The following is a 56,484-nucleotide window of genomic DNA, read 5'->3' as shown; positions in this document are numbered from 1 at the left end:
AGAGCACGTCGTCCTCGCTCTCGTGGTGGTGCCGCAGCGCCGCGACGAGGAAGTCACGCAACTCCGCCAGTGCCGTGGAGGGGGCGGTGTCCCGCTGCGCCGCCTCCGCCAGCAAGGACGTCGCGGCCCTGTGCATCTTGTGCAGCAGGCGGGTCTCGGCGACCGCCGCGCCGCCTTCGGGTGTCTCAACACTCACTACGGGATCCGTCTCGCTCGTTAATATCCAAGTGGATACTAACGTAGCAGTGGCGGCGGACAATGTGTCGCGCCGCCGTAGAGTGATCACATGAAGGAGGTGCCGTGAACGACGCAGATCCGGTCGCCGAGCAGCCGCGCAGGCGCCGGAGGGATCCCGAGGGACACCGGGCGGCCATCATCGAGGCGGCCCGCCAAGCCTTCGCCGAGCGCGGATACGCCCGTACGACCCTCCGTGAGATCGCCGGCCGGGCAGGCGTCACGCACGGTCTGATCACCCGTCACTTCACCTCCAAGGAAAGGCTGTTCCTCGCCGCGGTGCCGGGCAACCGCGACCTGGAGGACGTCGCGGCCGGTGACCCCGCCACGCTGCCCGACCGGATCGCCCGTGCCTTCGTACGGCGACTGGAGACCGACGCCGTCAACGATCCGCTGATCGCCCTGCTGCGGAGCGCCGCGTCCGACCAGCGTGCCGCGTCGGACCTCCTGTTCGCGATGCAGGAGCACAGCACCGCCGTCTACCGGTCCGTCCTGTCACCCGGTGAGACCACCGCCCCCGGCGACGACCTGGACACCCGCGTCGCGCTCGTGGGGGCGCAGATGATCGGGGTGGCGTTCAGCCGGTACATCGCACGGACCGAGCCTCTCGCTTCGATGCCGTCCGACCAGCTCGCCGAACACCTCACGCGGATACTGCGGGGCGTCCTCTTCGGCTGACCTCCTCGATCAACCGCCGGGGGCGGTTCAAGCGGTCCGTGGTCGGCGTGCCCGGCACGGGCTGCAGCAGGAGCAGCCGCTGCCGGGACAGGGGGCTGGCGAGGACCACACAGTCCAGATCGAGGCGTCCCACCTGACGGTCGACCACGGACTTCGTCGAGCAGTGCAGCGTCGACACCCGATGCCGGTCCCACATGTCGGCGAACTCCGCACTTGCCGCGCGCAGATCGGGCACCAGTGTCGCGGCGGCGGAGTCGTGGCCGCGCTGGGCGAGGATGGCCCTGAGGTCGGCCACGCACGACAGGCTGGTCGCCTCCTCCTCCTGCGTCGATGCTGAGCGCAGCACGGAACGCCAGTGCGTGGAGGTGAACCAGTGCCAGGTCAGGTTCCTCTCGTGACCGGGCCGGTCGGTGAACGTGCCGAACAGGGCGATGTTCAGAGGGTTCTGCGCCACGACGTTGGAGAGGTCGTCGCAGATGAGCGCGGGCGTCGCGGTAGAGGTCGAGCGCCTTCTCGGGCGTGAGGCGTCCGCATCCTGGAGTCCACCGGGAAGACCGCGGCGCCTGGTGCTCGGCTCGTGGCGCAGGACGCGTGGTCCCAGTCGTGCAGGATCGCCGCCAGCACGTAGACATCGGCGGACGGCACCGACTCGAAGAAGTCACCCGCGACGACGTCGACGCGGTCGGCCATCCCGGCCTCCTCGATCGTCTTCCGCGCGCTCGGGAGGATCTCGGGCAGATCGAAGAGGATCCCCCGGCGTGCGGGCTCACATGCCAGCAGACGAGTCAGGACCGTGCCGTCGGCGCCTCCGATGTCGGCGACGACCTCGCCCTCGGGAAGCCGGTAGCCGGCGAACATCCGGTCGCGCATTCCGCCGACGAGGCCGGCCATGCCCCTGTTCTGCAGTTCGGCCCTTGCGGGATCCGCGACGATCCAGTCGAAGAACGGCTTCCCGAATGAGCGTTGAGCGGCGGGATCGCCGGTCCGGACGGTGTGCAGCATCTCACTGAAGGGCAGGCAGTGCGTCTCCATCCAGTACAGGGCGACGTCCCTGAGCGAGCCGGGGCGCCGGGTGGAGAGGGTGGCGCCGAGGGGCGTCAGCTCCACCGTGTCCTCGGTCGGCTGACGGAAGACACCGAGGGGGCGAGGCTCCGGATGAGCCGGCTCAGCAATTCGGTCGTGCGCCGCAGTGCGGGGCCAGTTCGTCGGCCCTGGCGCCGCCGATCATGTGGAGCGACGGCGGCGGCATGCCCGCCCCGTCCGCACCGACGATCGCTGGCGGTTCTGGCTTTTGCACGGTGATTCCTTCCGTCGACAAGGCGTGAATGCCTCGTCGGTGGCGAGTCGAGCATCATTCTGATCCGCTTATGCGCACCGGACGCGCTTCGGCCGGTTATTCCTGCGGGGCAACAGTGTCAGCCGGAATAAAGGCGACTTCGCTTGCCGATTCGGGGGAGTTGGTGTAATTGCTCGCGGACGCGCGGAGTTGGATTAATAAGCCAGTAGCCGGATGAATTCAGCAGACCGGAAAGGCCGCCCTCGCGAGCCGCTACGTTGCCCGAGAGAGGGAAACGCAGAGCACGGGACGTCCTGTCGCATGTTCGACAGCCGTCATCCACGAAGGGGCCCGGCTGTCCTGTGCATGGTTCTGGCCGCGGTGATACTGGCCTCGTGCACGGCAGACGGGAACACGGCCGATGGCGGGCCCTCGCCGACCGCCGATCATCCGGAGGGCCCGGGGGGCGACCCGTTCTCCATCGGGTTCCGCGACCTCTCCACCCGCGCACGGGCGAGCGCGCCCGCCAGGGTGGTGCGCCGGTGGGTGGAGGGCCACATGGAATGGTTCTTCGCGGTGGCCTGCCTGACCGCCTACCGGACCTCGGGCACCATGCCGTCGCTGTCCGACTACGTGAACCTCGGCCCCCGGGACCGGGCAATGAACCTCACCGGATCCCTCATCGAGCTGGCCGAAGGCACCTGCCTGCCGGACGCGGAGCGGGAGCCCCCGGCCGTGCGGGCCGTGACGCAGGTGGCGAACATGCTGGTCACGATCGGCAACGACCTGTTCTCCCTGCACCGGGAGACCGAGCACGACGTCCTGGAGTCCAACTTCGTCAGCGTGCTCCAGCACGAACGCGACTGCACCACCGAGCAGGCGGTACGGGACGTGGTGGCGCTGCACGACCGGCTGATGTGCCGCTACCTGACCCTGCGCGAGGAGATCGAGCCGACCGACCGCGGCGGTGCGCCGCCACCTGAGCCAAATGGAGCATCTCGTCCGGGGCAACCTGGAATGGAGCGTACGGGTGTCCCGCTACCACGACGGCAGAGCGGTCGAGCCGGTGATGTCACCGTGGTCGAGGACTCCTTCCGACGGCCGGTCGAGCGCACCGTCGATCCCCGCCGTCGCCTGGTGGTGGACAGAGCACTGAGTGCCGGCGCATGAGGGACGAGCAAGGAGTCTGCTGCCGGATCAGTGTGCTCGGCGTGGATCGGTCCGACCGGGAGGAGTAGCGGTGAACAGGCCCGGCGGGGACTGTTCGGGCGTGCCCGTGAGCCAGTCGCGGGGCAGCAGCGTCAGGGTGTGCTCCACGTCCTGGACGCCCGTGGACGGCAGGCTGACCTCCAGGCGGGTGCCGGGGCGTCCGTCGGGGCGGTCCGACACGGTGATCCGGCCCTGATGCAGGGCGACCTGCTGGGCGACCAGAGTCAGGCCGAGGCCGGAGCCCGGGCTGTCCGGGCCCCTGCGGAAGCGCTCGAAGACCTCCTCGCGGCGCTCCGGGGCAATGCCGGGTCCGTGGTCGTCCACGGCGAGTACGGCAGTCGCCTGATGCCCACCGCTCGGCGCACGCAGGGTCACCTCGATACGGGCGACGCCGTCGGCGGCGCGGCCGTGGGTCCAGGCGTTGGCCAGCAGGTTGTCCACCGCCGAGCGCAGCCCCTGCTCCCAGCCGTGGACGCGCACTCCGGCGGTGGTGTGTACGGACACTTCGGCGTCGGGACGGCTGCGCCGCAGGTCGGCGACCGACGCCTCCACGAGCTCAGCGAGGTCCAGCGACGTGAACGCGTCCGCCTCGATCAGGTCGCCTTGCGCGAGCGCCTTCAGCATCACCAGCAGACCCAGCAGCCGGGCGTGTTCGCGACCCAGTTCCCCGAGGACCTCCGTCCGGTCCTCGGGGTCGAGTCCGGGGTGGTCGGTGAGGATGTCGAGGTTGGTCCGCATGCTCATCAACGGGGTGCGCAGTTCGTGGGAGGCGGTCGCGGCGAACGCACGCGCGGTGGCCAGCGCCTCCCCGGTGCGTGCCACCTGCTCCTCGTAGCGGGCCAGCACGGTCTGCACCGTGTGCGCGAGGTCGTCCACCTCGGCGATCCGGGTCGGCGTGTGTTCCAGACGTACGCTGCTGGTCCGCGGGTCCAGACCGCTGGTCCGCCGCTGCAGCCGTCGTAGCGGAAGCACCGCTCTGGCGGCGATGGCCCAGGCGGCGGCTCCGGCGAGCGCCGCGGCCAGCAGTGCCCCGGTCAGCAACCGTCCGCGCACCAGGGCCAGTTCGTCCTCGGCGGTGTCCGGTGACAGCAGCCACAGGTTCGGCGTGGTGCCCTCTTTCGCGGCACCGACGCGCAGCGACAGGACGAGCCAGTCCTTGCCGCCGGAGGTCACGCTGACGGGGTTCGGGGCGTTGCGGGGCAGTGTGGGGTAGGGATCGGGCTGCGGACCCGCCGAGATCGTGCCTTGTGGCCCGGTCAGCCGGATGCCCACGTCCCGCGCGGAGTTGACCAGCCGGCCTCGGCGGACCCGTTCCAGGAGCGGGTGGTCGGTGCCGGCCACGTCCAGGTACGCCTTGGCGTTCTTGGCCACGACCGTCGCGCGGGCGCGTAGTTGGTCGTCCTGGTGGGTGCGCAGGTCGTTGCCGACCAGGTGCAGCAGCAGCCAGCCGGAGGCGAGGACCAGCACGGGCACGCTCACGCCGACCGCGAGCGCGATGCGGGTGGACAGTTTCACGGCGTGCCCTCGGTGTGCGGCGGCCGTCGGTCCGCGCGCAGGACGAAGCCGACCCCGCGCACGGTGTGCAGGATCCTGGGCCGGTCGCCCGTCTCCAGTTTGCGGCGCAGATAGCTCACGAAGGTGTCGACGGCGTCGCTGCGGATCTGGAAGTCGTATCCCCATACGAGGTCCAGGAGTTGCTCGCGGGTGAGGACGATGCCGGCGTTGCGGGCCAGGACCTCCAGCAGCGCGAACTCACGCCGGGTCAGCTGCAGCGGTCGGTCGTCCAGAACGGCCTGGTGAGAGGCGGGGTCGAGGTGGAGGCCGCCGACGCGGACGGTGGCGGAGGCGGCGGCCGGCGGGCGGCGCCGCAGCAGGGCACGCAGCCGCAGGACCAACTCCTGGAGCGCGAACGGCTTGACGAGGTAGTCGTCCCCGCCCACCTGCAGCCCCGCCACCCGGTCGGCCGTCTCGTCCAGCGCGGAGAGCATCAGCACGGGTACGTCGTCGCCGTCGTCGCGCAGGGCCCGGCACACGTCGATGCCGTTGAGGTCGGGCATGGAGATGTCCAGGACGATGATGTCGGGGTGGCCGGCGCGGGCCTCCGCGAGGCCGGTGCGACCGCCGTCCGCGACGACCACGGTGAATCCGCTCAGCCGCAGACCCCGTGCGAGCGACCGTCGTATCGCCGCGTCGTCGTCGATCACCAGTACCCGCCCGGTCCTGTCTGCCATGCGCACCTCGGTTTCACCGTGTTGAACGAGTCTGCCGGAAGAAGACCGATCAAATCACATGATGCGACAGCCCCGGATGGAACGGTGTCCGTGAGTTGCTGCCTTCGCGGATTAATTGGCCTCGACGCGGATTAATTGAGCTCGGTTCGGAATAATTCGACGAGAGGCGAACAAATGTTGACCGGACCGGAATCGCGCTGAAATGCTCCGAGCATGACTCGTTCTCGTCAATTACTGACACTGGCGGTCGGGTTGGTGGCAATGGCTTTCTCCGTCCAGAGCGGAGTGAGCGGGGCGGCGACAGCCGCCGTCACCACCCAACCCGTCACGCAGCCGGCCGCATCCGCTGCGGCGGCCGCGGCCAAACCGAACATCGTCTTCGTCCTCACCGACGACATGTCCTCGAATCTGCTGCCGTACATGCCCCAGGTGCAGAAGCTCCAGTCGCAGGGCACGTCGTTCAGCGATTTCGTGGTCAGCAACTCGCTCTGCTGCCCCTCCCGTTCGTCCATCTTCACCGGCGAGTACCCGCACAACACCGGTGTCCTCAGCAACGAAGGACCCAACGGCGGCTTCAATGCCTTCCACGACAACGGGCTGGAGAAGGACACCTTCGCCGCGGCGCTGAAGGCCAAGGGCTACCGCACCGCGATGATGGGCAAGTACCTCAACGGTTACGACCCCAGGTCCACCGTCGACGGCCAGCAGCCGTACGTGCCGCAGGGCTGGAGCCAGTGGGACGTCGTCGGCAACGGCTACCCGGAGTACAAGTACAAGCTCGCCCACAACCACACGATCGAACCGCACGGGAAGAAGAACAAGGACTATCTGACCGACGTCCTCAGCAAGAAGGGGCAGTCGTTCATCAAGAAGTCCGCGGCGGCGAACAAGCCGTTCATGCTGGAGGTCGCCCTCTTCACGCCGCACGGCCCGTCCAGGCCGGCTCGCCGGGACAAGAAGGACTTTCCCGGGCTGACGGCGCCGCAAGGGCCCGCCTTCGACAAGCTCCCGACCAACGCGCCGCCGTGGCTGGCCCGGCAGAATCCGCTGACCCGGAGCGAGAAGAACACGATCGACAAGAAGTTCCGCAAGCGCGCACAGTCGCTCCAGGCCGTCGACCAGATGCTCGGCAAGCTCCGCCAGACCCTGACCAGGGCGCACGTCGCCGACAAGACCTACGTCGTCTTCAGCTCCGACAACGGCTTCCACCTCGGTGAGTACCGCCTCAAGGCCGGGAAGCAGACGGCCTTCGACACCGACGTGCGAGTGCCGCTGGTCATCGCCGGCCCCGGCGTCGCGGCCGGCCGGACGAGCCACGCCCAGGTGTCGAACATCGACTTCGCGCCCACGTTCGAGAAGATCGGCGGCGCCGCCGTGTCGTCCCGGGTGGACGGGCACAGCATGCTCCCGCTCCTGGACGGCGGATCGGCCGCGGGCTGGCGTACGGCCAACCTGATCGAGCACCGTCACGCCCAGCAGGCCCCCGACGACCCCGACAATCACGGCACCGAGAGCATCAGCCCGCCCAACTACCACGCCATGCGCGCCAACTCCTACACCTATGTCGAATACGACAGTGGCGCCAAGGAGTACTACAACCTGCGCACTGACCCCGACGAGCTGCACAACATCGCCGGACGGCTGAGCCGGGCCCGCCTCGCGAAGCTGCACACCGCGCTGACCCGGCTGAAGAACTGCCAGGGCGACGGCTGCTGGAGCGCCGGACACCCGTAGCCCGTGAGCCAACAGGTCCCGAACACAGGCCTGTTCACCCCCTCCGGCCCGTTTCCCATCATGCACAGCACCGGAAAGAGGTTCTTTCGCATGTTCTCGTCCGATGCCCAACCGCCCAGCCGTCGAAGGGCGCTGGCTTCGATCGCAGGGGCCGCCGTCGCCGGATCCGCGCTCCTGTCCGGCGCCCCGCGCGCCTTCGCCGACTCCGACGGTGCCGAGCCGGCCGCCGAGGCGGCGCGCGGCGGGCTGCCGCTCACGGTCGTCAACAGCAGCGGCAAGTTCGCCAACCACGCGATTCACCTGTACATCGTGGGCAGCAAGGGAGGCCGGCAGGTGCGGGTCACCCGGCGTGGCACCCTGGCCCCCGTCAAACTCTCCGACAACCACACGGGCGGCTTCACCGACTACGCCATCCCGCTCGCCGCCCACGGCGCGACCAAGCTGCGACTGCCGCGCATGTCCGGACGCATCTACGTGGCCCTGGGACACAAGCTGAAATTCAAGGCGGTCAGGGGCGCCGACGGCAGGATCGGCCTGCAGCAGCCGGCCGGCTGGGTGGAGTCCGACCCCAACTACCCGGTTCTGCACGACTTCGTGGAGTTCACCCACGACGCGGCCGGCATGCACTGCAACACCACCATGGTGGACATGTTCAGCGTTCCGATGACGATCGGGCTGAACGGAGCGAAGAACCACAGCACCGGCCGACTGCGCGCCGGCGGCCGCGCCCATGTCTTCCACGCCCTGCGGAACCACCCGGACTTCTCGCGGCTCGTCATCGGGAACCGGCGCATCATCGCCCCCAGCCACGGCCTCGACGCCGGACTGTTCCCCCAGCACTACTTCGACCACTACATCGACAAGGTCTGGCACACCTACCGCGACAAGAACCTCGTCGTCAGGACGAACGCGGGCACCTTCACCGGCCGGGTCAGGGACCACCGGCTCACCTTCTCCGGCCCGGCGCAGGTGTCCTTCGCCAAGCCCTCCACCCGTGACGTGCTCTTCTGCGACGGGGCGCTCGCCGCCCCCAACGACGGGACCACCGGCCCCGTCGCCGCCGCCCTCGGCGCCGGGTTCAACCGCTCGACGCTGCTGAGCCACCACAAGCAGCCCACCACCCAAGCCTCGGCTTTCTACGGCACCGCCGTCACGAACCACTACGCCAAGGCCATCCACGCCGCGACCACCAACGGCAAGGCCTACGGCTTCGCCTTCGACGACGTCGCCGACTGGGCCTCCTACATCGAGGACCCGAGGCCCCAGCACATGCACCTGACGCTGACCCCGTTCTGAACCGACCGCCACCGTCCACCGCAGGGAGTTCCCGCATGCGCAAGCCACGCACCGTCCAGGCCGTTCTCACGGCCGTACTGATCACGAGTTCTGCGATCGGTCTCAGCGTCGACACGGCGTCCGCCGCAGAACAGCGGGGCGGATTCGTCGTCAGCAAGGCGCAGTACAACAAGATGTTCCCGCACCACAAGAAGCTCTACACCTACAAGGGCCTGGTCAAGGCGATGAAGGCGTTCCCGGCCTTCGCGCACACCGGCGACGCCAAGACCAGGAAGCGTGAGGCAGCCGCGTTCCTCGCGAACGTCAGCCACGAGACCAGCGGCCTGATCTACATCAACGAGCAGAACAAGGCCAACTGGCCGACGTACTGCCAGCCGGAGCCGTACGGCTGTCCCGCTGGACAGTCCGCCTACCACGGCCGCGGCCCGCTCCAGATCAGCTGGAACTACAACTACAAGGCCGCCGGAGACAAGTTCCACGTCGACCTGCTGCACCACCCCGACCTCGCGGCGAAGAACTCCGTCGTGACCTGGAAGCTCGCGCTGTGGTACTGGATGACCCAGTCCGGCCCCGGCACCATGACGCCCCACCACGCGATGGTCGGGAGCGGGGGCTTCGGCGAGACCATCCGCAGCATCAACGGCAGCCTCGAATGCAACGGCAGCAACACGGCCGAGATGCGGGACCGGATCGCGAAGTACAAGAAGTTCACCAAGATGCTCCACGTCGGCACCGGCCGGCACCTCAGCTGCTGACGGCGGGGGACGTCATGCCGCACATACGCGTCCTCGCCCTGCCGTTACTGCTCTCGGCCGTACTCGTGGCCGGCAGCCAGGGCACAACGCCCACCGCGTTCGCGGCGGGCGGCCATTCCGCTGCCGCTTCCGCGGCCCCCGCTGCCTCCGCTGCGAAGAAGAAGGGCATCAGCGCCTGGAAGTTCGACGGGGTCACCAAGGCGCTCGCGAACTCGAACGTCGGGTGGTTCTACACCTGGTCCTCGGGCAAGGGCGGCATCAAGCCCCCGCGAGGCGTCGAGTTCGTGCCCATGATCCATGACAAGGGCTCGGTGACCAAGAAGGAGCTCGGCCGGGCGAAGAAGCAGGGCAGCACCCTGCTCGGCTTCAACGAACCCGACAGGCCGGACCAGGCGGACATGGCCGTCGACCAGGCACTCGACCTGTGGCCCCGGCTGCAGTCGACGGGTCTGCGGCTCGGCGCTCCCGCCGTGGCCACCGGTGGCGATGTGGCCGGCGGCTGGCTGGACCGGTTCATGAAGGGCGCCGCCGCCCGCCACTACCGGGTCGACTTCATCCCACTGCACTGGTACGGCGCCGACTTCAACTCCCAACGGGCGACAGGGCAGTTGCGCAGCTACATCGAGGCCGTGCACAAGCGGTACAAGAAGCCGATCTGGCTCACCGAATACGCCCTGACCGACTTCTCGTCCGGCACCCCGCGCTATCCGACCAAGGCGCAACAGGCCGCCTTCGTGAAGAAGTCGACGGCCATGCTCCAGCACCTGTCCTACGTGCGGCGCTACGCGTGGTTCACCCTCTCCACGAACCGCGGCGACGGCACCGGCCTGTACCACGGTGCGAAGGCCAACCGGGTGGGCGTCGCCTATCGGGCGGCGGGCTGAAAGGGCCCTCTGCCGCCCTTCCGACCCACCGACATGCGATCCAACCTCAAGAGAAGAGAAACGAGGCTCACGACATGAGCAAGCGGATCCTGCACGCCTGCCTAGCGGCCGGAACAGCCGCACTGACCGTGGTCGTCGCCCTCGCTCCGGCGAGTTCCGCCGCGACCGACTCCGCACAGGCCCACCGGCCGAAGTGCTGGGCGACGCATTACGGCCCGGTACCCGCCGGCAGCACCACGTCGAACGGCGACATCTTCGACAACAGCAAGAACACCGCGGCGACTTCGCTGACCCGCAAGCACCAGCTGCCCTTCGGCACCAGAGTGAAGGTCACCAACGTGGCGAACGGCAAGTCCCTGGTCGTACGCATCAACGACCGTGGCACGTTCAAGCACACGAAGCAGGAACCCAAGTGCCTGGACCTGACCGACGGCGCCTTCCGCAGGCTCGGTGGAAGCCTCGACCCCGACGCCGGTCACATCGTCGTCCGGCAGAAGGTCCTGCACTAGCCACCCGGTTCACGGCATGAGCGCCCGGGCTGTCCCCCGCAGCCCGGGCGTTTCGCGATCCGCGTGCCGCCGGAGCAGGGCGATGGCGCCGAGGGCGGTGCCGGGGTCGCCGAGTCCGGCAGGAATCAAGCGAGGCACCCCGTACGAGCCGCGGGCGATACGCGTGTCGAGCACGCGCTCGATCGGCGCCATCAGGGCCCGGCCCGCGTCGACCAACTCACCGCCGATGACGATCACGTCCGGTCCGACGGCGTGGCTCACATCGGCCAGCACCCTCCCGACCTGCGCGCCCACCCGCGACAGCACCGCATGCGCGATCTGGTCGCCGGACTCCAGCGCGGTCACCAGCTCCGGCACGTCCGCCACCGCACATCCTGCGGTGCGGCAGGCGTCTAGTACCGCCCCGATCGACGCCACGGTCTCCAGGCATCCGACCGCCCCGCACTCGCAGGGCGCGCCGTCGGGGTCCACGCTGATGTGGCCGAACATTCCGGAGCGGCCGTCCGCGCCGCGGTGCAGGGCGCCTGCCATCACCAGTCCGCCGCCGACGCCGTGCGACAACCGCAGGTACAGCACGTTCCGTTCGCCCGCAGCGGCTCCCCAGATCGTCTCGGCCAGGGTGGCCAGCCGGGTGTTGTCGTCGATCAGCGCCGGTGCGCCGAAGCGTTCGCGCACGCGCGCCACCACGACGTCATGCCGAGGAGACCACAGCGGCCGGTGCCCCGACGGTCCGACCGGCCCGACCACGCCGATGCCGATTCCGTTCAGGGCGCCCGGTCGCAGCGTTCCGCCCGTCAGTCGGTCCGCCAGCCGCCACGCGAGGTCGATGCGGGTCTGCCACGGGGTGTCGGGACCGTGCGGTTCGCCGGTCGTGCCGACTATCGCGTGCGTCGCGTCCATCGCGGCCACCCGCACCGCCCGGCGCGCGAACTCGATACCGAGCAGTCGGCCTGCCCCGGGGTTCAGGGTCAGGACCTCCGCCGGCCGGCCCCGCCTGCGCCGGGCCACCTCCGGTACCGAAGCGAGGACGGTGCCGTTGTCCATGAGCGCTCCGACGGCGTCATAGAGCGTGGTGCGGGACAGGCCGCTCAGAGGCCCTAACTCTCCTCGGGTCAGCGGACCGTGCTCGCGCAGCAGGCGCAGTACCAGGGCCTCGTGCGCGGTGGAGGCCGGTGTCGGCTCGGTCAGCATGGCGAAGGCTCCCCCTCCTTCAGTGCAACTGTCTCGTGGCGGGGCGGAGTCGATCCGCCGCCTGTGGCGCGAGAAGTTAGGGGGCGTCTTTGTGGGAATTCTGTGGGCCTGCGATGCGGCGGCCGGTCGGGTACGACATGGGTGATGCGACCGCCCACCACTCAGGGGGAATGCATGCGGGCGTGGACGGTGTCGCCCCGCGCCGGAGGTCCTCCCGTCTCCGTGATCAGTCGCACTTCCTCGGCCAGGAGCTCACGGAGACGATTGCCGTCCTGGGAACTCGCGGTGCGGTACTGGGGTAAAAACGCAGGACCGGATCGAACTCGTCCAGGAAGATCTCGGCGCCGGGGACGGCGAACTCGACCTCGACGCTCTCCGAGCGCCCCTCCACGCGTTCGGTATCGATCACCGCGGTTCCGCCGCGTCGGCCCACGCTCCATAGGTACGGATGCCTACGCGTGCGTACGAGGGCCCGTGTCGCCCGGTGCTGGGCTCCGCCGGTGGATATGCTCAGTGAGGTGATCGGCAGTGTCCGGAACGGACGTGTCGAGGCATGCTCGATTAAAGGAGCGGGGACCGTGGCAGTGTCCGCCTCTGACTGTCAGCGAAATCCACATCGTCCTGCAGGGCGGTGCCTGACTGACCACAGCCGCAGGCCCGCCAGTCGAGCTGACACCGGGTGATGTCGTCCTCACGCCGTACTGCGGTCGTGACCGACCTGCTCGACCTCATCCTGCCCCGTGTACTGAGGCTGTGGCTGGAGGAGAATCCTGCGGCCGCCCGGCCGCGCGCCGTCTTGAGCACAACGCAAGCTGACGACGGGGCCGTTGCTCAGGGCCGGCTGCCTGTCAAGGCTGACGCGTGACGCTCACCTGCACGGTCAGGGTGCCCCTGTTGTCCTGGGAGCAGACACCGGCGGTGTCGTTGATGCCCAGTTGGAGTGTGGCATTCCCGGTTGCCCGGAAGGTCAGTCTCCGCCCGACGGCGTGCACCGGGAAGTTCTGGTCACCCACAAGTCGCGCCAGCAGGGCGGCGAACGGAGCCGTGCCCTTGACCTTGCAGGCCTTCACCCCGTCCTGCAAGCTGTCGGTGTCCGCGTCGTAGCCGACCGGCCCGGCCACGGGCAACTTCCGGTAGTTGGAGGTCCATTCGCCGGAGACGAACTGCACGGTGATCCGGTCACCGCGCTGGACGGACACTCCGGTGACCGGCTGCCAACCGGCCGTCGATTGGACGACCTGACGGGTCGTCGCCGTTTTCGGACGTTCCTTGAGCGGCAGAGTCCCGGTGAGGACGAGACCGCCCGCAGCGCCCGCAGCCAGCGTGGCCGTTCCGGCCAGCGCCCACCACAGCAGCTTCGGTCTCGCAGGGCGGCGCGACCGCCATTGCGGCTGCGGAGGTTCGGACGACGTGGTGTGCCGCCCCGTCGGCACGGACTCCCCGGCAGGTGCGAGCCATTTCTGGCTGCCGGTGATCGTGTTGGCGTCGGCCAGGGGGCCCGCAGGCCGGAACTCGCGTACAGTGGCCGACGGCATCACCCCGGCGTCCGGCACGCCCGCCACCACGCCCCGTAGCGCGGAACGCACGGCGGCCGCCGAGGGGCGCTCGCCCGGGGACTTGCGCAGCAGCGCTTCGACGACCGGGCGCAGCGGACCGAGTCGCTCCGACACGGCGGGTTCCTCGTACACCACAGCGTGCATCGTCGCGGGCGCTCCCGGCCTGCGGAACGGGGACTGGCCTCCGCACACCGTGGCAAGGGTCGCGCCGAGCGACCACAGGTCGGAGGCCGGCCCGACCTCCGCTCCCGTCACGCGTTCCGGTGCCATGAACTCGACGGAGCCGATCAGTTCACCGGTGGTCGTCAGGAACTCGCCGTCGTCGAGGGCCGCGATGCCGAAGTCGGTGAGGACGGCGCTGCCGTCTCGGCGCAGCAGCACGTTGGCGGGCTTGACGTCCCTGTGCAGGGTCCCGACCGCGTGGACGGCATCCAGCGCGTCGATCAGTTGCAGGCCGGCGGCGGCGGTCTGCTGCGGGGTGAGCGGTCCGGCCTCGGTGATCCGATGGGCCAGTGAGGACCCCTCGACGAGTTCCATGACGATCCACAGCCGGTCCTCGGACTCGACCAGGTCGTGAACTCCCACCACGTGGGGATGCGGTACCCGGGCGACCGCGCGAGCCTCGCGGACGGCACGCCGTACCCGTACGCGGTGGTCCTCGTCGCCGTTGGTGAGGATGTGCAGTTCCTTGGCGGCGACCGGCCGGTCCAGCAGTTGGTCGTGGGCGCGCCAGACTGTGCCCATGCCGCCGCTGCCGACGACGTCGTGCAGCAGATACCGTCCGGCGATCACCCGTTCCGCACGCGTAGCCACCTCGTGGTCACCATCTCCGGACATCACGCGCTCTCACATTTCCTTCGGAGGTGACATGGCAGTTGCCACGGTTTCGGAAGAACGCTACGAGCGCGATTTCCGATGCGGGTTCCCCGGCACTCGGCGCTCGTTCGCCGTGCGTCGTTGCCAGAGGCTAGAACCCTGGGCGACGCGACAGCAAGGCCCGCAGGGGCGGATTAAATGCTCCGCCGCGCGGAATAACTCACCGAGACACCCTCGCGAGCGATCCGGTGGTGAATGTCCGGGCAATCGTGATCAATTGATCCGGCAGTGGGATGGCGAGTGACGACGGATAGGCTTTGCCTCGCTGTGTCGTGCAATGCGCAGAGAAGACACATGGGGAGCGGGGCGGCATGAGTGGCGAAGGTCGACTCGACATTGCGTACCTGACTTCAGGCCAGGCCGGAGACCCTGGCCTCATGTCCTCGGCCACCGGACTGATCAACGAGGTCTACGCTGCCGCCGAGAAAGGGCTTTGGGTGGAAGGGGCGACGCGGACCACTCTGCGAGAGGTCGAGTCAGGATTCAGCAACTCGATGTACGCGTGGGCGAGGTCCGCATGCTGGCCGCATCCCCTGGACGGCGCGGTCTCGGCATCGGCCGCGAGCTGATGCGGTTCGTCGAACGGGACGCTCGGCAAAGGGGTCTCGAAACAATGCAATTGGCATTGCTCGTGCACCGCGAATGGTCGCACCCGTCCAAGGTCCTTCTCGACGAGTGGTACACACGCATCGGCTATGAGGTCACCAGCACGGGGTTGATCGATGATTTCCGTCCGGAACTTGCACCGCATCTCGCCACCACATGTGATTTCGTCGTCTATCGGAAGAGCCTGATTCTCGGAGACGGGTCGGCGTCTCGTTGGGGGAGGTGGTTGTCGGTGCCGCATGGTTGAGTGACTGCGCGCACGGTCCGCTCTTGACGAGCGAGGCTGTGGGCGGGTCGGCGGAGTGGCTGCGGGCGGGGAGCCTCCAGCACGTGACGTACGTGGTGCGGAGTCTGCCCGGCGGCTGAGCGAGCCGCCGGGCCTCGCTGTTCGGGCTCGCCCGCGATGATCCGCCAGGCGGGCACCCGCACCGTCCCGGTCACGGGGCAGGGTTTGGCCCCATGGCCTCCGGAGGGGAGTCCGGTGAGTGCGCGTGGGTCAGCCGCAGGTGCCGCGCGGGGTCCGCTACGGGCCCCGGGCCGGGGCCGATGAGCACCGCCGTGTTCTCGCCGCGCTCGGCGCTGACACCACGCCCACGAGTGCCTGCCGACCCGGTGGTTGGCGTGAGACCGGCTGACGATGGCCGGGGCGTGTGCTCGCATCGTCACATGCATTCCGGACAAGGCATCAACGCACCCGTGGCACATGACGACATCGGACTGTCCCCGGTGGCGGATGTGCTGTTGGAAGACATCGCTGGTCTTGCTCAGCAGAGGCGCACTCTCCTCCTGGCCGTGACGCTCGTATGACGCTCCAGGCGATCCGGCGGCGGCTCTCGGTAGCCCCGATCTTGCTCTGACCTGCGACGATGTCACAGTCCCTTTCGTATGACATCTTTCCGATGACTCATCATGTGGAGTGCGTTGCCACCCTGGCCTGCTGGGGTGGCTGCTGACTCCCGGTGCCCGACCTCGATGCCGGCGGGGCCGCGACCGGAACCGGGGACTGTGCTGCCGGGCTGTGGCTCAGGCATCGATGATGACGGGGATGATGAGGGGCTTGCGGCGGTGGGTGCGAAACGCCCAGTTCGCCACGGCGCGGGCGACGAGTTGTTCGAGTTGGCGCGCGTCCCCGACGCCTTCCTCGGCCGCGGTGGCCAGGGTCTTCTCGATGACGGGGATGACCGGCTCGAAGGTGGTGTCGTCGTGGACGAAGCCGCGGGCCAGGAAGTCGGGGGCCTCGGCGAGGGCGCCGGTGTCTGCGTCGACGATTGCCACCACCGTGACCACGCCTTCGGCGGCGAGGGTGAGGCGGTCCTTGAGGGACGCTTCGGTGGCGCCGCCGACTTCCATGCCGTCCACGTAGACGTTGCCGGCGGGGACCTTGCCGGTGATGGATGCGCGCCCGTCGACCAGGTCGACGACGACGCCGTCCTCGGCGATGACGACCCGCTCGGGGTCGACACCGGTACGGATGGCGAGGTCGGCGTTGGCCCGCAGGTGGCGCCATTCGCCGTGCACGGGCATGACGTTGCGGGGCTTGACGATGTTGTAGCAGTAGACGAGTTCGCCGGCGCTGGCATGCCCGGAGACGTGCACCTTGGCGTTGCCCTTGTGAACCACGTGGGCGCCCCACCGTGTGAGTCCGTTGATCACCCGGTAAATGGCGTTCTCGTTGCCGGGGATGAGGGAGCTGGCGAGCAGGACGGTGTCGCCCTTACCGATGCGGATCATGTGGTCGCGGTTGGCCATCCGTGACAGCGCGGCCATCGGTTCGCCCTGCGAGCCGGTGCACACCAGAGTGATCCTGTGGTCCGGGAGCTTCTCCAACTCCTTCGTGCTCACGACCAGACCGGAGGGGACCTTCAGATAGCCCAGGTCACGGGCGATGCCCATATTGCGGACCATCGACCGGCCGACGAAGGCGACCTTGCGGCCGTGCTGGTGGGCGGCGTCCAGGACCTGCTGGATGCGGTGCACGTGGCTGGCGAAGCTGGAGACGATGACCCGGCGCGGCGCGGTGCGCATCACCTGCTCGATCGCCGGGTTCAGCTCACGCTCGGAGGTGGTGAAGCCGGGGACTTCGGCGTTGGTGGAGTCGGTGAGGAACAGGTCCACGCCCTCCTCGCCGAGGCGGGCGAAGGCGCGCAGATCGGTGATGCGGTCGTCGAGAGGGAACTGGTCCATCTTGAAGTCGCCGGTGTGCAGCACCATCCCGGCCCGGGTACGGATCGCGACTGCGAGGCTGTCGGGGATGGAGTGGTTGACCGCCACGAACTCGCAGTCGAAGGGCCCGAAGCCACGCCGGTCGCCCTCCCGCACCCGCACCGTGCGCGGCCGGATGCCGTGTTCCTTGAGCTTGGCCTCCAGGAACGCCAGCGTCAGCTTGGAGCCGACGACGGGAATGTCGGACCGCTCGCGCAGCAGGTACGGCACGCCGCCGATGTGGTCCTCGTGGCCGTGGGTGAGTACCACGGCCACGATGTCGTCCAGCCGGTCCCGGATCGAGGTGAAGTCCGGCAGGATCACGTCTACGCCGGGCTGGGTCTCCTCGGGGAACAGCACGCCGCAGTCGACGAGGAGCAACTTGCCCGCGTGCTCGAAGACGGTCATGTTGCGGCCGATCTCACCCAGGCCGCCCAGGGCGATGACCCGCAGCCCTCCTTCGGGAAGGGGCGGGGCGGCTTTCAGCTCGGGGTGCGGATGACTCATACCCTGACGGTACCTGGAGAGCGGGACGAGGTGATCCATTGCCGCTCGATACGACCCGCCGCCATGAAGACGTACTGGCACTCAGGTCGGCATTCGTCTCATCTGCCCGCTGCCCCAGCCCCAAGACAAGACGGCAGCAGGGGCCGCAGCGACCGCTGCGGCCGCCGCGGGAGCCGGCGTGGCGTCAGGGGTCGCGCGGCCTTGAGCACCCCGCCCGCGATCACACAGAAGAAACAGGGCGAACCGACAGCCCGGGCATGCGCTCATGGCCGCTGACGTTTCAAGGTTGAACGTGATGTCGACCTTCGCGGTCCATTGTGGTCGGCCAGGATCAGATTCGGGTGTTCCATGAGCTGGGATTGAGCATGTTCTACGGGCTTGGATCGGGGGCCCTGAGTGTGGGGAGAATTGGTGGGTGCTGTCCCATCGCGGTGCCGTTGACGGCTGCCAGGGCGACGTCGACCACGGCGGCGACCCGGGCCCGGATCGCCGCGGCACGGCGCGGGCGTACTCCAGGAGTAAGTTGATGACGTCGACGACCACCCCGGAGGAGAGGATCGCGCTCGCCTTCCACCACGCGCGCAGCTGCGCGAGGGGCCGGCCCGGTGAGCACGATGGGGAGCTTGCCCTCGTGCATGTGGAGGCCATCGTGCGCCGTGCCTTGCCAGTGCAGGCGGGTCAGCACGGCCAGCGGCGCGATGACGGTGTTGGGGTTGCGGGGGCCGACGCGGAGGAAGACCAGTGGCAACGGCGCGTGCGGTTCATTGCCGTCCCGTCGGGCACCCACCAGCGGGCACGCCACATCGGCCGCTTCTTCGTGCCGCCCTCCTTCTCGCTCCGCCGGCAGCACCCCACGTACTTGTCGATCTTTCCCGCGAGCTCCTGCGCAGACTCGCAGCAGCTGTCGGCTCGCCGCCGCAGTGGCGTACTGGCGGGCGGCGTTCGGCCGGTCGCCGAGGGTCTCGAACACGTTCGTCGTGGGGTGGCGACCGGCGGGCCCCACCAGCGCCCGGAACGGGTGAAGTTTGCCTGTGGACCTGCAAGGGCCACGGTCGGGCCGCAACGCGTGGCCGCAGCGCGAGCCGCCAACAGTCCGAGCCCGATCGCCGCCCGTTATCCGACCCTTGAGTTGAATCGCCGCAGGTCAGCGCCGAGTAAGCGCTGTTAGGGTTCCGTTACGTATCCTTCTGTCCAGTGGTCCTCGTCGATCACTGCCTCTTCGATGTAGAAGCAGTTGGGCTCGTCGGCAAAAACGGTGATCACTTGGCAGATCCGGGCGGGTTTCCTTGACGCCGCCTGCTTCAGTCGGCTTTGTGGCGCTGGTAGTAGCGGGCGACGCGAGTTCGGTTGCCGCAGCGGGCGGCCGAGCACCAGCGGCGGCGCGGATGTGCGGGCAGGAACAGCATCACGCAGTCGTGGGCCTCGCAGACCCGGACCTTGAGAATCCTCGCATCGGCCAGTAGCCCTGTGGCGTCCTCGGCGAACTGGGCGGCCAGACGCAGGCCCGGGGAGCCCTGACGGCGGGAGACGAGTGCGAATGAGGTGCCGTCGAGGGTCAGCTCACGAACGGCGGGTGCGGCCCGCAACGCCGCGTTGAGGCCGTCCAGGGCGTCGGTGGGCGGAGCCTCACCACGCCGGGCCGCGTGCACGGCGGCAGCGATGTGATTGCGCACGGTCTGCACGGCGACCAGGTCGGCATCGGTGAGGGCCGCCTCGTCCACTGCAAGTTCCGGGAGTCGTTCGACCTGCAGCGCCAACCACGATCGCAGTCGGGTGACGTCGGTGAGCAGGTCGACCGGGCCGTCGGCGGTGTTCGGGCGGGTGTTGACCAGGTCAATGGCCAGGGGTTCACCGGTAAAAGGCGCGAGATCAACCACGCTGCTAATGCTACACGAACGAATTGACACGTTAGTCAAGCCTGGCTATGACCAATGCATCATGCGACTCAAGACGCGTGTGCTGTGATGTCGTCGACCTTTCCCGTGCACAGTCCACCGCCGCGTCGAGGCCGATGGTGGCGGTTCTTTACCGCGCATCGTTCATGGTCGGCGCCCGACGGCTGATACGTCAGTTCCCCTCCGTCCGACGAAGCTGCAGGGCGCCATGATCCACGGAAGCAGCCCATGACCACCGTCCCCAACGTCCGTGAGCTGTCCGAGCGGTTCGAGCAGGCCGCCTCCGACACATTCGCCCCGCTGCGCATCCGCCCCGACAAGACCACCGACGCCACCGGCCCGGCCGGCATGCTGCGGAGTGCGAGACCTGGCCAGGTGCTGGTCACCAGGGTCACCGGAGGCCCGTGCACGGTAGTGCGCACCCAGTCCCTCATCCGTTCCGGTGATCAGAAGCTGGTGAAGGTCGCGCTGCACGGCAGAGAGCGCGCGGGCGTCGAGCAGGACGGTCGCCAGTTCCTGCCGGGACCGGGCGACCTCCTCGTCTACGAGACTACGCGGCTGTCCGAACCGCGCTTTTGGGAGCCCTTCGACATCGTCGTGCTCGGCATCCCGCGCATCCTGCTGGGCCCCCACACCCACCCGCTGGCTGCTCGCACGGCGACGGCGGTGCCGACCGAGAGCGGCGGCGGACGCCAGGCGGTGCAAAGCCCCAGGTTGCGGACACCGCGACCATACCGACGTGAACGCCGCGAAGAACACCAAGGGGCCAGGCGCTCATCCGGCGGTGGTCGCGGATCGTGGCGTGGTTGAAGCCGACGCCGATCATCTGCTCGCCGTTGAAGTCTTCTGTGAGCGGGTGTCCCAGCGCGAGGGCGGCCTCCATGAACGCGGAGGAGGTGGGATGCGGCTCGCTGATACGGCTGACCGGCCGGTCCTCCTTTGCCGTGCCAGTCGCTTTCGCCGTCGACATGGTCCTCGGATCGCTTGAACAGCGGCAGCACGCCGTCCCAGTCCCAGCCCGGGCAGTCGGAGTATGCCCAGGCGTCGTAGTCGCTGCGGTGCCCGCGGACGTAGATCATGCCGTTGAGTGAACCGGAGCCGCCCAGTACCTTGCCGCGCGGCCAGTACAACGGCCGGTCGTTCGCGTGCCGCTGAGGGACCGTCATCAGGCCCCGGTCCAGAAGAGACTGGAAAGCAGCGGCCAGCCCTCGTGGGTCTCGGTCCCAGCTGTGCGCTCGCTGGCGACCGCCCGTGCGCCCGGTGGCGACCCGTGGCGACTTCGCCGATCTAGCTTCGGCCACGCGACAACATGGAGAGGAGCGTAAAAGCGATGTCCCGACAGACAGGCGGTCGAGCACGACTATCTCGTGGTGGGTGCCGGGTCGATCATCTGCCTCAGGGGTCAGCGCGGAACACCCACGGACGGGAGAGGGGCGTTCCTCCGGGACGGATCATGTGCGATCAGGCGTCTGGGGTACTTGCGTCTGCCTCCAGGGCGGCTGGTACGCGGAAGGCCGTCGTGGGCCAGTCGTCCGGTCTTGCGGTCACGGCTACGGGCGGGGTGTTGCGGTACTGGGCCGGGGAGTTGCCGGTGACCCGTTTGAACGCGGTGCTGAACGCGCTCTCCGAGGCGTACCCCCAGTCGGCGGCCACCGACGCGACGGTGCGGTCACCGCGGCGCAGGTCCCGGCCGGCGGCCAGAATCCGCCACCGCTGGAGATACACGAGCGGTGGCAGCCCGACCCGTTCTTTGAACCGGGCGGCGAAGCTCGCCCGGGACATGCCCCCTTGCGCAGCCAGCGTGGCGACGGTCCAAGGGTGCCCGGCCTGCTGGTGCATCAGCAGCAGCACCCGGCCGATCAACGGATCGGCCAGCGCACCCAGCCAGCCCGGCAGAGCCGTCTGCCGCGGTGTGCCCGTGGTCGCCACGACGGCCCGCAGAGCCTGGATGAACAGGATCTCGGTGAGCCGCTCCGACATCACGGAGGTGCCCATTCCCACGGTGCGAACCTCCTCGAGGAACACCCCCAGCAGCGGCTGGATCGTCTTCGCCTGGGGAGTGTCGGCGCGGATGGCAACCAGGGGCGGCAGGCCCTGCAGCAGCAGGGCGATCGTGGTGTCGAGGAAGTCGATGCTGCCGCCCACGATGAGCGTCCGCTCCTCATCAGCGGGGCTGCAACTGTCTCCGATCCGCACGATGCGGCTGGAGGAAGCCCGGTAGACCTCCTCCCCGCTGCGGTATGGCGCGTCCACGTCCCCGCACAGCGCGAACCACTCGCGCGCCGCCAGCAGGAAGCAGTCACCGGTCCGAAGGCGTACCGGCTCACCACCATCCACGCTCAGCCGGCAGGAACCCGCCAGCACGGCCCCGATCTTGATGTGCTCATGAACCCCGAAGCGCAGCGCCCAGCTGCCCCACGCCTCCAGACCTGACAACGACCCAGCCCTGACATTCAACGAAGCAAGAACATCCGACAACGGATCAATCGGCGATTGCATGTCGAGCAAACTAGCGGATCGGCCATACGCTCCTGGCCAAGGCCATCGGCAGTGGGCAGTGGGCGGTGGGTGGCCTCGCGGCAGATGAGCGCGGGGCACAGAGGATGTAACGGTTACGTAACGGGCCGTCGAGAGAGAACCCCACGTGGCTCGCCTCCGTAGCAGGGGGTGTCGGCCTCACTGAAGCCGCGCAGGCAGCACCTTCGGCGCACCGAGCGCGAACGGCTCCGTCAAGATCTGGGAGGAAGCATGCGCAAGGGCAGGTCCGCCACGGTCGAGGGCGGCGTGAGCAATCTCGCCGCCATCAGGTGCACCACGATCAGGTCGATCCGCTTCACCGATTGACCACTGTTCTCCGGGGCGGGCATGGCGACTTCCCTCAGTGCCGCCCGCCCCGGGCTCCACACGAGTCGAAGGAAGGAACAGGGCGCCTGCGAGACGCCAGATATCGATTGCCTCATGCGTCACCGCGGTCCTGTTCGTCCCTGCAGGTGCCGGATGCCACTCCTCGCCGCGTTTGCCGGTCTTCTCCAACCCGGTCGTGGAAGGGCTGTGGACGGCCCGGAGGCTCCTCCGGCGGAGGCTGGTTCGACCGCGGTCCGAACGGCGCCCGCGTGCTGGGGAGCGAGGTCTCCCTCGGTCCAGCCACCAGCACCTGGCTCGCGGGGCCGCGCCTGGGCGAGCCGGCGAGAAGCTGTACGAGCGCGTCAGTGACGAGGCGGGTTCTCTGTGAACCCCGTGAGCTTCGCGCGGACGGCCTGCGCGTCCGCATGTCCGAGCCCCTCCAGGATCGCGAGGGCCTCGGTCCACGCTTCACGGGCCGAGGCCCCGCGGCCCGCGGCGTGATGCGTGTCTCCGAGACGGCTCAGCGTGTCCGCTTCGGCCTGGGCGACGCCGACTTCACGAAAGAGGAGAAGGGCCTGTTCAAAGCTGGCAACCGCTTCGGTGTACTGGCCCAGATGGTGCTGGGCGAGGCCGATGCTGTCCCAGACGTCCGCCTTGAGGTACGGACGCTCGTGCAGTTCCCCCACTGCCAGGGCTTCCCAGCAGTGGTCGAGCGCCTGTTGGTGCTGCCCGAGCAGGGTGTGGCACCAGCCGACGGCGTTGAGGGCCGCGGCGATGCGCGCACTGTGACCGGCAGCCCGCTGTATAGCGAGAGAGCGCTGGGCGTGGGAGAGCGCTGTCTGAAGGTCGCCCTGCCGCTCGGCCACCCAGCTCAGCCGCCGGTGGCTCTCGGCGCAATCGGTGACGTCACCGGCAGCGGTGAACAGTTCCACCGCCCGCTCCATACGGTTCCGTGCCTCTTCGATCCGACCCAGGTTGGCCGCGGCCCGCGCCAGGCTCCGGTGGACATGTGCCTGGGCACAGGAGTCGCCGAGTCGCCGTGCTGCCTCCATCGCGATGTGCTGTGTGTCCTCGAGGTCGTGCCACAGTCCCTTCCGGTCCAGGTAGTGTTCAACGGCCCAGGCCAGCTGCCAGGTGTGTGTGTTCAGGCCATGGGCGGCCGCGGTTCTGATGGCCGCCACCAACACCGCCTGTTCGGCGTCGAACCAGGCTGCGGCCCGGGCGGAGTGCCCCGGCTCCAGGTCGAATTCCTCGGCCCGGACGCCCCGGGAGGGGGCAGACAGCACGATCGCGTGCCGATCGGGGGAGTACGTCCGCCCTGCGCGGTGGGCACTGTGCAGATAGTGGTCGAGGACGCGGACCCGGGCGGCTTGCTGCTCCTCCGGCGCGTCGGCGGCACGGGCCAGTTCGGCGGCGTAGGTGCGCAGCAGGTCGTGGGCGGCGTACCGGCCGGGCGTGGGTTCATTCACCAGGTGGGCGTGGGTCAGTTCGGTCAGCAATTGGTGGGTGTGCGGGACGGTGAGGCCCGCGAGGCTTGCGGCTGCGGCCAACGAGGTTTCCGGGCCCGGGTGCAGGGCGACCAGCCGGAACAGGCGTGCGGCGGCGGGGGTGAGGGCGTGGTACGACCACGAGAAGACGCCCCGTACGTCTGTCGCGGTGTCGGTGTCGGTGAAGGCGTCTAGGGTGCTGTGGCCGCCGGCGAGTTCGTCAGCGAGAGTCGCAAGAGGGAAGCCCGAGCGGGTCAGCGCCCGCGCTGCCGCGATGGACAGGGCCAGCGGCAGCCGGGCGCAGAGTTCGATGATCTTGTCGGCGGCCGTCGGCTCGGCGGCTACCCGGTCGGCGCCCAGACTGTGTACGAGGAAGTCGCGCGCCTCGGCGACGGAGAGCACGTCGAGGTGGATGGGCCGGGCTCCGTCCGTGGCGATGAGGCCGGACAGCCGGTTCCTGCTCGTGACGATCACCAGGCAGCCGGGGCTCGCCGGCAGCAGCGGGCGCACTTGTCGGGCGTCGCGGGCGTTGTCCAGCAGGAGCAGCACCCGCCGCCCGGCGAGCCGTGTGCGGTAAAGGGCCACCAGCGCATCGGCGTCCTGCGGCAGGCTCAGTGGGTTGGCCCCGAGCGACTCGAGAAGCGTACGCAGTGCCCGGTCCGGAGAGACCGGCAGCCCGGCCGGGTCGAATCCCCTGAGGTCGAGGTACAGCTGACCGTCCGGGAAACGGGAGGAAACACGGTGGGCCCAGTGCGCGGCAAATGTGCTCTTGCCAACTCCAGCCATGCCGGTGATGAGGCGGAGGGTGACGGTCATGGGCATCTCGCCGTTGCCGGGGAGCACCGAGTCGGCCTCGGCGAGTGGCGCCGCCCGCCCGACGAAGGCCGGCGGACCGGCGGGGAGCTGTGCCGGTGTCGGCTGGTCGGAGGCCGGCGTGGCCGGATGCGCCGGCGTGGCCGGGGCGATCAGTCCTGTGTCCGCCCGCAGGATGCGCTCGTACAAGTGCCGGAGGTCGGGTCCCGGATCGACACCCAGTTCATCGGCGAGAACCGAGCGGGCCTCGCTGTACGTCAGGAGCGCCTCCGCCTGGCGGCCCGACCGGTACAGGGCGAGCATCAGCATCTCCCGGAACCGCTCGTCCAGCGGGTGCTCGGCCACCAGAGCGGCCAGTTCCCGCGAGGCATCCGTGTGCTCGCCGAGTTCGAGCCGGACCGTGAGGCTCGCCTCCAAGGCGGACAGCCGCAGCCTGCTGAGCCGTTCGCGCTGCGCCTCGGCGTACTCGCCGCGAACTCCGGCCAGCACGGTTCCCTGCCAGTGGGCGAGGGCGTCGTCCAGGTATCGGGAGGCGATCTTGACATTGCCCTCGCGGCGCGCCCGGTCGGCCCGGGCGGCGAGATCCCGGAAAGCAGCCAGATCGAGCGACTGGGGCGACGTGCGCATCTGGTAACCGTCCCCCACGGAAAGGATCGCCAGGGAACCGAGCAGCCGACGCAACCGATGGACGTAGGTGCGCAGCGCACTCACAGCGGACGCTGGGGACCGGGCCCCCCAGACGGCGTCGACCAGTGCTTCGACCGGCACCTGTGCGCCCTCGCCGAGCAGCAGCACTGCAAGAACCGCGCGCTGCTTCGGAGGCCCGAGGTCCACCTCGTCCGGCCCGCGCCAGCCGCGGACGGGCCCCAGAACGGTGAACCGTAGTTGTTCCTGCACTCAGGCTCTCCCCTGCTCAGACAGAGCACGGGGCCTCGCCACCCGGCCGCTGTGAACCGCGAAGAGCACTGACGTTCCGGGCCGGGCTCCACGTCGGCGCGCCCGCCGTGGCGGTGCCGCATGCTTCGCTTTCTGCTGGCCCGTGTTCGGGCTTTGGCCGTGGACACGGCTGCCCGTGACACTACGGGCAGCGGGCCGGGCAGGCCATGCGCGAGCGTCCGGCGAACCTTCGCGTTCGTCCACGGCGGCTGTCATTCCGGTGGGGTGATGGTGGCCTTGTGGTGGCGGGGTCCCGCGAGCGCGGTTGTGCTGATACTAATGCATAGTTGGAACATTTACACATTAGGCGGGCTGCCGCTGAGGCTAATGCATCATCTTGATACGGAGATGCTGTGGAGGTCTTCCACCGTGAGTCCTTGCCCGAGCGGGCCGATGCCCCCGTCCTGCTGCTCCTGCACGGATTCCCCTCCGGCTCGCACCAGTTGCGCCGCCTCATCGACGCCTTGGGCGCTGGCTATCGGCTCATCGCCCCCCCTACTACCCCGGATTCGGCCACACCGCGGTCCCCAGGAATTCGCGCACACCCTCGTTCACTCGCCAGCATCACCGAGCGCTTCGTCGAGCGCCTCGGCCTGGCGCGTTTCACCATGTACGTCTTCAACTTCATTGCCCCGGTCGGCTTCCGTATGGCCCTGCGCCACCCGGAGCGGGTCGCCGGTCTGATCGTGCAGAACGGCAACGCGTACGAGGAGGGGCTGTTGGAGGCCGCGCGCGGGCCGACGGCACTCACACCGGGAACACCCGGGGCCGAAGGGAGCATCCTCGGCCTACTCACCCTGGACGCCCCCGCGCCCAGTACGAGGGGGGTACGAAGGACCCAGAACTGGTCGCCCCCGAAGGATGGTTGCTGGACCAGCGCTTCCTGGGCCAGCCGGGTCGCAAGGCGGCCCAGCTCTCCCTCGTGTACGACTATCGCTCCAACATCGCCACCTACCCGGCATGGCAGGCGTGGCTGCGTGAGCACCGTCCGCCGACATTCCCTCCTCGCCCTCTTCAGCGACGGTTTGATCGAATCCGGTGACCGGGACATCGACCGCGGCCTGACGGCACTGGGCCACGCCAAACGGCCCGCGGAATCGCTGGAAGCTGCCTGTGGCGGCGTCATCCGCGCCCTCCTCGACCAGGACGCCACTGATGACGTCGCGCTGTTGCTCGCCGCACCCACGCCTTCTCGCCGGACCAGGTCGCCACGTGGGACGTACCCCCGGAATTCGCCATGGTCGAGCACGCCCGGAGGTGGGCCGGACAACAACTTGAGGACTGGGATCTGGTGGATGCGGAGTTCGTCACCGAGTTTGTGGTGAGCGAGCTGGTGACAAACGCGATCCGGTATGGTGCCCCGCCGATCCAGCTGCGTCTCATCCGCGACCGTGCGCTGACCTGCGAAATCTCCGACGGCTCCAGCACCGCACCCCACCTGCGCCACGCTCGGGTTTTCGACGAGCGCGGGCGTGGACTGCTGCTCGTCGCTCAACTCACGCAGGATTGGGGCACCCGCCACAGTGCCAGCGGGAAAACGATCTGGTGCGAACAGCCGCTGCCGACTCCCTGGCCGCGGCCCTCTTCCCAGGTCCTGGAGACGACTCGAAAAAATGGTGTGACGTCCCTGCAGGGCGCCGGGATACGCCGTAGCAGTCGCCGCGAGCCATCTCGCGGGCGTCGGGAAATCAGCAATTCTCCGATCGCTGCCAGGATCCGCGCTTCCACCGCGGCTTGCCGGTCGACGGCGGTGACGGGCCGACGGCTGGTTGATGTCATGCCCCCAAGGCCGGTCGGCTCCCATCGGCTATGTACGCGAGAAGGGCGGCAAGTTTTGCGGGCATCGAGAAGAACGGTGAGTGGCTGCTCTCCAGCCGGAGAACGGCATTTGCCCGGGCGGCGAGCTTCTCCTGTTCCGCGAGCGGCAGAGCCTTGTCACGCTCGCAGATGATGTAGGTGGAGGGAACGGTTCGCCACCCCGCCTTCGCCACCGGCTCGGTGAACGACCTCACACTTTGCGGCACGAGATTACGGACCGATCGCGCGACCTTCTCCTCGGACACATCAGCGTAGAACATTGCGGCTTCCATGGGCGGGACGACGCCTGTCGCAAGATCGGGTTCTGGAGCGCCATGGAACCCGTAGAGGCTTTCGCCGACATCCAGTTGATAGGCCGCCAGGTAGACGGCATGCGAGACGTTGGAGGCGTCGGTGATGGCCTGCGTGACTGGGATACCGCCGTAGGAATGACCGACAACCACCACGGGACCCTCGATGTCTTCGAGGGCTTCACGGACAACCTGCGTATCCGTATGAATGCCGGCGAGCGGTTCAGTGGTCGGGACGTCTGATCTCACAGAGCTGGGCAGCCCGACCGTTCGAGTCGCCCAACCGTCGACGGCGAGGACAGACTCCAGCTCTTCCCAGCACCAAGGACCGTGCCATGCGCCATGGACCAGGAGCAGCGTGGGACGGGGTGCTTCAGTGGTGGTCAAGCGAACCTCCTGTGTGTTCCGGAAAACCGGGGACTTCAAAGGGGACTTCAGAGGGCGGTGGATCGGCAGAAACCGCGAGTCCGCTCGTATGAAGCAGCGCAGGCACACACCGACCGGCGCCGTCAACGCCGACGTCATCTGTGACAAGCGGCACGCTGTGCACTGGCTCTCAAGCTGCCGCCTGCACAGTGCGTCAGCCCCGAAAGGCTGAGACATCCCGCAGGAACGTCGCGTTCCCCCGATTCCCTCGGCCCCCGAAATCCCCTGGATTGAGTAATTGAGGATACGCATCCGGCAGCCCGACGGGGGGTGGGGGCGCAGGTTGCCGGATGCGGCATCTGCCGACAGTTGCTCGGTGATCGAAGCAGCCTCAGCAGCACCGGAGACTAGATCGGATGGGACACGATGTCGAACGCCTGCCGATATCTGACGGACAGGCATTGAGACGGTACTGAAGCCGGTGTTTCCCCAGGTCAACGCGCAGGATCAGACGACGATAGGAATCAGGGCCGAGGTGGCGTTGCCCAGTCGGCCAGGATTCCTTGTCCGATGGGGCAAATCGGGGTCCGGGCGGCCTGGCGCGCCCGGCCAACTTCCTGTTCTCAATTGCCGCAGGACAATGGAAAGAGCAGGAGAGAGCACGTTGAGTACTCTGGCAGCCAGGCGCTCACCGCGTGCCGAGGGTCCCCGCATGCCGGAAGGCCAAGTCGAACTGGCCGAGCCTCCCGTGCTGGGTGAACCGGCCGTCGCCGACTTCGGTCCGTGATGATGTAACTCCCGATGGGGCTCGGCACCGGTGCCATAGTGCTGATGTTCTCGGTCGGTCGGGGCGGAACCACCATGTACATGGTGTCCGGGATGATGGCCATCGCCATGGTCAGCATGGCCCTGGTCCAGATCGGCCGTCCCGGCGCGGAGCGGCGCCGTCGGATGCGCGCCGAACGCCGTGAATACCTGCGCTACCTTGACCAGAAGCGCAGGCAGGCAGGCAGGCCGCAGAAGAACAGCACACCGCTCTGCTGAGGGCCAACCCGGACCCGGCCGGCCTGCGGGCCGTCACGTCGAGTACGCGGCTGTGGGAGCGCAGGCCGGGGCACGAGGACTTCGCCCGGATCAGGATCGGCCTCGGCATCCGGCGCGCCGCCCTGGAATTCCTGCCCCCGCAGGACCAAACAGGTGGAGGGCCTGGAACCGCTGTGCGTGAGCTGCCCAGCCTGATGATCGTGAAGCGGACAGTGGCACGAGGTTACCGGTCGGCGGTCCGGGCAGGGAGCCGGCGCCTCGGGGTCGGGGTCGGGGTCGAGCTGGTACCGCCAAGGCATGCGCAAGCGGGTCGGGTGCGTGTCGCGGCGGTGCCGAACGGCACCCTGAGCCGATTGCATGCCGCTTGGGGAGGCGCCGAAGAAGGTGCTGCCGGGCTCCTGCTCGGATCGTGTGTGCGGAGACAGCGGTGTAACTCATACCGGCTGCCGAAAGAGCACGCTCAGGCTGTTGGCAATGCGGCCTGGGGCACGGGCAACGGCGTTCCCCACAACGGCCCATCCCGTCGGTCACCGGCCTGCGAAACCCCGCACTCCGGCGAGTGGACATCACAGGGTTCCGGAGTGCGATGCGAAGGCGACCGCGTGGGGGCGGTTGCGCTGTCCGAGGCGGTTCATTGTGCCGCTGTGCCCTGGCCAGAACCTCTCCACGACCGTCTCGGTAAACAGGATCAGAGGCGCCGGCGCCGGTCTCGCAGCCGTTGCAAGAACCGGAAGCCCGGGGGATCTGGCTGACTGAGTATCAGAAAGCGATCGTGCGTCCATCAGCGGCCGGAAGCATGCGAGGCGTTCCCAGTTCGCCCCGTGGCGGTCTCGGGGACGTTTCCCGGCTGCCATCCCTACGCGAACTGCCGCGGTACGAGCAGTCGGCCTGCCCTGAAAGGCTCGATCAAATTCACCATGTACATCACCTCGTCCTCGCTCACTGTGAAGGAAGACGAGAACCGGCCCGCGGTCGACTCGTTCGCCAGCAGCCGTGCGCAGCCCGTCATGGACCCAGGTCAGGCCTTTATGAGCGTGATCAGCGCGACGGAGGAAGCCGATCTGCTGAGCTTCGCCACGAAGCTCACTCTGGGTGACGTCCACAGCGCCGAGGACCTCGTCCAGGAAGCGCTGCTGAGGGCCTGGCGGCACGCGGACCGGCTGACCTCCACCCAAGGACTTGCGCGGCCCTGGCTCTTCACCGTCGTGCGGCGGCTGGCCATCGACGGTTTCCGGGCCCGTCGCGCGCGTCCGGCCGAGCTGCGTTCGTCGGACGTGGACCTGGTCGCCGAGGTGGCGTCCGAAGTCGGCGAAAGCATGCTCACAGCGCATGTGCTGAGGAAGGCGATGGCGGAGCTGGCTCCACCCCATTGCGAGGTACTGGTTCACCGGTACTACCTCGATCGCAGTATCGAGGACACCGCGGCCGCGTTAGGAATCCCGATCGGCACGGTGAAGTCGCGTACCAGCAACGCGTTGAAAGCATTGCGCCAAGCTCTGGCGTCCCAGGGAATCCTCGCGCCTCGGTGAAGATCCCTGGTTCCCTCCTCCGTTCGCGGTGACGGGATTCAGCTCTCGAAAGCTCGGCGGTGACCAGACGGTCCTGGGATGGGGCTGGGGGGCGGGGCCTAGTGGCCCTCCGACCACAGAGGCCCGATGCCTGAAGTGCCGCTGCGCCAGGGCGATGCGTCCCAGGAAGGACGATTGAGAATGATCTCGATCGCAATCCTCGCCAGCGACCCGGTCACCGGGGAGGGAGCCACCTCCTGCCTGAGCAGGCAGCGGGGACTGACAGTGCTGCCCCGGGAGGAACACGAGCGGGCAGACGTGGTCTTGATGCTCACGGTGGACGTCGTCGAGGAGACGATGCTGCTCATGGAGGCGGTAGCAGCCCGATCGGTCAATCTTCGCATGGGAATCGTGCTGGTCACCGGAAGCATGACGGAAGGCCAGGTGGTGCGGGCAGTGCAGTTCGGCCTGCGCAGCGTGATATGGCGTCAGGACGCCGGGTTCGACCAAATCGCCAAGGCCATACGAGGTGTCGCCGACGGATGCGGCGTGCTGCCCACTTCGGTCCAGGGTTGGCTGATCAACCACATCGGAGCTGTCCACCGCGACGTACTGGCGCCGATGGGGCTGGCACCGTCCGGCCTGGAGGCCCGCGAGGTGGAAGTACTACGGCTCCTCGCGGACGGCTTCGACACGACGGAGATCGCCCAGAAACTGAATTATTCCGAGCGCACCATCAAAAACATCATCAGCGGCATCATGAACCGCCTCGGACTGCGCAACCGCACCCACGCGGTCGCCTTCGCGTTGCGCTCCGGAACCCTCTGAGGGCGCGGTGGCGTGGGCATCTGGGCACCCTGACGCAGGAAGATCATTGGGCGGCGCTTGCCTGCGAGCGGCGCCCGTCGGGGTCAGGAACGGTGAGCATGATAATTCGCTCCTAGGACCCCTTGGCCGTCCGGTCGGTGATCAAGGGAGTCTGGCCGTTGTTCGACGTGACGTACAGGTTGTTGCAGGCCACCAGACTCACGGTCCCGTCCCCGTTCTTGATCAGATGAAATGTTTCCCGCCCGGCCGCCGTCGCCCGGTTCGCCATGAGCGGTGACGCGCCGGCGTCCTCAGCGGGTCCACGCCTAAATGTGGCGCCTGGGACGGTGCGTGAACCGCTAACGCATCGCCCGCGTCATGCGCGAGCACGGCATCCAGGGCGCCCATCGCCGCGGGCGGCGGTCGCTGACGCGGCCGGACAAGAAGGCCCGGCCGGGACCGGACCTGATCGGCCGTGGGCACTCGCCCGGCGCGGCCAAGCCGCGCACGTCCAGTCCCTAGCGTTTGAGACCTTGTTGCCGCGGTCGACCGGTGAGCGTCCGGCGGCTTCTTCGGTCAGCCATGATGGCAGGGTAGGCACAGGTCTTCCGGTGATCACAGAGCGTCGCAACTCCATGATCACCAGGGCTTGTGCCTGTTTCTACTGCCGAGGTACCCCAACGCGCCTACCTGCGCGCCCAGAAGATCTCCACAGTTCGAAGGGATTGACAGACTGGACCTCCACTCAACCTGGCAACTCCACCTGCCCTGGTGCTCAACTGCCGTGCCGCCCAGTACTTGCTGCCGCCCGAGATGTCGCTCAGCCCACGGAAACGGCGAACGCAATGCGCGAGCAGGTCGCGGAGCCCCATGTCTCCTGACCGTGTGACGCACGCCACGGGAACCTGCCCCGCCGATTGGACAAAGCTTGACGTGGACTACTCATTGCACACCCGGATACGGGCAGGCGATCCCGAGGCGTTCCGCGAGCTCTTCCGTGACCACGCCCGACTGGTCCACCGGCACGCGGTGCGCGTGACCGGAGACTGGACCGTCGCCGAGGACATCGTCTCGCTGACCTTCTTGGAGGCGTGGCGGCTGCGCGCCAAGCTGCGGGACGAGGGCGACAGTCCGCGGCCCTGGCTGATGGGCATCGCCGTGAACGTACTGCGCAACACCACCCGCGCTGCGCGCCGCCATCGGCGGGCCCTGGAGCGCCTGCCGGCCAAGGAAACGGTCCCGGACTTCGCCGACGAACTCGTCGGCCGCATAGCCGATGCCGACCAGCTGGCTGCCGCCCAGCGGGTGCTGGAGAAGCTGAACCGGAGCGAGCGCGAGGTCTTCACACTCTGTGTGTGGTCCGGGCTCAGCTACGAGGAGGCGGCGGCCGTGCTCGGCGTCCCGGTCGGCACCGTGCGCTCGCGCCTGTCCCGCGCCCGCAGACGGCTGAGCAAGCTGGCCGACGAAGAACTGAGGAAACGCAGGGAACCGCTACCGCGCAACGGACAAGTACAGGGCGGCCGCACTTCTGCGGCCCGGTCACACGAGTCGTACGAGGAGAGGTCCGAATGATCCGCAAGAAGTCTCGGCGTGAGGAGTCGCTGGACCACGCGGAGCTGGCCCGGTTGCTGCCGGCGCCGGGAGACCCGCACCTGTCGCTCGACCGTCACCTGCTTCTCGAGGAACACCTGATGAACGAGATTCAGCCCCCTGAGCCCGCCCCTGCGCCGTCCCGGCGCGCGGCACGCCGTGTCCTGCTGATTGGTGTCCCGGTCACCGCCGCCGCCCTGGCCGGCGCATTCGCCTTCATCACGCTGACCGGTTCCGGGGGCAGCGGCACGACCGCGGCCACCCCGCCCCCGGTCGAAGCGCCAGTCGTCCGCATCGAGCCCGGCAGCACCGCCCAGCTCGCCTCCACCGTCGAGCGCATCGCCGCCGCCGCCTCGGCCCGCAAGACGCCCGAACCCGGCCCGGGCCAGTACATCTACGTCAAGAGCGAGGTCTCCTACCTCTGCGTCTCGCACACCGACACGGATGAGTCCAAGCCCTTGGTCCAGCCCCTGCATATCCGTGAGGCATGGAATTCCCCCGACGGCAAACAGGGCTGGCTGGACGAGCCCGGCTACCAGCCCGAGGGCGGGGTCACCCTCGACAGCGACGTCGAGAGCAGCTTGAACGCCCCCTCCTACGACTACCTCAAGACGCTGCCCACCGACCCGGACGCCCTGCTGAAGAAGATCTACGAGGAGACCAGGGGCCAGGGGAACTCCCCGGACCAGGAGGCATTCACCACTGTCGGCGGCCTGCTCAGGGAGCAGCTCGCACCGTCGAAGCTGAACGCAGCGCTGTACCGGGCTGCGGCCAAGATCCCCGGGGTTGTGGTGGTGGACCATGCCGAGGACGCCGCGGGACGCGAGGGCATCGCCCTGGCCCACGTCGACCAGCAGAGCGGCGATCGCACCGAGTGGATCTTCGACCGCAAGACCTACACCTATCTCGGCAGCCGCGCTGTCCAGGTCAAGCAGGCCGACGACATCAAGCCTGGCACGGTCCTCGAGTACACCGCCGTGCTGGAACGGGCCGTCGTCGACGCCCAGAAGCAGCGCCCCGGCGCGCAAGGTACCGCGTGAGAACGCGATCACCCCGCTAGGCAGTTCGTATGTTGCCACGCGATCAGGACCGGCGCGTCGAGCAGCACTCCCGTCGTCGCGGGTGTCGGTCTCGCGGTCGTGGGTGGTCGGCACTGGCGCAGTGTTCATCGCACGCAGGCGCCGCACGGCCGACCAGAGCTGACGGCAGGCAGCACAACGCTACGAGCGAAGCAGGCCGCTCGCCGAGTCGTGGGCGGCCTGCTCATACTCCCAACCGCTCAGTGAACAGCCACTACTGGCGCCCCGGGCAAGTACGGCCGGGGACTGGCGCGGTGGCTGATGCTCCGTTTCCAGTCCCCGCCACTTCACACCGTGCATGCGGTTCTCCCACGCACGGCTTCCCGACATCGTTCACCGGCTGGCATGGGCCGTCGTCCTGTGCACGTTTCCGGTAGGACGGTAGATACCGAGCCGAGTGATCCGCCTGGACCGGATTGCCATCGACGGGTCGATCACCAAGGCACCCGGAGGCGGAGAAGCGGCCGGACACTCACCGGTCGACCGCGGCAGACAAGGTCTCAAACGCTCGGGAATGACGGACGGTTACGGAATCCCGCTCGGCTGCGTACTGGCCGGAGTGAACTGCCACGACGCGCCCCTGCTTGTCATCACCCTGGACCTGCTGGACGACCTCGGCCCACTGCCCGACGACATCACCGTGCACCTGGACGCCGGCTACGACTCGGGCAAGACCCGTACCACCCTCGACCAACGCGGACTGCAAAGTCGGATCGCGCACAAGGGCGAAAAGGCCCCGATCCAGGCCACCCAGCGTTGGCAGGTAGAGCGCACGCACGCCTGGCAGAACCCCTTCCACCGGCTCGCGCGCCGCTACGAACACCGGACCACTGTTATCAACGCCTTCTTTCACTACGCTGACGCCAACATCACCGTGCGTAGCCTCACCCGCCGCTCCTGGACCACCCACCGCCGGCACGACCGCCCCACCCGGCGACCACAACCCCACGCCCATCTGTGCGAGCTATAAGGGAATCCCGGCCCCTTGGGACCGGGAGGAATTCGAGACTACTCCTGACCGGGTACCGCCATCTCGCCCAGCAGCGACCAGTCGTGCTGCGGAACGGTCAGGTTCACGATGCGCGGCGTCTCGACCAGATGGGGCGGCAATGTCTGCTGCGCAGCCTTGAAGTGCGCGGACTGCACATGCGCGACCCCGGCCGCTTCGCCGCGGAAAGCCTCGAGCAGAACGTACTCCGTCGGGTCCACCACATTGCGCGACCAGTCGAACCACAGGCAGCCGGGCTCGGCGCGTGTGGCCCGGGTGAAGTCAGCGGTGATCTCGGGCCACCGGTCGGCGTGCTCGGGACGGACCCGGAATTTGGCGGTGATGAAGATCATGGGATTCCTCCACTGACGTGTGTTTGTGGGTTCCGCCGTGCCTGGCGTGGCGGAAGGGAAACGTGACGTGTGCCTTGGCCGGGGACGCTCCTGTACCCGCACCAGCAGGTGTTGCTTACGCGACGGGCAGGCAACAAGCCGATGCGCGTGCGGGCGCGGCGTTGCTCGCTTTCTGACCGCGCCACCAGGACCGGTCGTGACAAGATCGTACGGCCTCGGCTTGCCCTCGCCGACCCGCGGACCGACGAGAGAAGGCGTGCCGAGCACCCCGTCGCATTGCCTTGACCACGCCCCGTGGCGGGCCGCTGATCGGTCGGCCCGCCACGGGAGGTGACCCGAGGGTGCTGGCATACCCGAATGATGATCAGGACTGGAACACCAACTGACCGTCCGCGTACGGAAGAACCTTGGCTCGCGGCAGATGGATCAGGATCTCTTCGCCCGCCGGAACTGCCGCCTCCCGCGGTGTCTTGGCTCTCACGAGCTGCCCGGCCACTTCCACCTCGATCACGCGTTGAGCGCCGTGGTCCCTGACATCCCGCAGTCTGCCGGGGAAGGTGTTGGGACCGGGTTCCGTGACGACTTTGACGTACTCGGGCCGGACGCCCACCTGGACTTCGGTCATGCTGTGCGGGACGTCCCAGGCAGCGCACAGCGTCCGGCCAGCCAGCGCGAAGGGACCGTTGCCCCGGTCCACGGTCAGGAAGTTCATCGCCGGAGAGCCGATGAAGTAGCCGACGAAGGTGGACGAGGGCGCCTCGAAGAGCTGCTCGGGGGTGCCCTGTTGCACGGCACGGCCGTCCTTCATGACCAGCACTTCCTGCGCGAAGCTCATCGCCTCGTACTGGTCGTGTGTCACGTAGATGACTGTGGGCCTGAACTGGTCGGTGATCTCACGGATCTTGCGCCGCAGCATGTGCTTCAGCTGCGGGTCGATGACGGTGAGCGGTTCGTCCATCAGTATGGCGGCTACGTCGTCACGGACCAGGCCGCGGCCGAGTGAGATCAGCTGCTTGTCGTCGGCTGTGAGCCCCCGGGCGGGCTGCCCCAGCCGGTCGTGCAGGTCCAGGGCCTCGGCGACCTGCTGGACCTTGGCGTCGATCCTCGCCCTGTCCCAGCGTCGGCACTGCAGCGGGAAGGCGAGGTTCTCGTAGACCGTCATCGACTTGTAGATGACCGGGAACTGGAAGACCTGGGCGATGTTCCGGGCCTTCGTGGGCAGGGCGGTGACGTCCACGCCGTCGAACAGCACCCGTCCCTGGGATGGTCTGAGCAGGCCGGAAAGGATGTTCAGCAGCGTCGTCTTGCCGCAGCCCGAGGGGCCGACCAGCGCATAGGTCTTGCCGGACTCGAAGCTCAGCCTCAGCGGTTTGAGAGCCCACCGCTCCTCCTCGACACCCGGCGCGTACGCGTGCCCAACATCGACGATGTCCAACTGCGCCATGTCAACGCCCTTCCACTGAGGCGAGTTCGTATGAAGGTGTCCGCACGAGCGTTCCTCTCTCGTCGAAGGCGAACAGCCGGTCGGGACGGAGCCGCAGTTTGACCAGGTCGCCGAGGGCCACGTCGTGGATGCCCTGGATCTGTACGACGAAGGGACTCTCGCCGACGACCACGTGGACGAAGGTCTCGGAACCGGAGATCTCCACGAACGTGACCTCGCCCTCGACCCCGCTGGTGGCCAGGCCGACGTCCGTGGCGCGAAGTCCGAACTGGTAGGCGCCGTCGGGAAGATCGGCCAGATGGGCGGAGACGTGTGTGGCCTGGAAGCCGGCCACCGCGACCTGACCGCTCTCGACCCGGCCCGCGAAGATGTTCATGGGCGGGTCGTTGATGATGGACGCCACCGTGGTGCTCGCCGGGTGGTCGTAGACCTCCTGCGGGGTACCGGTCTGGAGGATCCGCCCCTCGTGCATGACCAGCACCACATCCCCGAGCATCATCGCCTCGGCGGGTTCGGTGGTCGTGTAGACAACGATCGTGTCGCCCTGGTCTGAGAAAAGGGTCTTGAGTTCGTCGCGCAGCTGTTCGCGCAACTTGTAGTCCAGGTTCGCCAGCGGCTCGTCCAGCAGGAGGATGCCGGTACCACGTGCCAGGGCGCGGGCCATCGCGACACGCTGCTGCTGGCCGCCGGAGAGCTGGGACGGCTTGCGCTTCTCGAAGCCCGCAAGCCCCACACTGGCCAGACCCTTCCGGACCCGGCGCTGGATCTCGTCCCGTGACAGCCCGGCCCGCTTCAGCGGGAAGGCCACATTGTCGAACACATTGAGATGCGGGTAGTTGATGAACTGCTGGTAGACCATGGCGGTGTCGCGCCGCCACACGGGCGTCTTCAGGAAGTCCGCTCCCGCCCGGGTCAGGGAGCCGGAATCCACGTTCTGCAAGCCGGCGAGCACCCGCAGCAGCGTCGTCTTTCCGGCCATCGTCCGGCCGATGACGGTGTGGAGCCGTCCCGGCTGGAAGGTCGCGGTCACGTTCTTGAGGTGGTCGACGCCGTCGACGGTCAGGCACAGATCAATGGCACTCAGGTTCATCGGACCGCTCCCGAGAGGTTCCCCTTGGACAGATAGCGCTCCACCCAGATGGCGAGCACGACCAGCGGTGTCACGCCGAAGAGCGCGGCGGCGGACAGCGTCCACCACGGCGGAATGGAGGAGTTGAGGGCGACGACCGCCTGAGGCAGGGTCTGGACCTCGGTGAAGGTCAGCCGGAAGGCGAAGAAGAAGTCGTTCCAGCCGAACACGGCGCAGAACATCGCCGCCACGGTCAGGCCGGGCAGGGAGTTCGGCAGGATCGCCCGTACGAAGGTCTGGAACGGGCCGCAGCCGTCCAGCATCGCCATCTCGTCGATCTCCCGCGGGATGCCGTTGAAGAAGTCCACCATCACCCAGACCGCGATCGGCAGCAGCAGGGCGACCGTCACGATGACCAGGCCGGGAATGGTGTCAAGGAGGCCGCCCCACTGCAGGAGGTAGAAGAAGGGGATCACCAGGACGACGGGCGGCATGATCCGTTGGGAGACGAAGAAGAAGACGATGTCGCTGTTTTTGATGAAGCCCAGCCTGAACCGGTAGCGGGACAGTGCGTAGGCGGCCAGAGACCCCAGGGCCAGGCTGATGGCGGACGCGGCGATGGTGACGATCGCGCTGTTGACGAAGGGACGGATCACATCGACACCGCCGGCTCCGCCGAAGATGTTGCGCCACCCGGTGAGAGTGGGCTTGTACTGCACCCAGGGAATGTAGGTGGGACCGCCCTGGACCGCGTTGGCGCTCTTGAAACTGGTCGTCATCGCCCAGAAGAACGGTCCCGCGACGAAGCAGGCCCACAGTGCGATCACCGTGTATTTGAATATGGGATAAAGGCGCGACCTCATGAGTCCCCCTTGAGCTTGAGGGCCCTGGTGAGCAGGGCGGCGACGACCGTGAGCGTGACGCTCATCAGGACCAGGTAGATCAGGGACATCGCACCGCTGTACCCGGTCTGCTGGTCCCTGAGCCCCTCGATGTAGAGGTAGTAGCCCGGGGTCTCCGTGGAGGAGCCCGGACCGCCGGAGGTCAGTACGTAAACGCTGTCGGAGAGCTTGGACGCCTCGATCAGCCGGATGACGACCGCCGCGACCGACACCGGCGCCATCAGCGGGAAGGTCACCTTCCAGAAAGTGCGCCAGGTGCCGGCGCCGTCGATCGCGGCGGCCATGAACGGCTCCTTGGGAAGGCTCAGCAGACCGGCCAGCAGCAGCAGGAACATGAAGGGGGTCCACTGCCAGACCTCGACGGTCATCAGCGCCACCAGCGCCGGCCCCGACTCGGTGAGCCAGGGAATCCTGGTCAGGCCCAGCATGCCCAGCAGATCGTTCGCCGGCCCCAGCGACTCATGGAAGATCGTCTGCCAGATGGCGGCCATCACCACGGGCGTGGTCATCATGGGGACGAGGAACAGCACGCGCCAGAATCTGCGGCCGCGTACCTCGCGCCAGACGAGCAGGGCCATGCCGAACCCGATGACGTACTGGATCAGGACCGTGCCGCCCGCCAGCAGGACCAGACGGGTGATGGAGGCCCAGAAGCGGCTGTCGTGCAGTACTGCGGTGAAGTTGACCCCTCCTATGAAGTCCATATGAGGGTTGCTGACGTTCCAGCCCGAGAAGCTGACACGGATGGTGAACAGAAGCGGGAAGATGATGATCAGAAAGAGCGTGAGCAGTCCCGGCAGCAGGAACATGCTCTTGTGCCGGCGCAGGCCGTCCATGGTTCTCCTAGCGGAAGGGGCGGACGCCCCCGGGTGGCCGGCCGGTCCGGTCCCGCCACCCGGGGCGTCCTGCGGTCGGATCAGGAGTTGTCCTCGAGCGCGACCACATGGCGATAGGCGCTCTGGACCTTGTCCTTGCCGATCTGGCCGGTGATCTTGGACCATTCCCGGGCCACGCCGTCCAGCGCCTGCTGCGGTGACTCCTGGCCGGCCACGGCCGACGCGATGCCGTTGGCCAGGGCGGACATGTACTGGTTGACACCGGGAACGCGCAGGTCGAAGACGCGGTTGCGGCTCTTCTCCATGCCGGAGAGCGTCAGTACGTACGACTCGGCGACGTCCTTTGTCCAGCCCTGCTTCTCCCAGAACGCCGGGTCGAAGTGGGAGTAGCGGTACGGGTTGACCCCGAATCGGCCGATGGTCAGGTCGAGCGCGGTGTTGGCCTCGTTGCTGAAGAAGCACAGGTAGTCGAAGGCCATCTGCTGGTGGCGTGAGGCCTTGGCCACCGCCGAGGTCCATCCCCAGGTGAAGTAGGGCGCCTGGTTCGCCTTCTTGTCCCACGACTTCGTGGTGCGGTTGTAGACCTCCGAGGAACCCGGCAGCGGTGCCGCCTGGACCTTGTTACGGATCTTGCTGTCCGGCTGCTGGGCCTGGATGAAGGCGTCGTCCCACGAGTACGACATCAGCGTCTGCCCGCCTCCGAAGGAGAAGATCTCGTCTCCCAGACCGAAGTTGGCGCCGCCGGGTGCCCAGGTGGACTTGGCCTTCACCATGTCCTCCAGGGCACGGACGAAGCCGGGCGTGTTGATCAGCGGCTTCATCGTCTTGACGTCGAAGAAGACACCGCCCTTGACGGCCGGGTTCTTCACGTAAGGCGCCGCCCGGCTGATGAACGCGGAGAACGTCAGGTCGTCGCGCTTGGTCACCTCGGCGCTGCCGTAGTTGCGCTTGCCGTCGCCGTCGAAGTCCTTGCCGCTGAAGAACCCGGCTACCTTCTGGTACTCGTCCCAGGTCTTGGGGACTTCCAGCTCCTTGCCCGTGGCCTGCTTGTACGCCGCCTTCCACTGCGGGTCCTTCAGCACATCGGTGCGGACCTTGAGGTAATGCCGGTCGCCGTCCACCGGGTACTGCACGACCTTCCCGTTCCACGTCGCCACGTCCATATATGCCTTGGTGACGTCCTTCATGCCGGGGGTATCGAGGTACTCCTGCGGCACCGGTTGCAGGTACGGGGCCATGTCGCCGATCCACAGAGACGGGTAGAACATGACGTCGTACGCCGGCTGGCCCGCCTGAAGAGGCGTCAGGATCTTCTGGTGCAGCTCGCCGAAGGGGACGTTGACCACCTCGACCTTCCCGCCGGTGATGTCCTCGAACTGCTTGGCGTGCAGTTGGGTCGGCTCGCCGATGACAGGAACTGCGTGACTGATGATCTTCAGTGTCTGGCCGGAGTAGTCCTTGCGGCTGATCTCGTCGTAGCTGCAGGGTCCGGGAACGTCCTTGACCTTCGTGGCCGGGTAGTCCTTGCCGTACTTCTGGTAGCTGATCCCCGAGCCGGGCTTGAAGAGCCCGGCCTTTTCCTTGGGCTTCTCCTGTGCCAGGTTCTGGGCGGTGCACGCGGTGGCGGTCAGGGCCGCGACGGCGGCGACGGCGACCAGGGCTGTGTACGGTCTGCTGTGCATGGGGCTTCTCCTGCGATGTCAGGGGATCAAGATCGCTCGGCCGCGTACGGCTCCGGCGTCCAGGTCGTCGAGGGCCTGCTGGAAGGAGGCGAGGGGGTAGCGCTGGGTGTGCAGCGTGACCTTGCCCTGGGCTGCGAGGACCATCAGCTCGGAGAGGTCGTTGTAGGACCCCACGAGGTTGCCGATGAAGTTGATCTCCGTGGAGATGACGTCGATCGTCGGAACGTTCAGGTGGCCGCCGTAGCCGATGACGTAGTAGTTGCCGTTGCGGCGCAGGCAGGCCACGCCCGTCTCGACGGCGCCCCCTTCACCGACGAAGTCCAGGACGGCCTCCGCCCCGTGCCCTGCGGTGAAGTCGCGTACGCAGTCGGCTTCGCTTCCGTCCGCGACGAGGGTGTGGTCGGCGCCCAGTTCCTTGGCCAGCGCGAGGGCCTCCGGGCTGCGGTCGATGACGATCATCTCCACCGGTGACAGGGCCCGCAGTACCTGAATTCCGATATGCCCGAGTCCGCCGGCGCCGAGGACCACGGCCTTGTCGCCGGGCCGCAGCACCCGGGCCGCCTTGGCGACGGCGTGGTACGCCGTGAGCCCGGCGTCGGCCAGCGCCGCCACCGAGGCCGGCTCTAGGGACGGCGCGAGGGGCACGACCGAGCGGGCGCTGGTCTTCAAGTACTCCGCGTAGCCCCCGTTGGTGTCGATGCCGGGGAAGGCCGAGTTCATGCAGTGCACGTCGTCGCCGGCCCGGCAGGCGCGGCACAGACCGCAGGTCACCAGCGGATGCAGGATGACCGGGTCACCGACCTCCACGTGGGTGACGGACTGGCCGACCTCCGCAACCCAGCCGGCGTTCTCGTGACCGATCGTGTAGGGGAGGGTGACCCCGCTCTTGTCCTTCCACTGTCCTTCGAGGATGTGCAGATCGGTCCGGCACACTCCGGCGCCCCCGATCTTCACGATCACATCCAGCGGACCGGTGATCTGCGGGTCCGGCACGTCCACGAGCACGGGCGGCTCGTCGTACTCAATGACCTGCACGGCTTTCATGGCGGCTCCCTGCGAGTCGGCGGATGAATGGTGCGCCGATTACACAGGCCGCGTCTCGCAGGTCGATGTCTCAGAAGCAGTCCGCGGATGTCTCAATGTGATACACGCCGTAGGCGCCACGCCTTCGAGCTGGTCCAATCACTGCACCGAGGGAATGTGACGCGCGCAGTACGGGAGTGTTAATGCCCCGCTACCAACCCGGAAGCTCACTGAAAGCAGCCAGAGAGCTCTACCTGGAAGTCACCAAGGATCCAAGCGCCCGGCCGCTCGTCGTGGCCTCGTGGCAGCGCTCGATGGAACACAGGGTGAAGTCGGGCAGCCTTGACGCTCCGTACCTGGACACCCCCAATCTGGACAGCCCCCTCGCCAGGGCGGCGCTGCCGATCCTGGAGCGGCTGCACGAGCAGCTCGCCGACGACCCGGTCTCCACGATGATCACAGACCGCGACGGGGTGGTGCTCTCCCGCAAGGTCTCCCACGAGGGGCTGACGACGAACCTCAACCGCGTGCATCTGGCGCCGGGCCATGTGTTCGCCGAGCGCTACGTGGGCACCAACGGGATCGGCACCGCGCTGGCCAGCGGCCGCCCGGTCATGATCGCCGGAATGGAGCACTACGTCGAGGCGCTGCGGGACTTCCACTGCGCGGCGGTACCGATCCTGCATCCCACCCGGCGCACCCTTCTGGGAGCCTTCAACCTCACCACCATCCGTCAGGGCTCCGACGGCATGCTGATGGCCTTCGCTCGCTCGGTCGCGGCCCAGATCGAGGGCGAAATCGCGGCGATCACCTCGCGACGCGAACGGGCCCTGTTCCAGGACTACATGGCGGCCTGCTCCTCGGTGCGCCCCGGAGCCGTGCTGGCCCTCAACCGTGATGTCGTCATGATGAACGAGCAGCTCAGCTCTTCCGTGACCGGACCGGATCACTACGCGCTGCTCGACCACGCCCGCGAGTTCGCCGACAACCCCCGGATGGAGGGGACGCGCAGCATCGCCCTGCCCTCCGGACGGGTCGCCGAATTCAGGGTCAGTCGCTGTCGGCGCGAGGACAGCGATGCGGGCGCCGTCTTCAGAGTCCGCCTGATCGGACGGCCCCAGTCCGGACCTGCGGTTTCCGCCGCGCCCGCCCGGCCCGACCTGCGACTGGTGGGCTCGTCCCCGCACTGGCTCCGCGCGGTCGCCGACAGCCAAGCGGCGTTCGTCGCCGGGACGTCGCTGCATCTGCTGGGCGAGGCGGGTGTGGGCAAGAGGACGCTGGTCGAGGCCCTGCACCGGGCTCACGGCGCCGGACGCCGGCTGGAGATGACGGAACCGCCACTGTCCGATTCACCGGCCGTCACCGAGCGCTGGCTTCACGACATCGGGGAGCTGCTTACCGTGCCGTCCCACGTACTTGTCCTCCGGGATGTCCACTTGTTGGGGGATCAGCTGCGGCAGCGGCTGACGAGCCTGCTGGCGCACCTGCACGGCACCGCTACCGGGCAACTCGTCATGACCAGCCAACCATCCATGGTCAGCACTGACGACCAGCTCGACCAGTTCTGCGGCGCCTTGGTGGAGGTGCCGCCCCTGCGCCATCGCCATGGGGATCTTGACTCCCTGGCGTGGTTCTTCCTGCGCAAGTACCGGCCGACCGGTGAGAGCAGGTTCTCCCCGGATGCACTGGCCATGCTGCAGCGGTGCCCCTGGCCGGAGAACGTCCGGCAGCTCGAGTCGGTAATCCGCGGACTGGCGCGGCGGCCTTCCGGTCGGATGATCCATGCGGAGGACCTTCCGCCGGAATGCCGGGTGTCCTCGCACAGGGTCCTGACCACCATCGAGGCGCTGGAACGCGACGCCATCCTGCTTGGGTTGGTGAACCGCAACTCCAACGTCCAGCGCACCGCGCAGGACCTCGGGATCTCCCGCGCCACGATGTACCGCAAGATGCGCCGTTACGGGATCGTCCCGTCGAGCCTGGCCTGACGGACTGCCGCCGGAGTCGGGCAGCCGTGGCGCGTGGCGCAGCTCGGTGCCGCCGTGCGCCGACGCGGCCGCAGGGCGGTGACCGCGGCCGACACGGAGAGTGAGGGGCTGGCTGCGATCAACTTCGTGACCACGGCAGGCTGTACGTGGGGCGCAGCTCCCGCTGGTCCACGGCCCCCCGCCGGGGCGGCGGGGGGCCGTGGACGTGGCCGCCCTGATGGCCGGTCCTCCTGCGCCGGGTCCGACGGCCGAAGAGTGCGCGGCGTCGTCGGCGAAGCAGTCGGCCACCCTCCGGGTCGACAGGGAACGTCATTGCTACCTGTCCTGCGCGGTCAGGGCAGGTCGCGCAGCGGGGCGTAACCGCGCTCGAACAAGGCCTTGGCACCGTAGCGGAAGGCGATGTTGCGAAGGGCGGGCGCCATGGACCTGGTCCGGTCGCGCCGGTGGGTCTGGCGCTGCACCCACCGGGTGCGCGGAAGCCTGCGCTGGACGTACTGCTGCAGGAGGTGCTCGGTGTCTCCCCCGGTGGCCAGCACCTCTGCCAGGACCTGAGCGTCCTCGACGGCCATGGCAACGCCCTGGGCCATATTGGGCGAGCTCGCGTGGGCGGCGTCCCCCACCAGCACGACGCGTCCGTGCGCCCACGTCTCGCCGCTGACCTCCTCCACCGGTGAGAAGTACGCCTCATGGGCCGCGGCTATGACCAGCAGGTCCCGTACCCGCTGGTCATAGCCGGAGAACAGTCCGTGAAGACCGGTGGCGGTGGTCGGGTCCTGGGGTGAGGCGGTCGCCGCGTCGGCGTAGCAGCACACCCGGCCGCCGCCGACGGGGTAGGCCAGGAAGGTCGTTCCCGGGCCCAGCCACACGGTCCATCGGTCGATGTCGGGAGCGTCGATCAGGAAGCGCCAGCACACCTGCCCGAGGTAGCGGGTACCGGCTGCCGGATCGACCGACTCCCGCAGGCCCGACCGTATGCCGTCCGCTCCCACGACCACGTCGTAACGGCCACTCCCGCCGTCGCTGAACTCCACGTGCACGCCGTCGTCGTACATACCGTCGTCGGAATGCCTGAGCGAGACCACGGTGACCCCGTGGCGGACGGGTACCGGCATGATGTCCTGCAGGGCGGCATGGAGGTCGCTTCGGGTGATGCCGACGCAGCCGGCGGTGCCTCTCCAGAGTTCGGCCATGTCGATGTCGGCCAGCACCCTGCCCCGGTGGTCCATCAGCCGCTGGCCGGGTACGGGCGCTCCTAGCTCGCTGAGGTGCTTTCCCAGCCCCAGTGCGGTCAGTGCGCGGACGCTGTTCCCGGGCAGGAAGAGTCCGGCTCCCCCGGCTCGGCTCTCAGGGGAACGTTCAATGACGTCGACGGACATTCCCTCGCGGTGAAGCGCTGCGGCGGTCGCCAGGCCGGCGATGCCGGCTCCGACGACGAGGACTTGAAGGTGACTGGACATGCGGATCTCCTGTAGGACTTCGGAGGTACGTTCCGCACTACGACCTGATCGGCGGCGGGGTTCACGACCGCGAGCCGCACGGTGCGACTCCCTGCCCTCCGGGCTTGGCCGAAGCGACCAGCACCGCGGGGCCGACGAGGTCGAGAGCCGCTACACCGTCATCGCCATGGCGGCAAACCCAGCACCTCATCGAGCACGCCGCCGCGCTCCGGATTGACATGGAAATTGCCCAACGCACCTCCGGAACCGGGGGGATTCGCCCCACTTCCGAGGCGCTGGAGCGTAGAGGGCAATCCCCGGGCTACAGCCCAGGGAGGAAGTCAAGTGTGCGATCACTTTCCGGATGTCTGCCGGAACTTGCTCCTGGTTTCGTCCGAGGCCACGTTCGCGCCGCACTGCGGGACGGTGCCGTCCTTGGTGGCGGCCACGATGTAGTGCTCTCCGACCGAGAACGTCAGGCTCTCCGGCTCGTCGGTGTCGCTGTTGAGTCGTACCGTGTCCGAGTCACCACCGCGCAACCAGTGATCGACACGGAAGAAGACCGAGGGGCCCTGGACGGAGGTGACCGTTCCTTCGAAGAGCGTCGGGTACTGGCGCAGTCGGTCGGGGGTCGGTTCCATGCACTTGGCGTGCGCAGTGCCGCTCGCGGCGGTGAGCGGCAGCGGCCCGGACGCGGACGAGTGACCACTGTCGCCATTCGCCATGATCCCTCCCACGATGCCGCCTCCGAGCATGAGCAGACCGGCAGCCGCCGCGAGTGTGAGGAGACGGCGACGTCCCCTTACGGCGACGGCCTTCGCAGGGCGAGTGGTGATGCCCGCCGCGGTCTTCTCTGACTGGAGCGTGATGTCGGTGTTCAAGGCAGTCTCCACAAGACGGTTGATGTCGGGTAGCGGAGCACTTGGGGTCAGTGCCGGGTCGGCGGCCCTCAGCCGGGCCAACAGCTCGTCGTCATTCACTGACTGCTCCTTCCTTCATCTGACTTGTGTCCGGGCCGGTCGGCGTTCTTTCGCATCAGCTGTATCTGTGCGGCGAGTTTCCTCTTCGCCCGGTGGAGCCGGATGCTCACCGCGTTGGAGGGGAGCCCGGTCACTTCTGCGATCCGACGCGGCGCCAGGCCCTCCCATGCCCACAGTCGCACCATCTCGCGGTCCAGTTCCTCAAGGCCATCGAGGGCGGCATGCAGGTCACTGTGATCGGCGGCCATTGCCGCAGGGTGCTGCTGTGTCCGGATCAGCCGCTCCACGAGGCGGAGCCTGCGTCCGTCAGCGCGGCGGGCATTGGCCAAGCAGCCCCGTGCCACTCCGTAGCACCACGGCAGCACGCCATCGGGATCGGGCGTGGGACCGGTTCCGAGCCCGGGCACCTCGTCGATGCGGCGCCACAGCACCAGCATCGTCTCCGACAAGATGTCCTCGACCATGTCGGGGTTCGTCCGTCGCAGCAGATACCGGTGCAGCGGTTCCGCCACCACATGCGCCAGTCCTTTGAAGCGCGCCTGCCGAAGCCGGCGCGTCTCCTGTTCCATCATGGATTCCACAACCTGTCCTGTCCGGCAGCGGCCGGTTCCTTTCAACACAGCTCCCGTCGGCACCACCGCATTCGCGCGTTGTCGCGCCGGCCCGTCAAAAGAGCAACCCCGCTGCACTTTCGGTAGGGGACACGCCCAGGGCAGCTGGGGACGATCTGGCTCGAACTCGATTCCGTCGTACCGCACTTCGACGCCAACCTTGCCAAGGCTCTCGTTGTGCTGCCGTTGGATCACGCGTGGACCAGATGAGGCAGGCCGTGCAGCCCGCCATGGAGCAGGTGCACGCCTGCATGCAGCTCCAGACCGTCGTCAGTACTGCCCGATATCAGCGTGTCCACCACTCAGGGCGACGTCCCCCCGCTCGTAGCGGGGACTGAGTCGGTGGTAGCCGGACAGCCAGGACATGGTGCGTGACGCAGTGCCGTGAGAGCGAGGACGACCGCGGCGAGCATGATCGTGGTGCTGATCCAGCCGAGGCTGGACGGGCCCCACGCCCCCAAGGCCGCTCCGCCGACCGCGCCGGCTATGCCCATCCCGAGGTACTGAGCGGAGGCGTTCAGGCCCAACAGCAAAGGAGTGGCTTGTGGGACGAGCTCCACGAGGAGTTTCAGATGTGAGACGTACTGGAGCACACTGGGCACGCCGAGGAGCACAACCCACACCAGGGCCCCGATGAACCAATGACGCCCAGGAGGAACGATGGCCAGGACAGCGGCGAAGCAAGCCAGAGGGTGAAGCGGACCCTTCTCGGGTCGCGGGTATCGGCGAGTTTGCCGCCGATCGTATTGCCGACAACGGCCATCGTGCCGTACGCGCACAGGAGGACAGAGACCTTGGTGGCCTTGCCGCCAGTGGCCGGGTTCAGCACCGGCCCCAGGTAGGTGTAGAGGGCGTAGAAGCTGCTGAAGGCGAGCATGACCAAGGCCAATGCAGCTATCACGCGTCGATCGCCCAGCGGGGCGAGTCGATCACGCAGCTTGGTCGGAATGGGCATGTGGATGTGGGGGATGACGCGAGTCACGCCGACCAGAGCGATGGCACCGAGTGCGGCGACCAGCCACATCGTGGCGCGCCAGTTCATAGTGCCGCCGATGAAGGAACCGATGGGGACGCCAATGGCTGTGGCGACGGTGAGACCGCCCATGACGGTGGCGATGGCCCGCCCTTTGCGTTCGGGCGCGGGGTCAGGCGTGCAGCGGCAGGCGGTCGGCAGGCGCGCCCTGGCCCCAGTCGGGGTAGGAGGCCGGGAGTGCGCTGGCCGCGTCCAGGTCTGTCAGGTCCTCGTCGGTGAGTACGAGGTCGATGGCGGCCAGGTTTTCGGTGAGCTGGTCGGGGCGCTTGGCGCCGACGATCACGCTCGTGATCCAAGGCTGGGCGAGCACCCAGGCGATGGCGACGCGGGCCACACTCACACCGTGGCGCGCAGCCACGATGCGCAGTACATCCACGATGTCCCAGCCGCGTTCCCGGTCCACGGGCGGGTAGTCGGCGAGGGCCCGGCGGGCGGTGTCATCACTGGTTCCGTTGCGGTCGAACTTGCCGGACAGGAACCCGCCGGCGAGCGGGCTCCACACCAGCGTGGCGAGCTTCTGGTCCGTGGCCATCGGCAGGATCTCGCGCTCGATGTCCCGTCCGGCCAGCGAGTAGTACACCTGCTGGGACACGAACCGCTCCAGCCCGCGCGAGTGCGAGGCGCCGAGGAACTTCATCATCTGCCACGCCGCCAGGTTCGATGCTCCGATATAGCGGATCTTGCCCTGTCGGACGGCGTCGTCCAATGCGGCCAGCGTCTCCTCCACCGGAGTCAGGGGATCGAAACTGTGGATCTGGTAGAGGTCGATGTGGTCGGTACGCAGTCGCCGCAGGCTGTCCTCCAACGCCCGGGTGACCCACAGCCGCGACAGCCCCATCTCGTTGGGGCCGGTGCCCATGCGGGCGAAGAGCTTCGTGGCGAGCAGCGTGTCGCGGCGCCTTGAGCCCAGCACCCGGCCGAGGATCTCCTCGCACTCGCCCGCCGCATACATGTCAGCGGTGTCGATGAGGTTGACCCCCGCATCCAGAGCCTGGCTCACAATCTCGTCCGCGGCCTTCTCGTCCAGCCCGCCTACAACACTCCACGGCAGTGTCCCCGCCCCGCCGAACGTCATCGTGCCCAAAGCGATCCGGGAGACGAAGACCCCTGTGGCGCCGAGCTGTTCGTACTGCATGTTCCGCCTTTCGATGGTCCGTGCGCTGGTCGGTGACGGCGCTGTGGCCCTCCGCACGGCTGCCTGCCACGCTACGGGCGGCCGACCGGGCAGACCATGATCAAGCGTCTGGAGAACCTGCGCATTCGTCCAAGGCGGCCGACAGACGGAAGGGAACCGCTGGCCAGTCGTCCATCCTCGCGATCACTGCTGCGGGCGGGGCGTTGCGGTACTGCGCCGGCGAAATACCGCAGCCCTGTGGACGCTGTCCAGCGCATGCTCCGGCAGCAGCGCGGTGGCGGTCGCGCTGGCGATGGGAGCGGGCCGCGCGATCGCCCCGGGCCGCAACCGGGCCGCCCTGGACCTCCTCGCCGACCGGTTCGGCCCCCGGTACCCCCGCTCCGGCTGACCGGGGACGAGGACGGCGACCGCGGGGCGATGTCCGCGGCGGCCGACGGCCCGATCGACATGGTGAGCGACCTGCTCCCGCCGCTCGTCCGGACACGTGTTGCTGGTTGAGCGTCGACTACGCCGAGTCGGTACGCCTCGGAAAGACCAGCAGCATTCGGGGGTATTTCTCGATGTTCCGTACACGAGCCGCAACGCTCGCCTCTTTCGCGGCGGTGGGCGTTCTTCTGCTGTCCGCCTGTGGCGGAAATGACACCAAGGACGCGGGCTCATCCGCATCGTCATCCGCATCCGGGGCCGGCGAGCTGTCCTTCCAGAACGGCACAGCACAGCAGAACAATGCGCCTGCGCAGACCGGTGACTTGGCGCCCGACGCGGCACCCGCTGTGGCGGCGAAGAAGCCGGTCGCCCGCAAGTGGGTACAGTTGTCGGCCGGACGCGCCGGACAACTGGATCCGGTCGTAGTAAATGGTGCCGACTTCACGCTGTACCGGTTCGACAAGGACACCGCAGACCCGTCGAAGTCCAACTGCAGTGGGCAGTGCGCAACCATCTGGCCGCCGTATCTGGTCGCGCGTGGCGGGAAGGTGTTCCTCGACGGGATCGACAGGTCGTCGATTGGCTTTGTCCAGCGTGACGGCGCCTTCCAGGTCACCATCGGCGGCTGGCCCGTTTACCTCTTCAACAAGGACACGAAGGCTGGGGACGCCAACGGCCAGGGCGCAGGCGGCACCTGGTTCGGCGTCAAGCCGGACGGCGAGAGGACTGGCGGCGGTCAGTCCGGAGCCGGTGCTGGTGGCAGCGGCGGTGCCAGCGCCTCGCCCGCGAGCAGCGCCACCTTCTTCCAAGGTCCGAACTTCGCCGACCCCTCCCAAGGGGTGGCGGGTCCCGGCTGCAAGAACGTCCGCTTCTCCGGCTCGCTCCAGGCAGCCGGCGCCGTCAAGATCTGGGACGGAGCCGACTGCACTGGCAAGGCGCAGGTCGACAATGGGAATGTCCAGGATCTATCTGCCATCAGATTCGGCACGGTGAGGTCCCTTCGCTTCCTCGGCTGAAATGCCGGCGCCGAACGTGGCGGCTCCTGCTCCCGACTCTTCGGGGCGGGCGCCGCCACAGTCGGCGAGTCGCCGGGGTTCGGCCAGGTCGGCGACGGCCCAGTCGTAGAAGCGGTACCCCTTGGCTCCGCCCCGCCGACAGCTTCTGCCAGGCCCGCTTCGGCACCTTCGCGGCCAGGGCATCCGCGCGGAACTTCCCCGCACCGGTGGTGACTTCAGGCGAGCAGGAGACGGCGAGCACATATCCGACCCCGTGCTCTTCCAGCGCGGACCGCAGCTTCGGGTTGCCTCCGTAGACCTCGTCTCCCGCAACCCAGTCCACGCGCTGCCCGGCATCAACGAACCGGCCGATCATCCAGGCGGCCAGCTCCGGCTTGGTCTCGAAGGCGGTGTCCTCGCCCAGGCCCGCGGCCCGGCAGCGGTCCGGGCCGCACGTCCACGAGCGCGGGATACACAGTTCCCGGTCCACCGCCGCATGTCCGCGGTGGCCTGCGTAGACGAGGTGGACGGTGACCTGAGAGTTTTCGATTCTGCCGGCGGTGCCGGTGTACTGGCGCTGGACCCCGACGGTGTGCGCGCCCCTCTTCACGTCCCCGGTCTCGTCGACCACCAGGACCGCATCCTCGTCGCGCAGGTGCTCCAGTACGTACTCCCGCACGTCGTCGCGGACGGTGTTGGCATCCCACTTGGCCTGGCCGAGCAGGTGCTGCATTACGTCCGGAGTGGCCTCCCCGGCCCACTCGGCCATGCTCCAGCAGTTCTTGCGTGGCAGGTCCGACAGCAGCCCCAGCACCAAGTTCCGTACCCGGCGCAGGGGTTCAACCCGCGTGAACCGGCCCGCTATCCGGGCCATCAGGCCCTCGAACGCCTCCTGCCAACGGGCAGGGTCTACGCTGTGCCCTGCGGCCACCGCATGATCTTCAGTCCTCACACACCGATGATCAGCGGTGGCTATACCCATCTCTCAGCCGACCCCCACCCGCAAGATCACGATCTATGGCCGGAGTACTGGGAGATCCACGCCGGAAAGCGCCTTACTATCACCTCCCATGCTCACCACGATCTTCACTGTCGGGCTGGCCTTCCTCGGCTACCTGGCGACGTATGTCAACGGCCTGCGTCTCACTCAACGGCAGGCCCGACTGGACCGGGTCAACGCGCAGTTGAACGACTTCTACGGCCCTCTGTTCGCGCTGATGGAGTCCAACAGCCGGGTCTACGACACCTTCTCGGCGATGTACGCCCGCGAGGACGGCCGGGACCCGTTCGACCACGACATACCGCCGACCGAGGAGGAGCTCGCCCAGTGGCGCACATGGGCCACGAGCGTGTTCATCCCCAACATCCGGGCGATGCGGGACGTGGTGGTCACCAGGGCGGACCTGCTCATCGAGGAGGAGATGCCCGAGGTGCTGCTGCAACTCTGCGCGCATGTCTCCGGCTATGAGATCACCGCCGCGCGCTGGGCGCAGAGCGACTTCACGGAGCATCTGTCGGTCGTGCCGTTCCCCGGGCGCGGATTGCGGGAATACACCCGCGCTCGGTTCACACAGTTGAAGAGTGAGCAGGCCAGGCTGTTGGGGAGCACCGGCCGTCGGCCGCGTCAGTGAACGCGAGCGATCCACCGGGTCTCTTGCAGGGGGCACCCGCCTTTAGGCGGGTGGGGAATGCATCCTTGGCGCGGAGCCGCGCAGCGGCGGAGTCCGCTGCGCATTTGTCCTGACCTGCTGTTGTCAGTGGTGGCTTGTAGGGTTCGGGGTGTTGATGCTCGTAGTCTCGATTCCGTTTGTGTCCGACGCCTGCCCAGGAGCAGCAGATGCTGGAGCACTGCGCGCATGCCCGGTTCGTGTGGAACCTGGCGGTCGAGCAGCACTCTCACTGGAGGAGGTACAAGGCGCGTTACCGGCCGGACGGCAAGCAATACGGGGCCCCGTCCTTTGCGGAGCAGTGCCAGCAACTGACCGGTGCCAGGCGCGACAACGAGTGGCTGGGCGGGGGGAACGCGGACGTTCAGCAGCAGGCGCTGAAGGACTTTGCCAAGGCCAAACAGGCCCGGTTCATGTCCGGGTTCGGTGAGCCGACCTGGCGCAAGAAGTACAAGCATGAGGGGTTCCGGGTCATCGGGACCGACCGTATGCCCGAGTACGACGCGGATGGCACCACGCAGCTGAATGCCAAGGGGCGGCAGGTCATGGGCCGGTCGGTGGTGGTGCAGAAGCTGAACCGCCGGTGGGCGCAGGTGAAGGTGCCCGGCTGCGGCTGGGTCCGCTTCCGTAACACCCGCCCCGGCCTGCCCGCCGCGAAGACGTTCCGCGTCACGTGGCGCAACGACCAGTGGCACATCGCGTTCGCCGTCATCCCCGACCCGATCACGGCACCGGGCACGGGCGAGGTCATCGGCATCGACCGTGGCGTCACGATCACCGCGGCCCTCTCGGACGGCCGGCGTCTGAACTACCCGCAGCTCACTACCCGCGAGCACGCCCGCATCCGCAAGCACCAACGGCGCGCGGCACGCGCTCCCAAGGGCAGCGACCTGAAAATCGCCGAGTACGCGAAGGTCGCGAAGCTCAAGGCCCGAGAGGCCAACCGGCGTAAGGACTGGTGCGAGAAGACCAGCACCATCCTCGCGCGGTCGTACGACGTGATCCGCTTCGAGAAGCTGAACATCAAGAACATGACCCGGACCGTGAAGGGCACCTCGCCGAGCAGGGCGCGAAGGTCCGCCAGAAGGCGGGCCTGAACCGGGTGATCCTCGCCCAGGGCTGGGGCCTGCTCCGGCAGCGTGCCGAACACAAGGCCCCCGGCCGAGTCCAGGACGTTCCGGCCCCGTACACCTCCCTGCGATGCAGTGCCTGCGGGTGGATCGACAAGAACTCGCGCAAGAGCCAAGCCGAGTTCGTCTGCTCCTCCTGCGGCTTCACCTGCAACGCAGACGAGAACGCAGCCATCAACGTCGCGGCAGGACGGGGCGGGATCCCCGCCCCCGGCGAACAGCCGGTGCCGGAGGGACGACACCGCCCACACAGCGGTCGAACGTCCGTGAACCTCAACCCACCTGGGTTGGAATCCCCCTCTTTTAAGAAGGGGAGGATGCCAATCCTCCAGATGCGGCGTCTCCGCGCCGACGAACACGCCCACCACTCCGCACCGATCGACCTGATCCCGTTGACTTGCAACGAGATCCTGCGCCTGCTCATCAGTGTCGCCGTTGCCCCGTTCACAGTCCGGCCCACCGGCTCCGCTGGTCCGCCTGACGACGCCGACGCCAGGTATGAGCACAAGCCAGGCATCACCGGCAAAAAGCGGCATCCCAGACGTAAGGATCACGATCTACGGCTGGAGTATCGGAGGGAGGCGCGACGGACGCGTGGGCTCTGCTGGTATGCCCCGCACTCGGCGGCCTCCGACTCTGGTGATCGGAACCGTTCTGGGCATGGCCGTCACGGTCTGACATGGTTCGGCCCGACCGTCTCTCCGGCCTCCGCGGCCGGTTGCATATCTTGTGGGTCAGACGCCGACATCACCGCTGCAGCCTTCGCCGCTGCCGTACTCAGGCGCTACTGGGCGGGGGTCGTCCGCGATCACGCCTCCGGCCTCAGCGACGAGACCACCTTGAACTCCGGCCCGAACGAACGGCGAGGTCGAGGCCTCTTCTTCCCCGTGCTCTCCATATTGGACATCCTTGCGGGGCAGAAACCCTGATCTCGGATGTCCGTCACTGCGGATCAAGCCCAATTCAGGGTACGACCGGAAACCGGGACGGCCGAAGGGGCGCACCCGGTTCCAGGAAAGCGTCCAACCCCCTGGGGTGCGGCCTTTCGGCCAGTAAGCGGAGCTGCGAGCTATCGGAATCCGACGGACGCCCGTTGCAGAGCGACTGATGTCACGTCGGCGCCGCGGCTCGTAGCCCGTGACGCGCCCCGCGCCGAGCGGTGCGAGAGGCGCGTCGGGACATCAGACGGCGATGGCGACCTCGGTGAGGTCGCCGGTCTGCGCGACGACCGTACGGTCCGCCGTGGCGCCCGGGACGAGGGCGCGCACCGTCCGCGTGCCCTCGGCCGCGTGGAAGCGGAACTGTCCGGTCGCCGAGGTCGGGACCTCGGCGGTGAACTCGCCGGTCGAGTCCAGCAGGCGGACGTAGCCGGTGACGGGCTCGCCGTCACGGGTCACGCTGCCCTGGACTGTCGCCTCACCGGGCTTGATCGTCGAAGCGTCGGGGCCGCCGGCCTTTGCTCCACACATAGGGGTTGTCCTTCTGGTCGGGGGAGGGGTTACTTGTTGGCGCCGAGCTCGATCGGCACGCCGACGAGGGAGCCGTACTCGGTCCACGAGCCGTCGTAGTTCTTGACGTTATGGACACCGAGCAGTTCGTGCAGCACGAACCAGGTGAGCGCGGAACGCTCACCGATGCGGCAGTAGGCGATGGTGTCCTGCGTCAGGTCGACCTGCTCCTCGGCGTAGAGCTCCTTGAGCTCGTCGTCCGACTTGAAGGTGCCGTCGTCGTTGGCGTTCTTGGACCATGGGATGTTGCGGGCGCTCGGGATGTGGCCCGGGCGCTGCGACTGCTCCTGCGGGAGGTGCGCGGGGGCGAGCAGCTCGCCGCTGAACTCGGCGGGGGAGCGCACGTCCACCAGGTTCTGGTTGCCGATCGCGGCGACGGCGTCGTCGCGGAAGGCGCGGATCGAGGTGTCCTGGGCCTTCGCCTTGTAGGCGGTCGAAGGCCGCTCTGGCACCTGCGCGCCGTCGACCAGGTTGCGGGAGTCGAGCTCCCACTTCTTGCGGCCGCCGTCGAGGAGCTTGACGCTCTCGTGCCCGTAGAGCTTGAAGTACCAGTACGCGTAGGAGGCGAACCAGTTGTTGTTGCCACCGTAGAGGACGACGGTGTCGTCGTTGGCGATGCCCTTCGCGGAGAGGAGCTTCTCGAAGCCCTCCTGGTCGACGAAGTCACGGCGGACGGGGTCCTGGAGGTCCTGCTTCCAGTCGATCCGTACAGCGTTCTTGATGTGGTTCTTGTCGTACGCGGACGTGTCCTCGTCGACCTCGACGATGACCACCTTCGGGTCATCGATGCGGTCCTCGACCCAGTCGGCGTCTACCAGGACGTCGCTGCGGCTCATGCTTTTTCTCCTCCGGGGCAATGTGCGGTGGGCGGTGCGAAGAGAGGGTGTGCGGGTACGCGAAGCGCGCGGCTTACCCGCACGAGGGGTGGCGGCGGGCGAAGCACGGCGCCCCGGCAGGGGCGTCGGCGCGGGGTGGGGCCATGCTGGCGCCCCGGTGAGCACGCGGGAATTTGGGGCCCATGATGTGGTGTGGGTGCGCGCCGCCCGGATGAGGGTGA

General features: G+C 68.0%; 50 protein-coding genes and 6 pseudogenes (1 of these 56 only partly in view). 26 read left to right on the top strand and 30 right to left on the bottom strand.

From position 1 onward, the window contains the following. Positions 1–196: the beginning of a hemerythrin domain-containing protein gene (locus ACWGKT_RS26815; RefSeq protein ID WP_453275725.1), read on the bottom strand. Its footprint begins 461 nt before the window's first position; only the first 196 of its 657 coding nucleotides appear in the window; the start codon lies at positions 194–196; its stop codon lies off the left edge, out of view. 104 nt (positions 197–300) lie between these two features. Between ACWGKT_RS26815 and ACWGKT_RS26810 the strand changes: the two genes are divergently transcribed. Then, positions 301–912: a TetR/AcrR family transcriptional regulator gene (locus ACWGKT_RS26810; RefSeq protein WP_453275724.1), complete on the top strand. Its 612-nt coding sequence runs from the start codon at positions 301–303 to the stop codon at positions 910–912. Here ACWGKT_RS26810 and ACWGKT_RS26805 read toward each other — a convergent pair. Further along, positions 878–1,366: an MmyB family transcriptional regulator gene (locus tag ACWGKT_RS26805; protein WP_453275723.1), complete on the bottom strand. Its 489-nt coding sequence runs from the start codon at positions 1,364–1,366 to the stop codon at positions 878–880. The genes ACWGKT_RS26810 and ACWGKT_RS26805 overlap by 35 nt on opposite strands. Next, positions 1,348–2,019, bottom strand: coding sequence for a methyltransferase (locus ACWGKT_RS26800; RefSeq protein WP_453275722.1), 672 nt, complete (start codon positions 2,017–2,019; stop codon positions 1,348–1,350). The genes ACWGKT_RS26805 and ACWGKT_RS26800 overlap by 19 nt, the downstream gene beginning before the upstream one ends. Before the next feature lie 403 nt (positions 2,020–2,422). Here ACWGKT_RS26800 and ACWGKT_RS26795 point away from each other — a divergent pair, with 403 nt between their 5' ends. After that, on the top strand, positions 2,423–3,358 hold the full coding sequence (locus ACWGKT_RS26795) for a terpene synthase family protein (protein ID WP_453275721.1): 936 nt from the start codon (positions 2,423–2,425) through the stop codon (positions 3,356–3,358). A gap of 27 nt (positions 3,359–3,385) precedes the next feature. Here ACWGKT_RS26795 and ACWGKT_RS26790 read toward each other — a convergent pair whose 3' ends face one another. After that, complete coding sequence (locus tag ACWGKT_RS26790; protein ID WP_453275720.1) at positions 3,386–4,912, bottom strand: sensor histidine kinase; 1,527 nt, start codon at positions 4,910–4,912, stop codon at positions 3,386–3,388. Beyond that, positions 4,909–5,628 (bottom strand): response regulator transcription factor, encoded by a 720-nt coding sequence (locus ACWGKT_RS26785; protein ID WP_453275719.1) that lies wholly within the window; start codon positions 5,626–5,628, stop codon positions 4,909–4,911. Before ACWGKT_RS26785 ends, ACWGKT_RS26790 begins: the two co-directional genes overlap by 4 nt. A 261-nt stretch (positions 5,629–5,889) precedes the next feature. Between ACWGKT_RS26785 and ACWGKT_RS26780 the strand changes: the two genes are divergently transcribed. The 5 genes from ACWGKT_RS26780 to ACWGKT_RS26760 all read left to right on the top strand — a co-directional run bounded on the left by ACWGKT_RS26780 (position 5,890) and on the right by ACWGKT_RS26760 (position 10,806). Further along, positions 5,890–7,362 (top strand): sulfatase family protein, encoded by a 1,473-nt coding sequence (locus ACWGKT_RS26780; RefSeq protein WP_453275718.1) that lies wholly within the window; start codon positions 5,890–5,892, stop codon positions 7,360–7,362. A 90-nt stretch (positions 7,363–7,452) separates the two neighbouring features. Beyond that, positions 7,453–8,658, top strand: a complete 1,206-nt coding sequence (locus tag ACWGKT_RS26775; RefSeq protein WP_453275717.1) for a beta-1,3-glucanase family protein — start codon at positions 7,453–7,455, stop codon at positions 8,656–8,658. A 35-nt stretch (positions 8,659–8,693) separates the two neighbouring features. Next, a complete protein-coding gene (locus tag ACWGKT_RS26770; protein WP_453275716.1) occupies positions 8,694–9,413 on the top strand; it encodes a chitinase in 720 nt (239 codons plus the stop codon). Between the two features lie 14 nt (positions 9,414–9,427). Next, positions 9,428–10,297, top strand: coding sequence for a glycoside hydrolase family protein (locus ACWGKT_RS26765; protein ID WP_453275715.1), 870 nt, complete (start codon positions 9,428–9,430; stop codon positions 10,295–10,297). A 74-nt stretch (positions 10,298–10,371) separates the two neighbouring features. Next, positions 10,372–10,806: a septal ring lytic transglycosylase RlpA family protein gene (locus ACWGKT_RS26760; RefSeq protein ID WP_453275714.1), complete on the top strand. Its 435-nt coding sequence runs from the start codon at positions 10,372–10,374 to the stop codon at positions 10,804–10,806. Positions 10,807–10,815: 9 nt separating this feature from the next. Here ACWGKT_RS26760 and ACWGKT_RS26755 read toward each other — a convergent pair whose 3' ends face one another. Continuing rightward, positions 10,816–11,997: an ROK family transcriptional regulator gene (locus tag ACWGKT_RS26755; RefSeq protein ID WP_453275713.1), complete on the bottom strand. Its 1,182-nt coding sequence runs from the start codon at positions 11,995–11,997 to the stop codon at positions 10,816–10,818. Between the two features lie 226 nt (positions 11,998–12,223). Then, positions 12,224–12,406, bottom strand: coding sequence for a hypothetical protein (locus ACWGKT_RS26750; RefSeq protein WP_453275712.1), 183 nt, complete (start codon positions 12,404–12,406; stop codon positions 12,224–12,226). 300 nt (positions 12,407–12,706) lie between these two features. Between ACWGKT_RS26750 and ACWGKT_RS26745 the strand changes: the two genes are divergently transcribed. After that, entirely contained in the window at positions 12,707–12,862 is a 156-nt protein-coding gene (locus ACWGKT_RS26745) for a hypothetical protein (RefSeq protein ID WP_453275711.1), read from the top strand. On the opposite strand, the gene ACWGKT_RS26740 is transcribed toward ACWGKT_RS26745, so the two are convergent. Continuing rightward, the gene (locus ACWGKT_RS26740; RefSeq protein WP_453275710.1) at positions 12,846–14,366 is read right to left on the bottom strand and encodes a serine/threonine-protein kinase; all 1,521 of its coding nucleotides are present in this window, start codon (positions 14,364–14,366) and stop codon (positions 12,846–12,848) included. The genes ACWGKT_RS26745 and ACWGKT_RS26740 overlap by 17 nt on opposite strands. 340 nt (positions 14,367–14,706) lie before the next feature. Here ACWGKT_RS26740 and ACWGKT_RS26735 point away from each other — a divergent pair, with 340 nt between their 5' ends. Then, the gene (locus tag ACWGKT_RS26735; RefSeq protein ID WP_453275709.1) at positions 14,707–15,282 is read left to right on the top strand and encodes a GNAT family N-acetyltransferase; all 576 of its coding nucleotides are present in this window, start codon (positions 14,707–14,709) and stop codon (positions 15,280–15,282) included. A 776-nt stretch (positions 15,283–16,058) separates the two neighbouring features. Here ACWGKT_RS26735 and ACWGKT_RS26730 read toward each other — a convergent pair. Further along, positions 16,059–17,744 (bottom strand): ribonuclease J, encoded by a 1,686-nt coding sequence (locus tag ACWGKT_RS26730; protein WP_356149992.1) that lies wholly within the window; start codon positions 17,742–17,744, stop codon positions 16,059–16,061. 526 nt (positions 17,745–18,270) lie between these two features. Between ACWGKT_RS26730 and ACWGKT_RS26725 the strand changes: the two genes are divergently transcribed. Then, positions 18,271–18,912, top strand: a complete 642-nt coding sequence (locus ACWGKT_RS26725; RefSeq protein WP_453275708.1) for a hypothetical protein — start codon at positions 18,271–18,273, stop codon at positions 18,910–18,912. 133 nt (positions 18,913–19,045) lie between these two features. On the opposite strand, the gene ACWGKT_RS26720 is transcribed toward ACWGKT_RS26725, so the two are convergent. Next, a complete protein-coding gene (locus ACWGKT_RS26720; RefSeq protein WP_453275707.1) occupies positions 19,046–19,621 on the bottom strand; it encodes a CGNR zinc finger domain-containing protein in 576 nt (191 codons plus the stop codon). A 246-nt stretch (positions 19,622–19,867) separates the two neighbouring features. Here ACWGKT_RS26720 and ACWGKT_RS26715 point away from each other — a divergent pair, with 246 nt between their 5' ends. Beyond that, positions 19,868–20,449, top strand: coding sequence for an AraC-like ligand-binding domain-containing protein (locus ACWGKT_RS26715; protein ID WP_453275706.1), 582 nt, complete (start codon positions 19,868–19,870; stop codon positions 20,447–20,449). Positions 20,450–20,658: 209 nt separating this feature from the next. On the opposite strand, the pseudogene ACWGKT_RS26710 reads toward ACWGKT_RS26715, so the two are convergent. The 3 genes and pseudogenes from ACWGKT_RS26710 to ACWGKT_RS26700 all read right to left on the bottom strand — a co-directional run. Next, a pseudogene (locus tag ACWGKT_RS26710) lies at positions 20,659–20,805 on the bottom strand (GMC family oxidoreductase N-terminal domain-containing protein); the annotation flags it as partial. A gap of 295 nt (positions 20,806–21,100) precedes the next feature. Then, complete coding sequence (locus tag ACWGKT_RS26705) at positions 21,101–22,138, bottom strand: AraC family transcriptional regulator (RefSeq protein ID WP_453275705.1); 1,038 nt, start codon at positions 22,136–22,138, stop codon at positions 21,101–21,103. A 707-nt stretch (positions 22,139–22,845) separates the two neighbouring features. Continuing rightward, positions 22,846–25,680, bottom strand: coding sequence for a BTAD domain-containing putative transcriptional regulator (locus tag ACWGKT_RS26700; RefSeq protein WP_453275704.1), 2,835 nt, complete (start codon positions 25,678–25,680; stop codon positions 22,846–22,848). A gap of 392 nt (positions 25,681–26,072) precedes the next feature. Here ACWGKT_RS26700 and ACWGKT_RS26695 point away from each other — a divergent pair. Together ACWGKT_RS26695 and ACWGKT_RS26690 are read left to right on the top strand one after the other, a co-directional pair. Continuing rightward, positions 26,073–26,393: pseudogene (locus tag ACWGKT_RS26695) on the top strand (alpha/beta fold hydrolase); the annotation flags it as partial. A 324-nt stretch (positions 26,394–26,717) separates the two neighbouring features. Next, positions 26,718–27,283: pseudogene (locus ACWGKT_RS26690) on the top strand (ATP-binding protein); the annotation flags it as partial. A gap of 211 nt (positions 27,284–27,494) precedes the next feature. Here ACWGKT_RS26690 and ACWGKT_RS26685 read toward each other — a convergent pair. Beyond that, complete coding sequence (locus ACWGKT_RS26685; RefSeq protein WP_453275703.1) at positions 27,495–28,214, bottom strand: alpha/beta fold hydrolase; 720 nt, start codon at positions 28,212–28,214, stop codon at positions 27,495–27,497. A 780-nt stretch (positions 28,215–28,994) separates the two neighbouring features. Between ACWGKT_RS26685 and ACWGKT_RS26680 the strand changes: the two genes are divergently transcribed. The 3 genes from ACWGKT_RS26680 (at position 28,995) to ACWGKT_RS26670 (ending at position 31,573) form a co-directional block, all read left to right on the top strand. Continuing rightward, complete coding sequence (locus ACWGKT_RS26680; protein ID WP_453275702.1) at positions 28,995–29,237, top strand: hypothetical protein; 243 nt, start codon at positions 28,995–28,997, stop codon at positions 29,235–29,237. A 917-nt stretch (positions 29,238–30,154) separates the two neighbouring features. Next, the gene (locus ACWGKT_RS26675; protein WP_453275701.1) at positions 30,155–30,766 is read left to right on the top strand and encodes a sigma-70 family RNA polymerase sigma factor; all 612 of its coding nucleotides are present in this window, start codon (positions 30,155–30,157) and stop codon (positions 30,764–30,766) included. Positions 30,767–30,892: 126 nt separating this feature from the next. Next, positions 30,893–31,573: a helix-turn-helix transcriptional regulator gene (locus ACWGKT_RS26670; RefSeq protein WP_453275700.1), complete on the top strand. Its 681-nt coding sequence runs from the start codon at positions 30,893–30,895 to the stop codon at positions 31,571–31,573. A 112-nt stretch (positions 31,574–31,685) separates the two neighbouring features. Here the strand turns inward: ACWGKT_RS26670 and ACWGKT_RS26665 are convergent, their stop codons facing one another. After that, positions 31,686–31,841 carry a hypothetical protein gene (locus tag ACWGKT_RS26665; RefSeq protein ID WP_453275699.1) on the bottom strand — a complete coding sequence of 52 codons (156 nt, stop codon included), beginning with the start codon at positions 31,839–31,841 and terminating at the stop codon, positions 31,686–31,688. Positions 31,842–31,930: 89 nt separating this feature from the next. On the opposite strand from ACWGKT_RS26665, the gene ACWGKT_RS26660 reads away from it, so the two are divergent. From ACWGKT_RS26660 to ACWGKT_RS26645, 4 genes and pseudogenes are all read left to right on the top strand, one after another. Beyond that, positions 31,931–32,074 (top strand): hypothetical protein, encoded by a 144-nt coding sequence (locus tag ACWGKT_RS26660; RefSeq protein ID WP_453275698.1) that lies wholly within the window; start codon positions 31,931–31,933, stop codon positions 32,072–32,074. A gap of 411 nt (positions 32,075–32,485) precedes the next feature. Beyond that, the gene (locus ACWGKT_RS26655) at positions 32,486–33,124 is read left to right on the top strand and encodes an RNA polymerase sigma factor (protein ID WP_453275697.1); all 639 of its coding nucleotides are present in this window, start codon (positions 32,486–32,488) and stop codon (positions 33,122–33,124) included. After that, complete coding sequence (locus ACWGKT_RS26650) at positions 33,121–34,182, top strand: CU044_5270 family protein (protein WP_453275696.1); 1,062 nt, start codon at positions 33,121–33,123, stop codon at positions 34,180–34,182. The genes ACWGKT_RS26655 and ACWGKT_RS26650 overlap by 4 nt, the downstream gene beginning before the upstream one ends. 445 nt (positions 34,183–34,627) lie before the next feature. Further along, a pseudogene (locus ACWGKT_RS26645) lies at positions 34,628–35,191 on the top strand (transposase); the annotation flags it as partial. A gap of 38 nt (positions 35,192–35,229) precedes the next feature. Here the strand turns inward: ACWGKT_RS26645 and ACWGKT_RS26640 are convergent. The 7 genes from ACWGKT_RS26640 to ACWGKT_RS26610 all read right to left on the bottom strand — a co-directional run bounded on the left by ACWGKT_RS26640 (position 35,230) and on the right by ACWGKT_RS26610 (position 42,539). Beyond that, positions 35,230–35,562 carry a putative quinol monooxygenase gene (locus tag ACWGKT_RS26640; protein WP_453275695.1) on the bottom strand — a complete coding sequence of 111 codons (333 nt, stop codon included), beginning with the start codon at positions 35,560–35,562 and terminating at the stop codon, positions 35,230–35,232. 364 nt (positions 35,563–35,926) lie between these two features. Continuing rightward, positions 35,927–37,006, bottom strand: a complete 1,080-nt coding sequence (locus ACWGKT_RS26635; RefSeq protein WP_453275694.1) for an ABC transporter ATP-binding protein — start codon at positions 37,004–37,006, stop codon at positions 35,927–35,929. Between the two features lies 1 nt (position 37,007). Continuing rightward, positions 37,008–38,096, bottom strand: a complete 1,089-nt coding sequence (locus tag ACWGKT_RS26630) for an ABC transporter ATP-binding protein (RefSeq protein WP_453275693.1) — start codon at positions 38,094–38,096, stop codon at positions 37,008–37,010. After that, the gene (locus ACWGKT_RS26625; protein ID WP_453275692.1) at positions 38,093–38,902 is read right to left on the bottom strand and encodes a carbohydrate ABC transporter permease; all 810 of its coding nucleotides are present in this window, start codon (positions 38,900–38,902) and stop codon (positions 38,093–38,095) included. Before ACWGKT_RS26625 ends, ACWGKT_RS26630 begins: the two co-directional genes overlap by 4 nt. 32 nt (positions 38,903–38,934) lie before the next feature. Then, positions 38,935–39,813, bottom strand: a complete 879-nt coding sequence (locus ACWGKT_RS26620) for a carbohydrate ABC transporter permease (RefSeq protein ID WP_453275691.1) — start codon at positions 39,811–39,813, stop codon at positions 38,935–38,937. Positions 39,814–39,893: 80 nt separating this feature from the next. Next, positions 39,894–41,495, bottom strand: a complete 1,602-nt coding sequence (locus ACWGKT_RS26615) for an extracellular solute-binding protein (protein WP_453275690.1) — start codon at positions 41,493–41,495, stop codon at positions 39,894–39,896. 18 nt (positions 41,496–41,513) lie between these two features. Continuing rightward, entirely contained in the window at positions 41,514–42,539 is a 1,026-nt protein-coding gene (locus ACWGKT_RS26610; protein WP_453275689.1) for an NAD(P)-dependent alcohol dehydrogenase, read from the bottom strand. A 182-nt stretch (positions 42,540–42,721) separates the two neighbouring features. Between ACWGKT_RS26610 and ACWGKT_RS26605 the strand changes: the two genes are divergently transcribed. Beyond that, on the top strand, positions 42,722–44,506 hold the full coding sequence (locus ACWGKT_RS26605) for a sigma-54-dependent Fis family transcriptional regulator (protein ID WP_453275688.1): 1,785 nt from the start codon (positions 42,722–42,724) through the stop codon (positions 44,504–44,506). A gap of 332 nt (positions 44,507–44,838) precedes the next feature. On the opposite strand, the gene ACWGKT_RS26600 is transcribed toward ACWGKT_RS26605, so the two are convergent. From ACWGKT_RS26600 to ACWGKT_RS26580, 5 genes are all read right to left on the bottom strand, one after another. Beyond that, positions 44,839–45,963: an FAD-dependent oxidoreductase gene (locus ACWGKT_RS26600; protein ID WP_453275687.1), complete on the bottom strand. Its 1,125-nt coding sequence runs from the start codon at positions 45,961–45,963 to the stop codon at positions 44,839–44,841. A gap of 332 nt (positions 45,964–46,295) precedes the next feature. Then, complete coding sequence (locus ACWGKT_RS26595; protein WP_453275686.1) at positions 46,296–46,922, bottom strand: hypothetical protein; 627 nt, start codon at positions 46,920–46,922, stop codon at positions 46,296–46,298. Further along, positions 46,919–47,494: an RNA polymerase sigma factor gene (locus ACWGKT_RS26590; protein ID WP_453275685.1), complete on the bottom strand. Its 576-nt coding sequence runs from the start codon at positions 47,492–47,494 to the stop codon at positions 46,919–46,921. Before ACWGKT_RS26590 ends, ACWGKT_RS26595 begins: the two co-directional genes overlap by 4 nt. A 607-nt stretch (positions 47,495–48,101) precedes the next feature. Next, complete coding sequence (locus ACWGKT_RS26585; RefSeq protein ID WP_453275779.1) at positions 48,102–48,650, bottom strand: MFS transporter; 549 nt, start codon at positions 48,648–48,650, stop codon at positions 48,102–48,104. Between the two features lie 28 nt (positions 48,651–48,678). Further along, entirely contained in the window at positions 48,679–49,701 is a 1,023-nt protein-coding gene (locus ACWGKT_RS26580) for an aldo/keto reductase (RefSeq protein WP_453275684.1), read from the bottom strand. 262 nt (positions 49,702–49,963) lie between these two features. Between ACWGKT_RS26580 and ACWGKT_RS26575 the strand changes: the two are divergent. Then, a pseudogene (locus ACWGKT_RS26575) lies at positions 49,964–50,172 on the top strand (alcohol dehydrogenase); the annotation flags it as partial. Positions 50,173–50,195: 23 nt separating this feature from the next. Further along, positions 50,196–51,143, top strand: coding sequence for a hypothetical protein (locus tag ACWGKT_RS26570; protein WP_453275683.1), 948 nt, complete (start codon positions 50,196–50,198; stop codon positions 51,141–51,143). A gap of 72 nt (positions 51,144–51,215) precedes the next feature. On the opposite strand, the pseudogene ACWGKT_RS26565 reads toward ACWGKT_RS26570, so the two are convergent. Then, positions 51,216–51,996 (bottom strand): annotated as a pseudogene (locus tag ACWGKT_RS26565) (IS701 family transposase); the annotation flags it as partial. Between the two features lie 196 nt (positions 51,997–52,192). On the opposite strand from ACWGKT_RS26565, the gene ACWGKT_RS26560 reads away from it, so the two are divergent. From ACWGKT_RS26560 to ACWGKT_RS26550, 3 genes are all read left to right on the top strand, one after another. Continuing rightward, positions 52,193–52,753 (top strand): hypothetical protein, encoded by a 561-nt coding sequence (locus ACWGKT_RS26560; RefSeq protein WP_453275682.1) that lies wholly within the window; start codon positions 52,193–52,195, stop codon positions 52,751–52,753. 206 nt (positions 52,754–52,959) lie between these two features. Continuing rightward, positions 52,960–53,886, top strand: a complete 927-nt coding sequence (locus ACWGKT_RS26555; protein WP_453275681.1) for an RNA-guided endonuclease InsQ/TnpB family protein — start codon at positions 52,960–52,962, stop codon at positions 53,884–53,886. Positions 53,887–53,891: 5 nt separating this feature from the next. Then, positions 53,892–54,848 (top strand): zinc ribbon domain-containing protein, encoded by a 957-nt coding sequence (locus tag ACWGKT_RS26550; protein WP_453275680.1) that lies wholly within the window; start codon positions 53,892–53,894, stop codon positions 54,846–54,848. Between the two features lie 252 nt (positions 54,849–55,100). On the opposite strand, the gene ACWGKT_RS26545 is transcribed toward ACWGKT_RS26550, so the two are convergent. Then, positions 55,101–55,388, bottom strand: a complete 288-nt coding sequence (locus ACWGKT_RS26545) for a DUF1416 domain-containing protein (RefSeq protein ID WP_453275679.1) — start codon at positions 55,386–55,388, stop codon at positions 55,101–55,103. Positions 55,389–55,417: 29 nt separating this feature from the next. Continuing rightward, complete coding sequence (locus ACWGKT_RS26540) at positions 55,418–56,263, bottom strand: sulfurtransferase (RefSeq protein ID WP_453275678.1); 846 nt, start codon at positions 56,261–56,263, stop codon at positions 55,418–55,420. Positions 56,264–56,484: the final 221 nt, after the last annotated feature.

The organism is Streptomyces sp. NPDC054794, from assembly GCF_053611585.1.
Note: the sequence above shows the minus strand (reverse complement) of the source record. Positions and strands in the feature narration are given on the sequence as shown.

What these genes read in the sequence shown, in the direction of transcription:
- ACWGKT_RS26785 (WP_453275719.1), bottom strand. Translation starts at nt 5,628, where the DNA reads ATGGCAGACAGGACCGGGCGGGTACTGGTGATCGACGACGACGCGGCG.
- ACWGKT_RS26715 (WP_453275706.1), top strand. Translation starts at nt 19,868, where the DNA reads ATGACCACCGTCCCCAACGTCCGTGAGCTGTCCGAGCGGTTCGAGCAG.
- ACWGKT_RS26545 (WP_453275679.1), bottom strand. Translation starts at nt 55,388, where the DNA reads ATGTGTGGAGCAAAGGCCGGCGGCCCCGACGCTTCGACGATCAAGCCC.
- ACWGKT_RS26600 (WP_453275687.1), bottom strand. Translation starts at nt 45,963, where the DNA reads ATGTCCAGTCACCTTCAAGTCCTCGTCGTCGGAGCCGGCATCGCCGGC.
- ACWGKT_RS26705 (WP_453275705.1), bottom strand. Translation starts at nt 22,138, where the DNA reads ATGCAATCGCCGATTGATCCGTTGTCGGATGTTCTTGCTTCGTTGAAT.
- ACWGKT_RS26675 (WP_453275701.1), top strand. Translation starts at nt 30,155, where the DNA reads ATGTACATCACCTCGTCCTCGCTCACTGTGAAGGAAGACGAGAACCGG.
- ACWGKT_RS26650 (WP_453275696.1), top strand. Translation starts at nt 33,121, where the DNA reads ATGATCCGCAAGAAGTCTCGGCGTGAGGAGTCGCTGGACCACGCGGAG.
- ACWGKT_RS26660 (WP_453275698.1), top strand. Translation starts at nt 31,931, where the DNA reads ATGCGCGAGCACGGCATCCAGGGCGCCCATCGCCGCGGGCGGCGGTCG.
- ACWGKT_RS26680 (WP_453275702.1), top strand. Translation starts at nt 28,995, where the DNA reads ATGGGGCTCGGCACCGGTGCCATAGTGCTGATGTTCTCGGTCGGTCGG.
- ACWGKT_RS26795 (WP_453275721.1), top strand. Translation starts at nt 2,423, where the DNA reads ATGAATTCAGCAGACCGGAAAGGCCGCCCTCGCGAGCCGCTACGTTGC.
- ACWGKT_RS26540 (WP_453275678.1), bottom strand. Translation starts at nt 56,263, where the DNA reads ATGAGCCGCAGCGACGTCCTGGTAGACGCCGACTGGGTCGAGGACCGC.
- ACWGKT_RS26590 (WP_453275685.1), bottom strand. Translation starts at nt 47,494, where the DNA reads ATGATGGAACAGGAGACGCGCCGGCTTCGGCAGGCGCGCTTCAAAGGA.
- ACWGKT_RS26640 (WP_453275695.1), bottom strand. Translation starts at nt 35,562, where the DNA reads ATGATCTTCATCACCGCCAAATTCCGGGTCCGTCCCGAGCACGCCGAC.
- ACWGKT_RS26775 (WP_453275717.1), top strand. Translation starts at nt 7,453, where the DNA reads ATGTTCTCGTCCGATGCCCAACCGCCCAGCCGTCGAAGGGCGCTGGCT.
- ACWGKT_RS26555 (WP_453275681.1), top strand. Translation starts at nt 52,960, where the DNA reads ATGCTGGAGCACTGCGCGCATGCCCGGTTCGTGTGGAACCTGGCGGTC.
- ACWGKT_RS26730 (WP_356149992.1), bottom strand. Translation starts at nt 17,744, where the DNA reads ATGAGTCATCCGCACCCCGAGCTGAAAGCCGCCCCGCCCCTTCCCGAA.
- ACWGKT_RS26760 (WP_453275714.1), top strand. Translation starts at nt 10,372, where the DNA reads ATGAGCAAGCGGATCCTGCACGCCTGCCTAGCGGCCGGAACAGCCGCA.
- ACWGKT_RS26665 (WP_453275699.1), bottom strand. Translation starts at nt 31,841, where the DNA reads ATGGCGAACCGGGCGACGGCGGCCGGGCGGGAAACATTTCATCTGATC.
- ACWGKT_RS26580 (WP_453275684.1), bottom strand. Translation starts at nt 49,701, where the DNA reads ATGCAGTACGAACAGCTCGGCGCCACAGGGGTCTTCGTCTCCCGGATC.
- ACWGKT_RS26560 (WP_453275682.1), top strand. Translation starts at nt 52,193, where the DNA reads ATGCTCACCACGATCTTCACTGTCGGGCTGGCCTTCCTCGGCTACCTG.
- ACWGKT_RS26670 (WP_453275700.1), top strand. Translation starts at nt 30,893, where the DNA reads ATGCCTGAAGTGCCGCTGCGCCAGGGCGATGCGTCCCAGGAAGGACGA.
- ACWGKT_RS26635 (WP_453275694.1), bottom strand. Translation starts at nt 37,006, where the DNA reads ATGGCGCAGTTGGACATCGTCGATGTTGGGCACGCGTACGCGCCGGGT.
- ACWGKT_RS26765 (WP_453275715.1), top strand. Translation starts at nt 9,428, where the DNA reads ATGCCGCACATACGCGTCCTCGCCCTGCCGTTACTGCTCTCGGCCGTA.
- ACWGKT_RS26780 (WP_453275718.1), top strand. Translation starts at nt 5,890, where the DNA reads ATGGCTTTCTCCGTCCAGAGCGGAGTGAGCGGGGCGGCGACAGCCGCC.
- ACWGKT_RS26630 (WP_453275693.1), bottom strand. Translation starts at nt 38,096, where the DNA reads ATGAACCTGAGTGCCATTGATCTGTGCCTGACCGTCGACGGCGTCGAC.
- ACWGKT_RS26615 (WP_453275690.1), bottom strand. Translation starts at nt 41,495, where the DNA reads ATGCACAGCAGACCGTACACAGCCCTGGTCGCCGTCGCCGCCGTCGCG.
- ACWGKT_RS26735 (WP_453275709.1), top strand. Translation starts at nt 14,707, where the DNA reads ATGCGCAGAGAAGACACATGGGGAGCGGGGCGGCATGAGTGGCGAAGG.
- ACWGKT_RS26605 (WP_453275688.1), top strand. Translation starts at nt 42,722, where the DNA reads ATGCCCCGCTACCAACCCGGAAGCTCACTGAAAGCAGCCAGAGAGCTC.
- ACWGKT_RS26770 (WP_453275716.1), top strand. Translation starts at nt 8,694, where the DNA reads ATGCGCAAGCCACGCACCGTCCAGGCCGTTCTCACGGCCGTACTGATC.
- ACWGKT_RS26755 (WP_453275713.1), bottom strand. Translation starts at nt 11,997, where the DNA reads ATGCTGACCGAGCCGACACCGGCCTCCACCGCGCACGAGGCCCTGGTA.
- ACWGKT_RS26610 (WP_453275689.1), bottom strand. Translation starts at nt 42,539, where the DNA reads ATGAAAGCCGTGCAGGTCATTGAGTACGACGAGCCGCCCGTGCTCGTG.
- ACWGKT_RS26620 (WP_453275691.1), bottom strand. Translation starts at nt 39,813, where the DNA reads ATGGACGGCCTGCGCCGGCACAAGAGCATGTTCCTGCTGCCGGGACTG.
- ACWGKT_RS26725 (WP_453275708.1), top strand. Translation starts at nt 18,271, where the DNA reads ATGACGTCGACGACCACCCCGGAGGAGAGGATCGCGCTCGCCTTCCAC.